The sequence below is a fragment of the Luteimonas sp. A611 genome (assembly GCF_054072715.1).
Genome location: NZ_JBSVRP010000001.1, coordinates 1 through 55,121 on the forward strand (window position 1 = coordinate 1; position 55,121 = coordinate 55,121).

Annotated in this window: 56 protein-coding genes (1 of these 56 running past the window's edge); all 56 read right to left on the bottom strand. The window is 71.5% G+C overall.

Translation table 11 applies throughout. The features are described from left to right. A partial coding sequence (locus ACW5EG_RS00005) for an MCP four helix bundle domain-containing protein (RefSeq protein ID WP_457020510.1) occupies window positions 1–1,538 on the bottom strand: 1,538 nt, incomplete at its 3' end. Between the two features lie 59 nt (window positions 1,539–1,597). Further along, window positions 1,598–1,978, bottom strand: a complete 381-nt coding sequence (locus ACW5EG_RS00010) for a hypothetical protein (RefSeq protein WP_457016417.1) — start codon at window positions 1,976–1,978, stop codon at window positions 1,598–1,600. Between the two features lie 119 nt (window positions 1,979–2,097). After that, window positions 2,098–2,868, bottom strand: a complete 771-nt coding sequence (locus tag ACW5EG_RS00015) for a flagellar brake protein (RefSeq protein ID WP_457020511.1) — start codon at window positions 2,866–2,868, stop codon at window positions 2,098–2,100. Window positions 2,869–2,975: 107 nt separating this feature from the next. Further along, entirely contained in the window at window positions 2,976–5,225 is a 2,250-nt protein-coding gene (locus tag ACW5EG_RS00020; RefSeq protein WP_457020512.1) for a methyl-accepting chemotaxis protein, read from the bottom strand. 161 nt (window positions 5,226–5,386) lie between these two features. After that, a complete protein-coding gene (locus ACW5EG_RS00025; protein WP_457016422.1) occupies window positions 5,387–6,535 on the bottom strand; it encodes an OprO/OprP family phosphate-selective porin in 1,149 nt (382 codons plus the stop codon). Between the two features lie 310 nt (window positions 6,536–6,845). Further along, window positions 6,846–7,355 carry a chemotaxis protein CheW gene (locus ACW5EG_RS00030; protein ID WP_457016424.1) on the bottom strand — a complete coding sequence of 170 codons (510 nt, stop codon included), beginning with the start codon at window positions 7,353–7,355 and terminating at the stop codon, window positions 6,846–6,848. A 46-nt stretch (window positions 7,356–7,401) separates the two neighbouring features. Beyond that, a complete protein-coding gene (locus tag ACW5EG_RS00035) occupies window positions 7,402–9,414 on the bottom strand; it encodes a chemotaxis protein CheA (RefSeq protein WP_457020513.1) in 2,013 nt (670 codons plus the stop codon). Between the two features lie 4 nt (window positions 9,415–9,418). Beyond that, window positions 9,419–9,787: a response regulator gene (locus tag ACW5EG_RS00040; RefSeq protein ID WP_457016428.1), complete on the bottom strand. Its 369-nt coding sequence runs from the start codon at window positions 9,785–9,787 to the stop codon at window positions 9,419–9,421. After that, window positions 9,784–10,125 carry an STAS domain-containing protein gene (locus ACW5EG_RS00045; RefSeq protein WP_457016429.1) on the bottom strand — a complete coding sequence of 114 codons (342 nt, stop codon included), beginning with the start codon at window positions 10,123–10,125 and terminating at the stop codon, window positions 9,784–9,786. Before ACW5EG_RS00045 ends, ACW5EG_RS00040 begins: the two co-directional genes overlap by 4 nt. Before the next feature lie 67 nt (window positions 10,126–10,192). Next, entirely contained in the window at window positions 10,193–10,912 is a 720-nt protein-coding gene (locus ACW5EG_RS00050; RefSeq protein ID WP_457020514.1) for a chemotaxis protein CheW, read from the bottom strand. Further along, the gene (locus ACW5EG_RS00055; protein WP_457016433.1) at window positions 10,909–11,682 is read right to left on the bottom strand and encodes a ParA family protein; all 774 of its coding nucleotides are present in this window, start codon (window positions 11,680–11,682) and stop codon (window positions 10,909–10,911) included. The genes ACW5EG_RS00050 and ACW5EG_RS00055 overlap by 4 nt, the downstream gene beginning before the upstream one ends. Before the next feature lies 1 nt (window position 11,683). Then, entirely contained in the window at window positions 11,684–12,697 is a 1,014-nt protein-coding gene (gene motD, locus ACW5EG_RS00060) for a flagellar motor protein MotD (RefSeq protein WP_457020515.1), read from the bottom strand. Between the two features lie 5 nt (window positions 12,698–12,702). Beyond that, a complete protein-coding gene (locus tag ACW5EG_RS00065) occupies window positions 12,703–13,443 on the bottom strand; it encodes a flagellar motor protein (protein WP_457016437.1) in 741 nt (246 codons plus the stop codon). 7 nt (window positions 13,444–13,450) lie between these two features. Continuing rightward, on the bottom strand, window positions 13,451–15,241 hold the full coding sequence (locus ACW5EG_RS00070) for a chemotaxis protein CheA (RefSeq protein ID WP_457020516.1): 1,791 nt from the start codon (window positions 15,239–15,241) through the stop codon (window positions 13,451–13,453). 4 nt (window positions 15,242–15,245) lie between these two features. Further along, on the bottom strand, window positions 15,246–15,860 hold the full coding sequence (locus ACW5EG_RS00075) for a protein phosphatase CheZ (RefSeq protein WP_457020517.1): 615 nt from the start codon (window positions 15,858–15,860) through the stop codon (window positions 15,246–15,248). After that, the gene (gene cheY / locus ACW5EG_RS00080; RefSeq protein WP_457020518.1) at window positions 15,857–16,249 is read right to left on the bottom strand and encodes a chemotaxis response regulator CheY; all 393 of its coding nucleotides are present in this window, start codon (window positions 16,247–16,249) and stop codon (window positions 15,857–15,859) included. The genes ACW5EG_RS00075 and cheY overlap by 4 nt, the downstream gene beginning before the upstream one ends. Window positions 16,250–16,294: 45 nt before the next feature. Beyond that, window positions 16,295–17,059 (bottom strand): RNA polymerase sigma factor FliA, encoded by a 765-nt coding sequence (locus tag ACW5EG_RS00085; RefSeq protein WP_457016444.1) that lies wholly within the window; start codon window positions 17,057–17,059, stop codon window positions 16,295–16,297. Continuing rightward, window positions 17,056–17,937, bottom strand: coding sequence for a MinD/ParA family protein (locus ACW5EG_RS00090; RefSeq protein WP_457016446.1), 882 nt, complete (start codon window positions 17,935–17,937; stop codon window positions 17,056–17,058). Before ACW5EG_RS00090 ends, ACW5EG_RS00085 begins: the two co-directional genes overlap by 4 nt. After that, complete coding sequence (locus ACW5EG_RS00095) at window positions 17,924–19,786, bottom strand: flagellar biosynthesis protein FlhF (RefSeq protein WP_457020519.1); 1,863 nt, start codon at window positions 19,784–19,786, stop codon at window positions 17,924–17,926. Before ACW5EG_RS00095 ends, ACW5EG_RS00090 begins: the two co-directional genes overlap by 14 nt. Window positions 19,787–20,363: 577 nt before the next feature. Beyond that, complete coding sequence (gene flhA / locus ACW5EG_RS00100) at window positions 20,364–22,439, bottom strand: flagellar biosynthesis protein FlhA (protein WP_457020520.1); 2,076 nt, start codon at window positions 22,437–22,439, stop codon at window positions 20,364–20,366. Next, on the bottom strand, window positions 22,436–23,608 hold the full coding sequence (flhB, locus tag ACW5EG_RS00105; RefSeq protein ID WP_457020521.1) for a flagellar biosynthesis protein FlhB: 1,173 nt from the start codon (window positions 23,606–23,608) through the stop codon (window positions 22,436–22,438). The genes flhA and flhB overlap by 4 nt, the downstream gene beginning before the upstream one ends. 7 nt (window positions 23,609–23,615) lie before the next feature. Continuing rightward, the gene (gene fliR / locus ACW5EG_RS00110; protein WP_457020522.1) at window positions 23,616–24,404 is read right to left on the bottom strand and encodes a flagellar biosynthetic protein FliR; all 789 of its coding nucleotides are present in this window, start codon (window positions 24,402–24,404) and stop codon (window positions 23,616–23,618) included. A 7-nt stretch (window positions 24,405–24,411) separates the two neighbouring features. Then, window positions 24,412–24,681 (bottom strand): flagellar biosynthetic protein FliQ, encoded by a 270-nt coding sequence (locus ACW5EG_RS00115; RefSeq protein ID WP_457020523.1) that lies wholly within the window; start codon window positions 24,679–24,681, stop codon window positions 24,412–24,414. A gap of 6 nt (window positions 24,682–24,687) precedes the next feature. Then, window positions 24,688–25,524, bottom strand: coding sequence for a flagellar type III secretion system pore protein FliP (gene fliP, locus ACW5EG_RS00120; RefSeq protein WP_457020524.1), 837 nt, complete (start codon window positions 25,522–25,524; stop codon window positions 24,688–24,690). Next, a complete protein-coding gene (gene fliO / locus ACW5EG_RS00125; RefSeq protein ID WP_457021375.1) occupies window positions 25,521–25,874 on the bottom strand; it encodes a flagellar biosynthetic protein FliO in 354 nt (117 codons plus the stop codon). Before fliO ends, fliP begins: the two co-directional genes overlap by 4 nt. A 299-nt stretch (window positions 25,875–26,173) precedes the next feature. Next, the gene (gene fliN / locus ACW5EG_RS00130) at window positions 26,174–26,527 is read right to left on the bottom strand and encodes a flagellar motor switch protein FliN (RefSeq protein ID WP_457016458.1); all 354 of its coding nucleotides are present in this window, start codon (window positions 26,525–26,527) and stop codon (window positions 26,174–26,176) included. Continuing rightward, entirely contained in the window at window positions 26,524–27,528 is a 1,005-nt protein-coding gene (fliM, locus tag ACW5EG_RS00135) for a flagellar motor switch protein FliM (protein ID WP_457016459.1), read from the bottom strand. The genes fliN and fliM overlap by 4 nt, the downstream gene beginning before the upstream one ends. After that, window positions 27,528–28,025: a flagellar basal body-associated FliL family protein gene (locus ACW5EG_RS00140; protein ID WP_457016461.1), complete on the bottom strand. Its 498-nt coding sequence runs from the start codon at window positions 28,023–28,025 to the stop codon at window positions 27,528–27,530. Before ACW5EG_RS00140 ends, fliM begins: the two co-directional genes overlap by 1 nt. 385 nt (window positions 28,026–28,410) lie before the next feature. Then, window positions 28,411–29,535 (bottom strand): flagellar hook-length control protein FliK, encoded by a 1,125-nt coding sequence (locus ACW5EG_RS00145; protein WP_457020525.1) that lies wholly within the window; start codon window positions 29,533–29,535, stop codon window positions 28,411–28,413. Further along, window positions 29,532–29,987 carry a flagellar export protein FliJ gene (gene fliJ / locus ACW5EG_RS00150; protein WP_457020526.1) on the bottom strand — a complete coding sequence of 152 codons (456 nt, stop codon included), beginning with the start codon at window positions 29,985–29,987 and terminating at the stop codon, window positions 29,532–29,534. Before fliJ ends, ACW5EG_RS00145 begins: the two co-directional genes overlap by 4 nt. Window positions 29,988–29,992: 5 nt before the next feature. Continuing rightward, window positions 29,993–31,393: a flagellar protein export ATPase FliI gene (gene fliI / locus ACW5EG_RS00155; RefSeq protein WP_457020527.1), complete on the bottom strand. Its 1,401-nt coding sequence runs from the start codon at window positions 31,391–31,393 to the stop codon at window positions 29,993–29,995. Beyond that, the gene (locus tag ACW5EG_RS00160) at window positions 31,390–32,019 is read right to left on the bottom strand and encodes a FliH/SctL family protein (RefSeq protein WP_457020528.1); all 630 of its coding nucleotides are present in this window, start codon (window positions 32,017–32,019) and stop codon (window positions 31,390–31,392) included. Before ACW5EG_RS00160 ends, fliI begins: the two co-directional genes overlap by 4 nt. Window positions 32,020–32,024: 5 nt before the next feature. Continuing rightward, entirely contained in the window at window positions 32,025–33,011 is a 987-nt protein-coding gene (gene fliG, locus ACW5EG_RS00165) for a flagellar motor switch protein FliG (RefSeq protein WP_457018359.1), read from the bottom strand. Between the two features lie 13 nt (window positions 33,012–33,024). Beyond that, entirely contained in the window at window positions 33,025–34,674 is a 1,650-nt protein-coding gene (fliF, locus tag ACW5EG_RS00170) for a flagellar basal-body MS-ring/collar protein FliF (RefSeq protein ID WP_457016467.1), read from the bottom strand. Window positions 34,675–34,729: 55 nt separating this feature from the next. Then, a complete protein-coding gene (gene fliE / locus ACW5EG_RS00175; protein WP_457020529.1) occupies window positions 34,730–35,080 on the bottom strand; it encodes a flagellar hook-basal body complex protein FliE in 351 nt (116 codons plus the stop codon). Window positions 35,081–35,137: 57 nt separating this feature from the next. Next, window positions 35,138–36,610: a sigma-54 dependent transcriptional regulator gene (locus ACW5EG_RS00180; protein WP_457020530.1), complete on the bottom strand. Its 1,473-nt coding sequence runs from the start codon at window positions 36,608–36,610 to the stop codon at window positions 35,138–35,140. Further along, on the bottom strand, window positions 36,607–37,008 hold the full coding sequence (locus ACW5EG_RS00185; RefSeq protein WP_457020531.1) for a response regulator: 402 nt from the start codon (window positions 37,006–37,008) through the stop codon (window positions 36,607–36,609). The genes ACW5EG_RS00180 and ACW5EG_RS00185 overlap by 4 nt, the downstream gene beginning before the upstream one ends. After that, window positions 37,008–38,393 (bottom strand): RNA polymerase factor sigma-54, encoded by a 1,386-nt coding sequence (gene rpoN / locus ACW5EG_RS00190; protein ID WP_457020532.1) that lies wholly within the window; start codon window positions 38,391–38,393, stop codon window positions 37,008–37,010. Before rpoN ends, ACW5EG_RS00185 begins: the two co-directional genes overlap by 1 nt. Before the next feature lie 200 nt (window positions 38,394–38,593). Beyond that, a complete protein-coding gene (locus tag ACW5EG_RS00195; protein WP_457021376.1) occupies window positions 38,594–39,226 on the bottom strand; it encodes a response regulator transcription factor in 633 nt (210 codons plus the stop codon). Between the two features lie 91 nt (window positions 39,227–39,317). After that, window positions 39,318–39,875 (bottom strand): PilZ domain-containing protein, encoded by a 558-nt coding sequence (locus tag ACW5EG_RS00200; RefSeq protein WP_457020533.1) that lies wholly within the window; start codon window positions 39,873–39,875, stop codon window positions 39,318–39,320. Then, on the bottom strand, window positions 39,872–40,153 hold the full coding sequence (locus ACW5EG_RS00205; protein WP_457020534.1) for a hypothetical protein: 282 nt from the start codon (window positions 40,151–40,153) through the stop codon (window positions 39,872–39,874). The genes ACW5EG_RS00200 and ACW5EG_RS00205 overlap by 4 nt, the downstream gene beginning before the upstream one ends. Then, a complete protein-coding gene (gene fliS, locus ACW5EG_RS00210; RefSeq protein WP_457016479.1) occupies window positions 40,150–40,542 on the bottom strand; it encodes a flagellar export chaperone FliS in 393 nt (130 codons plus the stop codon). Before fliS ends, ACW5EG_RS00205 begins: the two co-directional genes overlap by 4 nt. Window position 40,543: 1 nt before the next feature. After that, the gene (fliD, locus tag ACW5EG_RS00215; protein WP_457020535.1) at window positions 40,544–41,884 is read right to left on the bottom strand and encodes a flagellar filament capping protein FliD; all 1,341 of its coding nucleotides are present in this window, start codon (window positions 41,882–41,884) and stop codon (window positions 40,544–40,546) included. Between the two features lie 288 nt (window positions 41,885–42,172). Continuing rightward, window positions 42,173–43,342 (bottom strand): flagellin, encoded by a 1,170-nt coding sequence (locus ACW5EG_RS00220; RefSeq protein WP_457016482.1) that lies wholly within the window; start codon window positions 43,340–43,342, stop codon window positions 42,173–42,175. Between the two features lie 322 nt (window positions 43,343–43,664). Continuing rightward, window positions 43,665–44,852: a flagellar hook-associated protein FlgL gene (gene flgL, locus ACW5EG_RS00225; RefSeq protein WP_457020536.1), complete on the bottom strand. Its 1,188-nt coding sequence runs from the start codon at window positions 44,850–44,852 to the stop codon at window positions 43,665–43,667. A gap of 24 nt (window positions 44,853–44,876) precedes the next feature. Then, the gene (gene flgK, locus ACW5EG_RS00230; protein WP_457020537.1) at window positions 44,877–46,760 is read right to left on the bottom strand and encodes a flagellar hook-associated protein FlgK; all 1,884 of its coding nucleotides are present in this window, start codon (window positions 46,758–46,760) and stop codon (window positions 44,877–44,879) included. Between the two features lie 3 nt (window positions 46,761–46,763). Then, complete coding sequence (gene flgJ, locus ACW5EG_RS00235; RefSeq protein ID WP_457020538.1) at window positions 46,764–47,843, bottom strand: flagellar assembly peptidoglycan hydrolase FlgJ; 1,080 nt, start codon at window positions 47,841–47,843, stop codon at window positions 46,764–46,766. 7 nt (window positions 47,844–47,850) lie between these two features. Beyond that, window positions 47,851–48,975 (bottom strand): flagellar basal body P-ring protein FlgI, encoded by a 1,125-nt coding sequence (locus ACW5EG_RS00240; protein WP_457016489.1) that lies wholly within the window; start codon window positions 48,973–48,975, stop codon window positions 47,851–47,853. A 10-nt stretch (window positions 48,976–48,985) separates the two neighbouring features. Further along, on the bottom strand, window positions 48,986–49,705 hold the full coding sequence (gene flgH, locus ACW5EG_RS00245; protein ID WP_457016491.1) for a flagellar basal body L-ring protein FlgH: 720 nt from the start codon (window positions 49,703–49,705) through the stop codon (window positions 48,986–48,988). A gap of 8 nt (window positions 49,706–49,713) precedes the next feature. Then, window positions 49,714–50,499, bottom strand: a complete 786-nt coding sequence (gene flgG, locus ACW5EG_RS00250) for a flagellar basal-body rod protein FlgG (protein WP_457016493.1) — start codon at window positions 50,497–50,499, stop codon at window positions 49,714–49,716. 30 nt (window positions 50,500–50,529) lie between these two features. After that, window positions 50,530–51,276: a flagellar basal body rod protein FlgF gene (locus tag ACW5EG_RS00255; RefSeq protein WP_457016495.1), complete on the bottom strand. Its 747-nt coding sequence runs from the start codon at window positions 51,274–51,276 to the stop codon at window positions 50,530–50,532. Between the two features lie 121 nt (window positions 51,277–51,397). Next, complete coding sequence (gene flgE, locus ACW5EG_RS00260; RefSeq protein ID WP_457016496.1) at window positions 51,398–52,618, bottom strand: flagellar hook protein FlgE; 1,221 nt, start codon at window positions 52,616–52,618, stop codon at window positions 51,398–51,400. Between the two features lie 49 nt (window positions 52,619–52,667). Continuing rightward, entirely contained in the window at window positions 52,668–53,339 is a 672-nt protein-coding gene (locus ACW5EG_RS00265; RefSeq protein ID WP_457016497.1) for a flagellar hook assembly protein FlgD, read from the bottom strand. A 23-nt stretch (window positions 53,340–53,362) separates the two neighbouring features. Beyond that, window positions 53,363–53,770 (bottom strand): flagellar basal body rod protein FlgC, encoded by a 408-nt coding sequence (flgC, locus tag ACW5EG_RS00270; protein ID WP_457016498.1) that lies wholly within the window; start codon window positions 53,768–53,770, stop codon window positions 53,363–53,365. Window positions 53,771–53,792: 22 nt separating this feature from the next. Then, a complete protein-coding gene (gene flgB / locus ACW5EG_RS00275) occupies window positions 53,793–54,155 on the bottom strand; it encodes a flagellar basal body rod protein FlgB (protein ID WP_457016500.1) in 363 nt (120 codons plus the stop codon). 77 nt (window positions 54,156–54,232) lie between these two features. Continuing rightward, window positions 54,233–55,121: the 3' portion of a chemotaxis protein CheV gene (locus tag ACW5EG_RS00280; RefSeq protein ID WP_457016502.1), read on the bottom strand. It continues 32 nt past the right edge of the window; only the last 889 of its 921 coding nucleotides appear in the window; its start codon lies beyond the right edge, outside the window — the gene reads right to left on this strand; its stop codon occupies window positions 54,233–54,235.

Consider the following 55,121-nt stretch of genomic DNA (forward strand, 5'->3'; position numbering starts at 1 on the left):
CGGCGCGACAGGTCGTCGTTGCCGGCGGCGATTTCCGAGGCCGAGGCGTTGATCGCATCGCTGCCCTGGCGGATCTGGCCGACGATCTCGGCCAGGCGCTCGACGGTCCGGTTGGCGTCGTCGCGCATGGTCGCGAACACGCCCTGGAATTCGCCTTCCATGCGCGTGGTCAGGTTGCCATCGGCCAGCGCCGTCAGCACCTGCGACACCTGCTCCAGGCTCGAGGCATTGGCATCGAGCAGGCCGTTGAGTTGGCCGGCAAGCTGCAGGTAGAAGCCCTTCTTGCCTTCCAGCGCGATGCGCTGCGACAGGTCGCCGGTGGCGGCCGCCTCGACCACGCGGCCCAGTTCCACTTCAACGTGCACCTGCGGCGTGCGGTCGCGCCATTCGACCACGTAGCCGAGCAGCGCGCCGTCGGTGTCGTCGACCCGGGCCACGCTCTGGCCGAAGTGGGCGCCGCCCAGCGAGATCTCGCTCTGGTGCACGTCCTGCAGCTGCTCGAGCAGCCCGGCGAGGGCAGGCGGGTCCTCGTGGTAGGCATCGATGCTGGTGCCGATGATGCGATCGGTCTCGAACTCGGGCAGCGCCGAACGGATCTCGTCGTCGTAGTGGCGCAGCAGTTCGATGACCGCGGCGTTGGCGTAGATGATGCTGCGGCCGGGGTCGGTGATCATCACGCTGGTGCCGGAGCTGTCGAGCGCGGTGCGGATGCGCAGGTTCTCGCTGGCGATCGCCTGGTCGCGCTCGATGCGCTCGCGCAGGTCGCGCTGCATGCGCTGCATGGCCTTGAGCAGGTCGCCGATCTCGTCGGCGCGACGGGTGTCGATGTGGCTGTCGAGCTTGCCGCCGGCGACGTCGTTGGCCACGCTGGCCGCCTCGCGCGCGGCGCGGGTGAGGCTGCGCGCAATCAGCCAGGCCACCGCCAGGCCAGCGCCGATGCCGGCCAGCAGCAACACCACCAGCAGCATGCTGGACGCGGCGTAGGTCCTGTTGGCGTCCGCCGTGGATGCGGCCGCGATGCGGTTGCCCTCGTCGGCCAGCGCGGCGAGCGCGGCGCTGGTGGCGTCGTGCAGGCCGCTGGTTTCGCCGATGAAGGTGTCGGTGGCGTCATCGGGCAGCTCGAGGTCGAGCATCTCGTTGACCGAGGCATACGAGACCTTGGCTGCGTCCCAGGCCGTGACCAGCTCGGCGAGCATGCGCTGCTCTTCGGGCGAGGACGCGAAGCGGCCGTAAGCCTCGAAGTTCTCCGCGAGCTGGGCTTCGATCTGCACCGCGCGCTGGCGCGCCTCGCGCTTGGAGGCTTCGCTGGCGCGCACCAGGCCGCGGTACGAAGCGGTCCGGTATTCGCCGAGCAATGCCCGCGTCTCACCGACGAGGGTGACGCTGGGCAGCACGTTGTCGGCCAGGCCCCTGGTCACCCGGTCCATCGAGCGCATGCCGCTGTACGCGCCGATGCCCTGGACGAGCATGATGAGCAGGACCACGCCAAAGGCCAGCATCAGCTTGGGCGCGAGCTTGAGATTCGAGAACCACTGCATGGGTCATTCCCCGGTGACGGAACGAAACGGCCCGGTCGCATCTGCGCCGGGCCGGGGCATCACTTGATGGTGGCGAGCTTGACGTCGCCCGGCGAGCGGACCGCGATCTCGGCGCGGCTGGCGTCGCGCTGGATCATGCCGACGACGCAGATGTCACGTCCTTCCAGTTCCTCGGGCGAAGGACGGAACTTGTCGCGCTGGTCCTGCGGGATGCGCGCGGAGAAGGTGTGGCGCGGGAACGAACCGCCCATGTGCAGGAACGTGGGCTGGCCTTCGGAATTCTCGGCGTAGCGGGTCTTCTCGACCTTGCCGCAGACCATGCCGCTCTGGCCGACGTGGCGCGAGGCCTGTTCAGGGCGGATGGCGTCCTGGGCGAGGGCGGCGAACGCGCAGCCGCCCAGCAGCAGGGCGGTCACGAGGCGGGTGGTCGTGGGGATCATCTGAATTACTCCGGTGGGGTCTGATGGCGCGCCGTCGCGTACGCCTGTTGCACCGATAGCGGCCGCGCGGGCGCGGACTTTAGGGCTGGCGCCCGCAGGCCAGGCGGCGCGGCACCGCGTCAGCCGCCGCGGCGCAGGCGCGCATTGCGCTGGCGCTCGACCTGGAAGATGTACTGCATGACCTGCTGTTCGATCGCCGCGGGCAGGTCCACGAACCGGCAGCCCGCACGCCAGCGCACGACGCCGCGGACTTCCTGGGAGCGGGTGTAGACCACCTCGAGCGCGACGGCGACGGGCGACGCGTCGGCCAGCCGCAACAGGCACGGCGCGATGCGGGCGGGCGGCTCGAACCGGGCCAGTTCACCCTCGGGGACCGCGATCGCGATGCCGCCGCCGCTGATGTCGAGGACGCGCAGGCCCGGTGTCGCAGGATCGGGCGCGTGCCCGGCGTCGCCCACGTGCACCATGGCCGACGTGGTGGCCGGGCACGCCAGCCGGTAAAGCTCGCGCCGCTGCATGCGCAGCAGCGCGGCCGGCAGGGCCGTGGTGAACGCCACGTAGTCCTCGTGCATGATCCGGGTCGGCGCGGACAGGCGGAAGCGGATCGGCACCAGGTCCAGCTGCGCCATGCAGATCATGCGGCTGGCGGCCGCCATGCGCAGGTTCATGGATTCGTCGCGGTTGCCGTCGAGCACCACGGTGCCGTCGTCGTGCACCGCCAGCAGCGCGGTCGGGCAGGCGAATCCGTCCGGCACCAGGCTGGCGCTGATCAGCGACCGCGCCTCGACCAGTCCGCGCAGGACCGACGCGATCTCGCCCGGTTCGCGCAGGGCGAAAGGCGACTGTTCCTCGTCGTCCAGCAGGTGCGAAGTTTGGTCGGCGACAGGCATCATCCAGGCCGCAGGGGTCCGTCCCTGTGGATAACGGCCGCTTGCCTGGAGAGTTGAATCGCTGCCGGGATTGGCGCCTGCGGGCGCCGCGGAAGGACCGCCGGAGATCAGAACTCCTGCCAGTCGCCAGCGGTCTCGACGGCCATCGCGGCGACGCGCCTGGCCGCAACGCGCGGCGCAGGCGTCGCACGGCCTGCGGCCGGCTTCGGCCGGGGCAGGGTCGCCACGCTGGCCGGTGCGGACGCGGAGGGCGCCGCGGCCCCGGTGCCCTGGACCGGCTCGCCGTCCTGCACCCGGAACACCGCGACCGTCTGCACCAGCTGTCCGGCCTGCTGCTCCATGCTGCGTGCGGCCGCCGTGGCTTCCTCGACGAGCGCGGCGTTCTGCTGCGTGCCCTCGTCCATCTGCGTGATCGCCTGGTTGACCTGCTCGATACCCGCGCTCTGCTCCTGCGAGGCGGCCGAGATGTCGGCGATGATGTCGGTCACCCGCTTCACGCTGGTCACGATCTCGCCCATGGTGCGGCCGGCCTGGTCGACCAGTTCGTTGCCGTGGCGGACCTTGTCGGCCGAGTCGGTGATCAGGGTCTTGATCTCCTTGGCCGCGCCGGCCGAACGCTGCGCCAGCGAGCGCACCTCGGCGGCCACGACGGCGAAGCCACGACCCTGTTCACCGGCGCGCGCGGCTTCGACCGCGGCATTGAGCGCCAGGATATTGGTCTGGAAGGCGATGCCGTCGATCACGCCGATGATGTCGGCGATGCGGTTGGACGATTCGGAGATCGCGGACATGGTCTCGACCACGCGCCCGACCACCTCGCCACCCTGCGAGGCGACGTCGACCGCGCCGATGGCCAACTGGTTGGCCTGGCGGGCGCTGTCGGCGTTCTGGCGCACGGTGGAGGTGAGTTCCTCCATCGACGAGGCGGTCTCTTCCAGCGCGGCCGCCTGCTGCTCGGTGCGGCGCGAGAGGTCCTCATTGCCGGCCGCGATTTCCGACGCCGAGGCGTTGATGGCGTCGCTGCCCTGGCGGATCTGGCTGACGATTTCGGCCAGGCGATCGACGGTGCGGTTGGCGTCTTCCGCCACGTCGCCAAAGCGCCCGGCGAGCCCGGCGTCGATGCGCCGCGACAGGTCGCCCTCGGCCACGGCCGAAAGCAGGCTGCCGATCTCGTCCAGGCCGGCATCGGTGGCCGCCATCAGCCGGTTGAGCTCTTCGATCAGCTCGCGGTAGGCAAATTCGAAGCGGGCGCTGTCGCCACGCAGCGAGAAGTCGCCGGCCACCGCCGCCTCGACCAGGCGCCTGACCTCGCTGTTGCTGTCAAGCATCGAGCGCTTCACCGCGTCGATGGCGTCCGTGATCTTCGCCTTCTCCCCCGGCAGGCGCTCGATGTCGCGCGACAGGTCGCCGCGCGCGTAGCGCGCGACCGTATCGACCACCTGGGCGTTCATGGCGATATGCGATGCGACCAGGTCGTTGAGGCCGGTGGCCATGGTGCCGTAGGCGCCGGGGAACGCCGCCGCCTGCATCACGTGGCTCGTGGTGCCGGCATCGTGCGCGGCCTTCATCTCGCGCTGTGCGCCCGTGTAGGCCTTCAGCGTGGTGACCATCTCGCGCATCGACGAGGCCAGCGCGCCCAGTTCGCTGCGCTCGGCCACGGTGATCGGGCGATCGAGGTCGCCGCGCGAGACCGCATCGGCCGCTGCCATGACCTCGGCCAGCGGACGCACGATGGAGCGGGTGATCAGCACCGCCGCGGCAACCGCGATCATCAGTGCGACCGCCAGCAGCAGGGCGATCGCCCACAGGTTGGAGACATGGCCTGCTTCCTGCCTGGCCACCGCGGCGTCGAGCGCCGCAAGCTTGTTCTGCAGCAACGCGGCGACCGCGTCGGCGGCGGCCTGGCGCAGGTCGCCAGCCGCGGCTGCCGGCCCGGTGTCGCCGACTTCCAGCGCCGCCACCAGCTGTGCACTGTTGTCGAAGTAGGCCGCGGCCCTGGAGAGCACTTCCTCGTAGGCCTGCCGCGCGTCCTCGCCCTGGACCCGCGCGGCGAAGTCGCCGGTCATCTGCTCGAAGGCCTTGCGCCCGGCGATGAGTTCCCCGCCGTATTCCTGCATCTTCGCCGCGTCGCCGACGCTGCCGACCAGGCCGCGTTCGCTGACCCGGTACTCGGCCAGCGCGGTGGCCATCGCGCCCAGTTCGCGCACGGCCGGGACCGACTCATGGGTCAGTTCCAGCACCATCTCCTGGGCGACGCCCATCCGGTCGACGGCAAAGCCGCCCATGACCACGATGAGCAGGGCGAGCGCGGCAAAGCCGATCCCGAGGCGCTTGCCGATGTTGAGTGAGCTGAACATCTTGGATCCTGGTGGTGGAGGTGCTGGCCCACATAACGGCGCCACGCGGAGCGGCTTGAGGCCGTGGCACGGGACGGCCGCGCCGGCGGTTGACGCAGGCGTGCGCGGGATGCGTTGCGGCAGCGTGCGCCAGCCGGGTAGCGGGGTGCCGCGCGCGGCGATCAGAAATGGAACTGGGCGCGCAGTCCGAAGGCTTCCGGATCGCGCAGCACGCCGGCACGGCGGGCATGGGCCAGCACATAGTTGGCCTGCAGCTTGAAGTTGCGGCCCAGATACCAGTTCGCGCCGATGGTCCAGTTCGACTGGCGGCCGCCAGTCACCTGGCCATCGTCGAGGTCGAGCTGGCTGTAGCGCAGCAGCAGTTCGAGCGCGGTGGTCGAGGCGGGAACGACGTTGGTGGCGTAGCCGTTGTAGCCGCGCGATTCACCGGTCAACACCCAGCTGCCGAACAGGTAGGCACCGTGCCCGGACACCGCCTCGAGGCCATCGCCACGTCGTGCGCGTACGTCCAGAACTTCGCCCTGCAGCGACCAGGGGCCCTGGATCCACAGACCCTCGAGTCCGGTGCGCCGGATCGCGTCGACCCCGGCGATGGTGCCGGTGTCCACCAGGCGCACGTCGGTCAGGCCCAGCTCGGGGCGCGCGCGCATGCGTAGCGTTGCGCTGTCGGGACGCTCGCGGCTGCCGGCGATGCCCAGGTGCAGCACGTCCCCCGGCGCGTTGCGCGGCACCCACGCCGCGCGCGCGGCCAGGGTGTCGCCCTCGTTGTCGCCTTCCAGGTCGCTGCCGTCGAACCAGGCGACACTGGCCAGGTAGGCTGGCCGCTGCAGCGCCCACTCCGCCCCGACGCGGCGCCCGGCGTAGGTCACCTGCACCGGCAGGGCAGATTCCAGGAAGGGCGTGTTGCGCGATGAGCCCACCCCGTCGAATCCGACCGGGGTCTTGAACTGGCCCAGGCGCAGCGTGCCGATGTCGAGGCCGAGCAGGCCCTTCGAATCGAGCTTCAGCGCGACGTCCATCCAGGTTCCCGATTCCAGGTCGCGCTGCACGCCCAGCTCGTAGCTGCCCTTGCGGCGCAGCGACAGGCCCACTTCGCGGCGACGGAAGCGACTATCGTCGGCAAACGCGGCCGCGCCGATGCCCTGCCCGGTATGCCCGAAGGCGTTGTGGTCGTAGGCCCAGTTGCCGCTGAACACGAGTTCGTCGCGCTCGCCCACCGGTGCCTTGAGCGAGATGTCGCGCCAGTCGGCGGCGTGCGCGCCGGCGGCGAGGGCGAACGAGGACAAGATCAGGAACGTCTGGATGTGCACGGCAGCTCCTTCGCCGGGCGCAGCCGCGCGGCGGAGTCATGGGTGGGTGAAAGACAATGCGCCGACAGCGGGCGATGTCACGTCGGTCAACACGTCGGGAGGACGGAAGGCTTGCCCGTTGTCGGCAGCGGCAGGCAGAGCTTTAGGAAAGGATCGCGGCTTCAGCAGGGCCGGGCTTTCGGGCGCGCGTGCCTAGGCAGTGCGCGGAACGCGGGGTGGTACGCGTTTCGACTGTCCGGACAGAACAGGATCCCGCGGCACACCAGCGCCGCGGGATTGACGCGAGTCGTACCGGCTTCGGCCGCGGGGCTCAGGCGGCCTCGGCGGCAACCAGGCCCATGATCTCGTGGCCCATCAGGCGCTCGATGTCGAGCAGGATCAGCATGCGTTCGTCGAGCGTGCCGATGCCGGTCAGGAACTGGCGGTCGATGGTGGCGCCGATCTCCGGCACCGCGCGCACCTGCTCGCCCGACAGGCGCACCACGTCGGACACGCTGTCGACCACCATGCCGACCACGCGGCCGCCCACGCTGAGCACGATCATCACCGTGAGCGCGTTGTACTCGGCCTTGGCCAGGCGGAACTTCAGGCGCATGTCGATCACCGGCACGATGATGCCGCGCAGGTTGATCACGCCCTTGATGTAGTCGGGCGCGTCGGGCAGGCGGGTCACCGCGTCGTAGCTGCGGATCTCCTGCACGCGCAGGATGTCGACGCCGTACTCCTCCTCGCCGAGCACGAAGGTGAGGAACTCGGCGGTGTCGGCATCGCCGTTGGTGGAGGCGGGGGAATCGTGGCGGGCCTGGGCGGGCTGGGACATGGCGCGGTCCTTCGGAAAGTCGATAGGGGGTGGGAGTTGCAAAGCGTCAGGCGGCAGCCGCGAGCGGCACGGCCTGGGCGAGGCCGCCCGCGTCGACGATCAGGGCGACGCGGCCGTCGCCGAGGATGGTGGCGCCGGACACGCCGGCGATGCGCTTGTAGTTGCTTTCGAGATTCTTGACCACGACCTGCTGCTGGCCGAGCAGTTCGTCGACCTCCAGCGCCAGCCGGCGGCCGTCGGCCTCGACCACCACGGCGATGCGTGGCGGCGCGTCCTCGCCCTGGCTGCGCGCGGAAGGCGGCAGGCCGTACTGCTTGGCGAGGTCGATCAGCGGCAGGTAGTCGTCGCGCACGCGCAGCACGCGCGCCTCGCCGACGATGGTGCGCACGTCGGCCGGCGTCGGCAGCAGCGATTCGACCACCATGCTCAGCGGCACGATGAACACCTCGTCGCCGACCGCCACCGACATGCCGTCGACGATGGCCATGGTCAGTGGCAGGCGGATCACGACCGTCGTGCCGTTGCCGGGACGGCTGCGGATCTCGACCTGGCCGCCCAGCGCTGCGATGTTCTTCTTGACCACGTCCATGCCCACGCCGCGGCCGGACAGGTCGGTGAGCGTGTCGGCGGTGGAGAAACCGGGCGCGAACACCAGGTCCCAGACCTGCGCGTCGGTCGGGTTTTCGGGCATCGCGATGCCGCGTTCGGCGGCCTTGCGCAGGATGCGATCGCGGTCGAGGCCGCGGCCGTCGTCCTCGATCTCGATGACGATGTTCGCGCCCTGGTGGGCGGCGCTCAGGCTCAGCGTGCCGGTCTCGTCCTTGCCTGCAGCGCTGCGCTCGTGCGGCAGCTCCAGGCCGTGATCGATGGCGTTGCGCACCAGGTGCACCAGCGGATCGACGATCTTCTCGATCACGCCCTTGTCCAGCTCGGTGGCCTCGCCGTGGGTGCGCAGCTGCACCTTCTTGCCCAGGCGCGTGGCGATATCGCGGACCATGCGCGGGAAGCGGCTGAAGGCGAAGTCGACCGGCAGCATGCGCACGCCCATGACCGACTCCTGCAGGTCGCGGGTGTTGCGCTCGAGCTGCACCAGGCCCGACATCAGCGCCTCGTTGAGCACGGGGTCGAGGTGTTCGGAGCGCTGGCGCAGCATGGCCTGGGTGATGACCAGTTCGCCGACCAGGTTGATCAGCGCGTCGACCTTGGCGACCGCGACGCGGATCGAATTGTCGACCTCGCCGCCACGGCGCGCGGCGGGGGTGGCAATGTCGGTGGCCGCAGCGGCCGGCGACGCGACAGCTGCGGGCACGAGCTGGAGGTCGTCGACGGCAGGCGCGGGCACGGCCAGCACGGCGTTGTCGATGCCAAGCTCGCACTCGTCGGCGACCCAGGCGAAGGCCTCGTCAATCACGGTGCGCGGCACGCTGCCGGGCAAGGTCAGGTTCCAGGCCAGGTAGGCCTCGAACGGATCCATCTCGGTAAACGCCGGCAGCCGCGCGTCGACGCATTCCACGCCCAGCTCGCCGTGAGTGGCGAGTTCGCGCAGGATCCGCAGCGGATCGTTGCCGGTCATGAACAGCGACGGGCCGGGGCTGAAGGCGATGCGCCAGTCGCCGCTGGCGGGCGCGGGCGCCGCAGCGTTGGCGGTAGCGTCAGTGGCCGGCGCAGCGGCGCTTTCGCCAGCGAGCAGCGCATCCAGACCGGCACGCGCCTCGGCCAGCGCGGCCGCATCGATGGTACCGCCGTGTTCGCAGGCCGCGAGCAGGCTGCGCAGCACGTCCACCGACATCAGCAGGACGCCGACGGCGATCGGGTCCAGGGCGCGGTGGCCGGCGCGGGCCTCGTCGAGCAGGGTTTCAAGCAGGTGGGTCAGGTCGGTGACGCTGGAGAAGCCGAACGTCGCCGCGCCGCCCTTGATCGAGTGCGCGGCGCGGAAGATGACGTTGATGGTCTCGGGGTCGCCGCCGCCGGACTCGAGCGCCAGCAGGCCGCCCTCCATCGCATCGAGGCCTTCGCGGCTTTCTTCGAAGAACGCGGCATGGAAGCGGGTGATGTCCATGGCGTCAGCTCAGGACCTTGCGCACGGTGGCGAGCAGCTGCTCGGGATCGAAGGGCTTCACCAGCCAGCCGGTCGCGCCAGCGGCCTTGCCTTCCATCTTCTTGTCGCCACCCGATTCGGTGGTGAGCATCAGCAGCGGGGTGAAGCGGTAGTCGGGCAGCTGGCGCAGCTCGCGGATCAGCGAGATGCCGTCCATGCGCGGCATGTTGACGTCGGTCACCACCGCGTGGAACGAGCGCGTGCGCGCCATCTCCAGCGCGACCTGCCCGTCCTCGGCCTCGCTGACCTCGAAGCCGCCCGATGTCAGGGCGAAGGCAACCATCTGGCGCATCGAGGTCGAGTCGTCGACGACGAGCAGTTGCTTGGTGCTCATGCAGAGGCTCCGGTATTGATGTGGGTGTCGGCGGGCTGCACGGCGGAGGGCTCCGAATCGGCATCGGCATCGTCGACGCCGAGGCTGACGGCAAGCGCAAGCTGGCGCGCGGCTGCGGCCAGCGTCGGCGAGGCGTGGGTGATGGTGGTGCGCTGGCCGCGCGCGGCACGGTCGCGGACGAAGGCGTGCAGCAGCTGCAGCCCGGCGGCGTGCACGCGCTCGACCTGGTCGCCGGAAAGCTCCAGCGGAACGTCGGCGTCCAGGTGGGGCTGCAGCGCCGCCTGCAGGTCGGCGACGCGTTCGATCCCGAGGTCGGTTTGGAGCGTCAGATGGTTCATGGGGTGGGCACGTGGATGCAGTCCTGAGGATTAACGGCGTGCGCGCCTGTGACTTGAGCGCCTTGGCTCAGCCGTAGAGCGCGTAGGCGTCGAACAGCACGGTCGGGCAGGCACCGACGCGCGCGACGCCGAGGATCACGCCGGGCGAGCTGCCCTGCAGCGGCGGCTCGATGCGGTCGCGGCCCAGGGTCACCACGTCCTCGACGGCGCTGACCAGCACGCCGATCAGTTCGTCGTCGCGTTCGACCACCACGATCCGGCTGTGCTCGTCGGGCGCCACCTGGCCGGCACGCAGCCACCGGCCCAGGTCGTACACCGGCACGATGCGACCGCGCAGGTTCATCACGCCGAGCACGGCCGGCGCCGCGCCGCGCATCGGCACGATCGGGACCACGCGCACGACCTCCTGCACGCGCAGCAGCTCCAGCGCGTAGCTGTCGGCGCCAACCACGACCCGCAGCCAGCGCGCGGCCTGCGCGATCGCGATGGCCGGCGGCTGCACGGCGGCGAGCGGCGGCGGGGGCGGTGTCATGTCCTGCGTGGTGAATGCGGGGACGGGTACGGGTGCGGACACCGGTGCAGGCACAAGTGCAGTCGCAGGGGCAAGGACAGGCACAGGCTCGGGCGCAAGCGCTGGCCCCGGCGCGAATGCAGGCGCAGGATCGAGCGCAGGTGCGGCTGGCGCCGTCATCGCCATCACAACCGCGTCCGCGGCCACGGACTGCGAGTCGTCGAGCAGGGCCTCGAGGTAGTCGATCACGTCGTTGGCGCCGCCGTCGGGGCTCATGCCGCCCGTCTCTGCGACGCTTCCCCCTGCGCCAGCAGCCAGGCCAGCGCGCGCGCGTAGGCGTCGACGCCGCGGCCACTGCAGCCGGCTTCGCTGGTCAGGCCCTGCGCGTCGCGCAGGCGGGTATCCATCGGCACCGCGTCGGGCCAGACGCAGCCCTCGTACTGCGCGTGCAGCTGCTCCAGGCTCTGCACGCCCGAGCGCGTGCGCTTGTCGTACAGGGTGGGCAACACGTGCTGCGGCAGGGGGCGGCGGCGCGAGCGCTCCACCATGGCGGCGGTGCGCAGCATGTCGGCCAGGCCGTGCAGGGCCAGCGGATCGGTCTGGGTCGGCACTACCAGCCGGTCGGCGGCGGCCAGCGCGTTGACCATCAGCAGGCCCAGGGTTGGCGGGCAGTCGAGCAGCACGTGGTCGTAGCTGGCGTGCACCGCATGCAGCGCGCGGCCCAGCGCCAGGCCAAGGCCGGGCTGGCCCGAACTGCGCCGCTCCAGGGTGGCCAGGGCCGGCTGCGCGGCGACCAGCTGCAGGCCGGGCACCTCGGTGCGCCGGGCCAGCGTCGCCAGCGAAGCGCCGCTGCCGACGAACAGATCGTGGGTGCCGGCCGGCGGCGGGTCGGTCGGTACGGAAAACGCGCGCGTGAGCGAGGCGTGCGGATCAAGGTCGACCAGCAGCACGCGGCCGCCGTCCTGCGCCAGTCCGCGCGCAAGGCACAGGCTGGTGGTGGTCTTGCCCACTCCGCCCTTCTGGTTGGCGATGGCCCAGACCTGCATGTCAGCGAGCTCCCGGTTGGGTGGTGGACGGGGTGAACGCTGCCGCGGTGGCGGCCTGGATCGCGGCGGCGGCGTCGTTGGCGCGGGCCGGTTCGGCAGGCGCGGCGGGCGCCGCATCCATCGCGATCTCCAGGCCGGATTCGGGCACCGCGTCGACGCCGTCCGGCGCGGCCAGGATCACCAGCAGCACGCGGCGGTTGGCATTGCGTCCCTCGGGCGTGTCGTTGCCGGCCACCGGCTGGTGCTCGCCGTAGCCGACCACCGCCAGGCGGCCGGGGTCGACGCCTTCGTCCGCCAGCACGTGGACCACGCTGGCCGCGCGCGCCGTCGACAGTTCCCAGTTGGAGGGGAACGTGGCGGTGCGGATCGGCATGTCGTCGGTGTAGCCCTCCACGCGTACCGCGTTGGGTTCGTCGCGCAGCACCTCGCCGAGCTTGCGCACGGTCGAGGTTGCCACCGCGCTGGGCGCGGCCACGCCGCTGGCGAACAGGATGTCGCTCTGGATCTCCACTTCCAGGAAGGTGCGCGCGCGGCGCACCGTGACCAGCTCCTGGCGCACCAGCTCCGACAGCGCGTGCTGGATGCGGCGGCCAAGCGTGCTGAGCTGCGAATTGCCGCGCAGGCTGGCGTCCATCGCCGCGGCCTCCGCCGCCTGCCGCGCGGCCAGCGCGTTCTGGCCGCCCAGCGGCGCATCCAGCATCTGCCGCACGCGCACGTTGCTCACCGGACTGGTGGCGGTCGGTCCGGTCTTGGCGCCGGGCGTGAGCAGCGAGGGCCGGTCGAAGGAGGAGCCGCGCAGCTGGGTCTGTCCCAGCTGGATCGGGGTGATCGAACGCGGCGGACCGCCGAAGGCCGACGACAGCGCGTCGGACACCGCGCGGTACTTGCCCTCGTTGATCGAGGAAATCGCGTACATGACCACGAAGAAGGCCAGCAGCAGGGTCATCAGGTCACCGTAGGGCACGGCCCAGGCCTCGTGGTTCTGGTGTTCTTCCTGGTGGCGACGGCGTGCCATGGCGATCAGTGCACATAGCCGTTGAGGCGGGCTTCGATGTTGCGCGGGTTCTCGCCCTGCGCGATCGCGATCAGGCCCTCGATGATCATCTCGCGCTCGAGCGCCTGCGCGTTGACCAGGGTCTTGAGCTTGTTGCCGATCGGCAACAGCGCGAGGTTGGCCGAGCCGATGCCGTAGATGGTCGCGGTGAACGCCGCGGCGATGCCGTGTCCGAGCTTGCTCGGGTCGGCGAGGTTCTTCATCACCGCCATCAGCCCCAGCACCGCGCCGACGATGCCGAGCGTCGGCGCGTAGATGCCCATGCCCTCGAACACCTTGGCCGCGGCCAGGTCGCGCGCGCTCTGTCCGTGCAGGTCGATCTCCAGCATCTGCCGGATCGATTCGGGCTCCACGCCGTCGACCACCATCTGCAGGCCCTTGCCCAGGAACGGGTCGGACTGCAGCGCCACCTGCGCCTCCAGGCCGAGCAGGCCCTGCTTGCGCGCGGTGGTCGACCAGTCGACGATCTGCGCGATCACCGCGGCGTGGTCGTGCGCGGGCGGCCTGTAGATCCAGGCGACCATCTTCAGCGCGCGCAGGAAGGTGGGCAGCGAGGTCTGCAGCAGGATCGCGGCGATGGTGCCGACGACCACGATCAGGAACGCGGCCGGCGACCACAGGCCCGACAGGCCCGCGCCCTTGAGGATGCTGCCGCCGATCAGGGCGACCACCGCGAGCACGGTGCCGATGACACTGAGTCTGTCCATTGCCAGTTTAACGGTCCGTGGCCGGGTTACTTGAACGCACGCCCGTCGCGCGCAGCCCGCTGCCGAGCAGCGCGTCGACGTCCAGGATCAGGGCCATGCGGCCATCGCCGATCAGGCTGGCGCCGGCATAGCCGGGCAGGCCGCGCAGGGTCGGCGGCAGCGCCTTGATCACCACTTCCTCGCGACCACGCACCTGGTCCACCGCCAGGCAGTAGCGCGCCTCGCCCGACTGCAGCACCACGCAGGTCGAGTCCGGCAGCGGCGCCGGCTCCATGCCCAGCCATTCGCGCAGGCCCAGCAGCGGCAGCGGCTGCTGGCGCAGGTCGAGCACGCGCTGGCCGTCGATCCACAGCGCCTTGCCCGGATCGTGCGAGAGCACTTCGATCACGCGCACCAGCGGCAGCGCGTAGACATCGCCCGCCACTTCCACCAGCAGCGTCGGCAGGATCGCCAGGGTCAGCGGCACCCGGATCGCGAACCGCGACCCGGCGCCCACTTCGGAATGGATCTGCACCGTGCCCGACAGTTCGCGGATGCGCGACTGCACCACGTCCATGCCGACGCCGCGGCCGGACAGGTCGCTGACCGCGTCGCGCGTGGAGAAGCCGGGCAGGAACAGCAGCTGCAGGCATTCCTCGCTGGACAGGCGCGCGGCGGCATCGTCGTCGATCAGGCCCTTCTCCACCGCCTTGCGGCGGATCCTGTCGGGATCGATGCCGGCGCCGTCGTCGCGCACCTCGATGGCGACATGGTCGCCCTCCTGCTGCGCGCTGATCCGCACCTGGCCCTGCTCGGGCTTGCCGGCGCGGCGGCGCGCTTCGGGCGCCTCGATGCCGTGGTCGATGGCGTTGCGCACCAGGTGCACCAGCGGATCGGCCAGCGCTTCGACCAGGTTGCGGTCGAGTTCGGTGTCGGCGCCCGACACCTCCAGCTGCACCTGCTTGTCGAGCTGGCGGGCGACGTCGCGGGCGAGCTTGGGGAAGCGTGCGAACACGCGCCCCACCGGTTGCATTCGCGCAGTCATCACCGCGGCCTGCAGGCGCGCGGTGGCCACGTCGAGCGAGGCCACCGCACGGTCGAGGTCGTCGTCGCGCAGGCGCGGACGCAGGGTCTTGAGGCGGTTGCGCGCCAGCACCAGCTCGCCGACCAGGTTGACCATGGCGTCGAGCCGGCGCACGTCCACGCGCACGGTGATGTCGGCAGGTTCTGCCGGTGCGGCCGCGCGTTCGGGCGGTGCGGGACGAGGTGGAGGTGGCGTAGGCGCAGGCGGAGTCGGCGCAGGCGGCGCAGGCGCTTCTCCGGGTGCGCCGCCTGCACCGTGCAGGCTGTCGAGCAGGGCTTCGAAGTCGAGGTCGTCGAGCGAATCGCTGGCCGGCGCTACCATCGCCGCCAGCGGCGTCGTGGCCTTCGGCGCGGCGCCGGCGCCTTCGCGCAGCGCGGCCAGCACCGATTCGGGCGCCGGCACGGGTTCGACGCCGCCGGAGATGCAGTGGAGCATGTCCACCAGCAGGTCGATGCCCTGCTGCACGCTGTCGAAGGCGGGCGGGTCGAGCGGCGCGCTGCCGTCGCGCGCGGCGTTGAGGCGGTCCTCGACCGCGTGGCAGACCGACACCATGGTGCTGAAGTCGAGGAAACCGGCGCCACCCTTGATGGTGTGGAAGCCGCGGAACACCGAGTTCAGGCACTCGCGGTCGGCGGGCGCGCGTTCGAGCGCGACCATCTGCTCGCCCAGCTGGTCGAGGATCTCGCCGACCTCGACCAGGAAGTCGGCGCAGATGTCGGAAGCGGCAGACGACATCGCGCTACAGCCCCAGCGACGACAGCAGGCTGTTGGCGTCGTCCTGGCTCGCCGCAGGCGCGTCCAGGCCGTGGACCGAGGGGCCGTAGCCGTGGCTGGACAGCTGCAGCGGGCGATCATTGCTGGGCGCGTACTCGCCCAGGCCTGCATCGACGGTGCGCACCAGGTCGACCACGCGGCGGATGATCTGGCCGGTGAGGTCCTGGTAGCCCTGCGCCGCGGTCATCTCCGACAGCCGCGAACGGACCGCGGCCACCACCGTCGCCTGCGCACCGGCGTCGGCGGCGGCCAGGCTGCCGAGCAGGGTGCCGCACTCCTGGATCAGGTCCAGGGTGTGGTGGCTGGCGTCTTCGCTGACCTTGACCACGTGCTCCAGGCGCAGGCAGGCCTCGCCCAGCGAGGCTCCGCCGGTGCCGGTGCCCAGGGTCTGTTCGAGCTCGCGTGCAAGCCGCACCAGCCCCTGCACCAGCGGCTGGCTGCGCCACTGGATGAGCTCGTCGACATTGCTGCGCCAGGCGTCGTCATCGGCGTCCTCGAGCGCGGCCAGGGCCGCGTGCAGGCACTCGATCAGCGCAGCGCGCTCGGCGCCCGGCACGATGGCGGCGGGCGCCGTGCTCATGCGGTGGCCCCGAGGCGTTCGAACACCTTGCCCAGCTTGTCGCCCAGCGTGGCGGCGGTAAACGGCTTGATCACGTAGCCGTTCACGCCGGCCTGCGCCGCTTCGATGATCTGCTCGCGCTTGGCTTCGGCGGTCACCATCAGCACCGGCGTCTTGGCCAGGGTGGCGTCGGCGCGGATCGCCTTGAGCAGGTCGATGCCGGGCATGCCGGGCATGTTCCAGTCGGTGATCACCAGGTCGAACGGACCCTTGCGCAGTTCGACCAGCGCGGTGGTGCCGTCGTCGGCCTCGGTGGTGTTGAAAAAGCCCAGGTCGTTGAGCAGGTTCTTGACGATGCGGCGCATCGTCGAGAAGTCGTCGACGATCAGGATGCGGATGTTCTTGTCCATGCGGACCTCATGTGGTGCGTGTGTGGGGGTTGCGTGCCCGATGGCTCAGGGCAGATAGTCGTCTTCGTCGTCGCCGGCGTCGCGGCGCCAGTCGGCCAGGCGCGCGCGCAGGCGCACCGCGGCCTGGCCGTGGATCTGGCAGGCGCGCGATTCGCTCACGCCCAGCACCGCGCCGATCTCGCGCAGGTTCAGCTCCTGCTCGTAGTACAGCGACAGCACCAGCCGCTCGCGCTCGGGCAGGCCGTCGATGGCACCGGCCAGCGCGTCGCGGAAGGCGCCCTGTTCGAACTCGCGCGCCGGATTGGCACTGCCGTCGCCGGCCAGCCGCGGCTCGCCATCGTGTTCGTCCATGTGCGCGTCCAGGCTGACCAGCTGCCCGCGCGCGGCGTTCTCGACCATGGCGTGGTATTCGTCCAGGCCCACGCCGAGTTCGGCGGCGACCTGCTGCGCGGTGGCGGGCTGGCCGGTCCCCTGCTCGATCCGGCGGGTGGCCGCGACGATGTCGCGATAGCGCCGGTGCACCGAGCGCGGCACCCAGTCGCCGCGGCGGATCTCGTCGATCATCGCGCCGCGGATGCGGATCGAGGCATAGGTCTCGAAGGCCGCGCCCTGGTCGGACTGGAAATTGCGCGCCGCGTCGATCAGGCCGAGCATGCCGGCCTGGATCAGGTCGTCGATCTCGACGCTGGCCGGCAGGCGTGCGGCGAGATGGTGGGCGATGCGGCGCACGAGTTCGCCGTGCTTCTCGACGACCTCGGCGGCCGATCCCTGCTGGTTGGCACGGTAGCGCGCGGTCGCGATGGCGTTCATGCGGCGGCCCCCCGCGCGGCGGATCCCGGCGTCGACACCAGGCGCTCGAGGAAGAACTCGACGTGGCCGCGCGCGCCGGGCGGCGACTGCCACTGGCGCGAGCGCCGGGCGATGTCGCGGAAGGCGATCGCCGAGGGCGCCGACGGGAAGGCGTCGACCACCGCGGCCTGGCGCTGCACCGCACGCCGCAGCCATTCATCGCGCGGGATCGCGCCGAGGTAGTTGAGGGTCACGTCGAGGAAGCGCGCACTCACGCGCTGCAGCTTTTCGAACAGCAGCCGGCCCTCGGCCGGATCCTGCACCTGGTTGGCCAACACCTGCACCCGGCTCACGCCGCGCTCGCGGCTGAGCACCTTGATCAGGGCGTAGGCGTCGGTGACCGAGGCCGGCTCGTCGCAGACCACGACGATCACGTCCTGCGCGGCCTGGCAGAAGGTCAGCACGCCATCGGCGATGCCGGCGGCGTTGTCGACCACCATCACGTCCAGGTCCAGGTCGAGCTGCGAGAACGCATGCACCAGGCCCACGTGCTGGCGCGGCTGCAGTTCGGTCATGTGGCGCTTGCCGGACGCGGCCGGCACCACCAGCAGGCCGTTGCCGGCATCCATGACGGTATCGCGCAGTTCGCAGCGGTCGGCGAACACGTCGGCCAGGGTGAAGCGCGGCGACAGGCCGAGCATCACGTCGACGTTGGCCAGGCCCAGGTCGGTGTCGAGCAGCAGGGTGCGCTGGCCGGCATTGGCCAGGGCGGTGGCCAGGTTGACCGAAACCGAGGTCTTGCCGACGCCGCCCTTGCCGCTGGCGACGGCGATCACCCGCACCGGGCCGCGGGCACTGTCGGTGGTGGAAACGGGCAGGGTGGGGTCAGGCGACTGCATGGCGATCCTCGGTGGCGAGGGGGTTATCGGCAGCACGGTGGGATTTCTCCAGTGACTGGACGAGGCGGGTGGCGTCGGCGGCGTCGATATCCGACGGCACCTGCTGCCCCTGGGTGGTATAGGCAAGTCCCAGGCCATGGCGGGCCAGGACCGAAAGCGCGGAGCCGAGCTGGCCGGCCTCGTCGAGCTTGGTCAGCACCACGCCCTCGGGCTTGGCCGGGCGATAGCGGCGGATCACTTCGCCCAGGTCGTGCGGATGGGCATTGGCGGGCAGCACCAGCAGGCTGCGCACCCGCTGCGAGGCGCGCAGCCACAGGATCTGGCTGAACACCGCGCGGTCGCGGGGGGCGTGGCCGGTGGTGTCGACCAGCACCAGCGGGTAGTCGACCAGCTGCGCGAGCGTGTCCTGCAGCCGCTCCGGGCCTTCGGCCTCGCACACCGTGATGCCCAGGCGTCGGCCATGGGCCTGCAGCTGCTCGCGCGCGCCGGGGCGCTGGCAGTCGGTGGTGACCAGGGCGACGTCGCGGGCGCGATGGCGGGCGGCAAAGCGGGCGGCCAGCTTGGCGATCGTCGTCGTCTTGCCGGCGCCGGTCGGCCCGACCAGCGCGATCACGCCGCCGTCGTCCAGCGGTTCGCTGCGCAACACGGTAAGCATGCGCGCCAGCTCGGCCAGCATCGGCGCCTGCACCTCGCTCGGCGGCAGGCGTGGATCGATGCGCTCGGCCACGGCCTGGGCCAGCGATTCCTCGCAGCCGTAGCCGATCAGCGCGTCCAGCACCGCCGCGCGCGCCGGCGAACCGCGCAGCCGCTCCAGCGACAGCTGCTCCATCTGGGTTTCCATCATCTGCCGCATCCGCGCCATCTCGTCGCGCATCGCGACGATGGCCGGATTGGCTTCGGGCGTGGCGACCGCCTGCAGCGCGCGCGGCGCTGGGGCTTCTACTTCGGCTGCGACGTCGGCGGCGGCGGTGGCCTGCGCGATGGGTGCCGGAATCCAGGCGGGGAGGTCGGGCACGAAGCTCGCGGCGATGCGCGGCGCGGCCACCGGCTCAGCCGGCGCCTCGTCATCGGCACCGGGCCTGCGCGGCATCGGAATGTTGTCGGGCAGCAGCGGCACGAAGTCCGCGGCGTCGCTCTCCATCGCGGCCGCGCGTGCGTCGTGTGTGTCGTTGGTCGGGACTGCAGCCGGCGAACGGCGCGGGCCGGCGTCGAGCGCGGCCATCATCGCGTCGAAGCGGCTCGGAGTTGCCGCGGACGGCACCTCACTTACCGGCGCAGCGGCGACGGCGTGGATCGAAGCAGCCGCCGAGACGGGTTCGGGCCAGGCGTGAACCGGAGCGGGAGCCGCCACAGGCGCGGGAGTTGGAACAGAGATTGCTGCCGCAGCCTGAGCCAACGCCTGCACGGGCGCTTGCATCGACGCAGCAAACGCCTGGGCGGGGCCTGGCATCGCCGCCGCAGCCGGAACCTCGGCGCCTTGTGCAGCGGTGAGTTCCGCCAGCGTGGGACCCTCGCCGATCCGGAACACGGCGCGTGCCCGCGAGATCAGCGTCTCGCGCGGTGCCGCCGGAATTCCGGCAACCGCCGGCGCGGCGGGTGCCGCGGCAGCGGTTGCTGCGCCGCGAACCGCGTCAGCAGGCGCCTGGACCGTCGCGCGCGCAGGCTGCGGACGGGCCACTGCTTCGTCGGCCGCAGGCGCCGCGGCGCGCAGCGCCTGCGCCACCAGGGCCTCGTCGTAATCGGTGGCTGCAACCACCTCGATGCCAACGCCGCCGGCGCTGGTGCGGGTGGACAGGATCACCGCATCGGGACCCTGTTCGTCGCGGACCATGCGCAGCGCGGTACGCATGTCGGGAGCGGTGAAACGCTTGATTCGCATATCGGAAAGCCCGGTCGGTTGGCGTTGGGAGTGGCCTGCCCTCTCCCTGCAAGACCCGGGCCTGAGCGTTCCCGGGGTCGCGTCGGAAGCTTGGCGCGGCAGGCGCTGTGGCCCCATTCCGAGCCTGCGTCTCTTCGAGGGGATGGATCCGGGCTTGCGGATCGAGGCCGTCCCGAGCCGGGGGTTGCTACTCGGCTCGGTCAGCCATCCATGGCTGACTCGCCGCCGCAGCGCATCCATGCGCTGCTTTCCGCAACCCCCGGCCCGAGACGGCCCTTGGCCATTCCCAGCAGCCACTTCGATCAGCAGAAAGCAGTTGGCGACCGAAGTGTCGAAACCAACAGATCCGGCAAGCCGTGCACTGACGGTGCGGGATCGCGCCAAGCAAGACATGGATGTCTTGCGCGCGAGTCAGGACAGGATGTCCTGACCGAGCGAAGAGCGACCCCGCACCGGCAGGGCGCGGCGTCCATCCGAAGTCCGGATCGCCGGTGCTGGAACGAACGGCGCAGTGCCTCTCAATCGACGAGGAACTTCAAGAAACCCGTCAGCCCACTGCACCCACCAACCGCAGGCGCTTGTCTTCCGGCACCTCGGCGTAGGCCAGCACCGCCAGCGAAGGCACGCTGTGGCGGACCAGGCGCGCGACCGACGCGCGCACGCCGCCGGGCACCAGCAGCACCGCCGGTTCGCCCCGGCTTTCCTGGCGGCTCACGCAGTCGCCCAGGTTCTGGTGCAGGCGCTCGGCCAGGCCCGGCTCCAGCGCCGCACCCTGACCGCTCACCGAATCCTGCAGCACCCGCTCCAGCGCCGGCGCCAGCGTGTACACCGGCAGCTCCGGCGCCATGCCGTTGAGCTCCTGCACGATGAAACGGCCCAGCGCGACCCGCACCGCCGCCGTCAGCGACGCCGGGTCCTGCGTCTGCGCCCCGTGCTCGAGCAGGGTCTCGACGATCTGCCGCATCTGCCGCACCGGCACCCGGTCGGCCAGCAGCGACTGCAGCACCTTGACCACCACCGACAGCGGCAGCAGTTTCGGCACCAGGTCCTCGACCAGCTTGGGCACGCTGCGCCCGAGCGCCGCGAGCAGGTTCTGCACCTCGTCGTGGCCGAGCAGCTCGGACGCGCGCTCGCGCACCACGTGCGACAGGTGCGTGGCCGCGACCGTGGATGCGTCGACCACGGTGTAGCCCAGCGACTCGGCGTGCGCGCGCTGGCCCGGCACGATCCACACCGCGTCCAGGCCGAACGCCGGATCCTTGCCCGGGATGCCCTCGAGCGGGCCGAACACCCGGCCCGGATCCAGCGCCAGCTCGCGATCCGGCACCAGCTCGCCCGTCGCCACCGGCACCCCGTGCACCAGCAGCCGGTACTGGCCCGGCGCCAGCTCGAGGTTGTCGCGCACGTGCACGGCCGGGATCAGGAAACCCAGGTCCTGGGTGAGCTTGCGGCGCACGCCCTTGAGGCGCGCCAGCAGCTGCCCGCCCTGGGTCTGGTCGACCAGCGCGATCAGCTTGTAGCCGACCTCCAGCGCCAGCGGCTCGACCGGGCGGATTTCGTCCCAGCTCAGTTCGGCCATTGCAGCTGGCGCCGCGTCGGCACTGGCGCGGCTCGCGTCGGCGGCGTCGGCGGCGTCCGTCGTGCCCTTGCGCAGCTTCCACGCCGTGCCGCCGAGGATCGCCGACAGCAGCAGGAACGGCACGTTGGGCATGCCCGGCACGATGCCGATCAGGCCCATCAGCACCGCGGCGACGGTGAGCGCGCGCTGGTGGCCGAAGACCTGCCTGGACATCGTCTCGCCCATCTCCTGCTCGCCGGTCGAGCGGGTGACGAGCATGGCGGTGGCGACCGCGATCAGCAGCGCCGGCAGCTGCGCCACCAGGCCGTCGCCGATGGCGAGGGTGGTGTAGGTCTGCGCCGCGTCGGCGAAGGACATGCCGTGCGACAGCAACCCGATCAGGATGCCGCCGACCAGGTTGATCACCAGGATCAGGATGCCGGCGATGGCGTCGCCGCGCACGAACTTGCTGGCGCCGTCCATCGAGCCGTAGAAATCGGCCTCCTCGCGCACTTCCTGGCGCCGCGCCTTGGCCTCCTCGCGCGTGAGCAGGCCGGCGTTGAGGTCGGCGTCGATCGCCATCTGCTTGCCGGGCAACGCGTCGAGGATGAAGCGCGCCGACACCTCGGAGATGCGGCCGGCGCCCTTGGTGACGACGATGAAGTTGACGATGGTCAGGATCGCGAACACCACGATGCCGACCGCGTAGCTGCCGCCGATCACGAACTGGGCGAAGGACTCGATCACGTGGCCGGCGGCGGCCGCGCCCTCGTGGCCGTGCATCAGCACCACGCGGGTGGAGGCGACGTTGAGCGCCAGCCGCAGCAGGGTGACCATCAGCAGCACGCTGGGGAAGATCGAGAATTCCAGCGGCCGCCGCACGTAGACCACCGCCAGCAGCACCACCAGCGACAGCGCGATGTTGATGGTGAACAGCGCGTCCAGCACGATCGGCGCCAGCGGCACGATCACCATCGCCAGGATCGCGAGCACCACCACCGGCGCGGCGGCGCCGTTGCGCAGGCTGGACAGGATCAGGGCGCCGCGGCCGGGCACGCTGCTCATCGTGCCGGGCTTCCGTCGCCGTCGGCAGGCGCGCCGTCGACCGGGTCAGGCGCGCCGTCGGCGCCGACGTCGAACTCGGCCATGGCCGGCATCGGCCCGCGGCCGGGCGCCCAGGTCCGCAGCTGGTAGACGTAGGACAGCACTTGCGCGACGGCGGCGTACAGTTTCACCGGGATTTCCTGATCGACCTGCGACTGCCTATACAAGGCCCGTGCCAGCGGCGGCGCCTCGATGATCGGGACCCGGTGTTTCTCGGCCAGCGCGCGGATCGCCAGCGCCATCTCGTCGACGCCCTTGGCGACCACGGTGGGCGCATGCATGCCCGGCTTGTACTTCATGGCGACGGCGTAATGGGTGGGGTTCATCACCACCACGTCGGCCGCGGGCACGGCATCCATCATCCGCCGCTGCGACATCTGCCGCGCGATCTGGCGCACGCGCGCCTTGACCTCCTGGTTGCCCTCGGCCTCCTTGGCCTCGTCGCGCAGCTCCTGCTTGGTCATCTTCAGCTTGCTGCGGTGCTGGTGGTGCTGCCAGGGCACGTCGATCGCCGCCAGCAGCGCCAGCGCACCGACCATCGCCATCAGCGCGCCGAGCGCCAGGTCCACGCCGCCGGCGACCGAGGCTTCCAGCGACGCCTGCGGCATGGTCAGCAGGGTCGAGAACGCACGCCACACCACCCAGCCGCCGATGCCGCCGATCAGCGCCACGCGCAGCAGCGAACGCAGCAGTTCGGCCACGCTCTCGCTGCTGTACAGGCGGGCGATGCCCTTGAGCGGGTTGAGCCGGTTGAAGTCCGGCGCCAGCGCCTTGCTGGCGAAGCGCAGCCCGCCCATCGCCGCCGGCGCGATCGCGCAGGCGACCAGCGCCGCCAGCAGCAGCGGCAGCAGCGGCAGCGCCAGGTCGACGATCAGCCCGATGGCGTGCGGCAGCAGCCGGTCGGGGGCGCCGAGCAGCTCGGGCTCGATCGTCAGCGCGCCGCGCATCCAGTCGCGCGAAGCGGCGCCGACGTTGCCGCCGGTCGCCTTCAGCGCCAGCACCGCGCAGCCGAGCACGGCGACGTTGCCAAGCTCGCGCGAACGCGGCACCTGGCCCTTCTCGCGGGCCTCGCGCAGCCTTTTTTCGCTGGGTTGTTCGGTGCGGTCTTCCTTCTGCGCCTGCTCGCTCATCGCCGTCTCATCCGGTCAGCGCGCGCGCGGCGGTGAAGGCCTGCTCGAACAGCTGCCCGACCGGCGTGGCGAGCTGGCGCATCAGCAGCATCAGCAGGGTCAGGCCGACCAGCAGCGACATCGGCAGGCCGATCGCCATCGGGTTGAGCTGGGCGGCGGCGCGGGCGAGCACGCCGAAGGCGATGTTCACCGACAGCAGCGCCATCATCACCGGCAGCGCCAGCAGCGCGCCTGCGCGCAGGCACGCGGCGAAGAACGTCGGCACCGCCGACAGCAGCGCCTGCACGTCCGGCAACGCGGCACCGATCGGCAGCCCGCCGTAGCTGTCGGCCAGCAGGCTGATCAGCGCCAGGTGCCCATCGGTGATGAAGAACAGCAGCGCGAAGGCCAGGTAGAACCACTGCGACAGCACCGCCGAGGAGGCGCCGCTGAGCGGGTCGGCCATGGTCGCGAACGACAGGCCCATGCCCTGGCTGACCAGTTCGCCGGCCAGGCGCCCGGCCTCGAACGCCATCCGCAGCATCATGCCGATGGCGATGCCGACGCTGAACTCGCGCAGCACGCCAAGCGCCGTCGCCGCGTCCACGGCCATCGGCGGCGGCGCCGGCAGCACCGCCGCCAGCGACGCCGACAGGGCCAGCGTCACGATCAGCCGCGCCTGCGCCGGCATGCCGCGCCCGGCGATCACCGGCAGCACCTGCAGCGCCGCACCGATGCGCAGCGCGTACCAGAGCACGGCGGCGAGCATGCCGAACAGGTCGACGCCGGCCATCGATGCGAGCGAGACGGTGTCCACGCGCGCTTCAGCCGATCAGGTGCGGGATGCGGTGGAACAGGTCGATGGTGAAGGCGACCATGCGCCCGAGCAGGAAATGCCCGGTCATCGCCATCACCACCACCAGGCCGACCACCTTGACCACGAACGGGATGGTCGGCTCGTTGATCTGGGTGGCGGCCTGCAGCACGCCGACCGCGACGCCGACCACCAGCACCGCGACCAGGGCCGGGCCGCCGAGGGTGAGCGCCATCTGCAGGCCGCGGGAGATTTCGCCAAGGGCGGTTTCGGGGGTCATGGCGGATCAGACCGGATTGAAGCTGGCGGCGAGCGAGCCGACGATCAGGATCCAGCCGTCCACCAGCACGAACAGCAGGATCTTGAACGGCGCCGAGATCAGCATCGGCGAGAGCATCATCATGCCCATCGACATCAGCACGCTGGCAACCACCAGGTCGATGATCACGAACGGGATGTAGACCAGGAACGCGATCTCGAACGCGGTCTTGAGCTCGCTGGTCAGGAAGGACGCGGCCAGCACGCTGAACGGCACGTCCTCCGGCGTGGCATACGGGCCCGTCTGCGACAGGCCGGCGAAGGTCATCAGGTCGGTCTCGCGCACCTGCGCCAGCATGAAGCCGCGGAACGGCTCGGACGCGGCGGCCCAGGCCGCGCGGAAGTCGAGCGAACCGTCGAGGTAGGGCGCGATGCCGGTGGCCCAGGCCTGGTCGAACACCGGCATCATCACCATCGCGGTGAGGAACAGCGCCAGCGCCAGCAGCACCTGGTTGCTCGGCGTCTGGCCGGTGCCCAGCGCCTGCCGCAGCAGCGCCAGCACGATGATGATGCGGGTGAACGCGGTCAGGCCCAGCAGCGCCGCCGGCAGCAGGGTGATGCCGGTCATCAGCGCCAGCACCTGCAGCGGCATGCTGACCGGCTGGCCGCCGATGTTGCCGAGCTCGACCGAGGGCAACGGCTGCGCCGGCGCGGCGGGCGCGCTCACCGGCGCGGCGGCCGGCGCGGCCTGCGCAAAGGCGTCGGACGGAGCCAGCGCGAACGCCAGGCAGGCGCCCAGCAGCCAGGCCGGCAGGGTGGCGCGGCAGGCGCTGGCGGCGCGGAGCAGCGCGCGCAGGAAGGTCATGGTTTCTTTCCGAAGTGCTGCGCAAGCAGCTGCGCGAAGGCGGGCGTGGTTTTCGCCTCGGCGCTGGGCAGGGGCTGGTCGAGGGTGTGCAGGGTGCGGGTGCCGCCGGCGCCGACGCCGAGCAGCAGCTGGGTCTGGCCAACCTCGACCACCACCAGACGGTCGCGCGGGCCCAGCGCCAGCGAGCCGACGATGCGCAGCGCCGGATTGGCCACGCCGCCGCCGCCCAGGCCAGGCACGCGCTTGGCCAGCCACGACAGCAGCAGGATCAGCCCGACCACCAGCACCAGCGCGAACACCGCCCCGCCGAGGCTGCCTGCGGTGGACGACTGCGTCGCCGGCGTCGCGATGCCGGTGTGGGCGGTCGTGGTTGTGGCGGCCGCAGTCGGCGCAACGGTCGTCGCCTGGGCACGCGCGGCAAATGCATCGGCGGCGGATGCGGGCGGGGCGTCGGTGGCGGTCGCGATCGTGGCGTCCGCGATGCCGCCGGAACTGGCGGGCACGGCTGCGCCGGCACTGTCGATCACGGCCGCAGGCGTCACCACGGCTTCGCCTGCCGGTACGCCGGCATTGGTCATCGCCGGCGCCGCCGGCGCGGCCACGGTGGCGCCGGCAACGCCGGCCACCGACAGCGGCAGCGACACCGCGCTCATCGCAGCCTCTTGATCCGTTCGGCCGGGCTGACGACGTCGGTCAGGCGCACGCCGAAGCGGTCGTTGACCACCACCACCTCGCCCTGCGCGATCAGGGTGCCGTTGACGTACACGTCCAGCGGTTCGCCCGCGCCGCGCTCGAGCTCGACCACCGAACCCTGGTTGAGCTGCAGCAGGTTGCGGATCGGGATGCGCGCGCGACCGACCTCGAGCGACAGCGACACCGGAACGTCCAGGATCACATCCAGGTTGAGATCGGCGCCGAGGCCGAGGCCGGCGCCGGCGCTGACGCCGGCTTCTGCGGTGAGCGGGTCGAAGGCGGCCAGGGCCGCGGCGTCGTTGGTGGTCATGGCATGTCCGTCAGGGAATCGAGGGTGGGAATGGTCCGCGCGGCATGCACCTGCGTGACCTTGATGGCGTTCTTGCCGTTGTGGATGCCGAACTCGCCGGTGAACAGCGGCATCTGCTCCACCCGCAGCTGCACGTGGCGTGCCAGCTCGATCGGGATCACGTCGCCCACGCGCAGCCGCGACAGTTCGCGCAGGCTGATCTGGCGATGGGCGATGGCCGAGCTCAGCTCGACCTCGGCGTCCTGCAGCTGGGTGCGCATGGCGCGGGTCCAGCCTTCGTCCTTCTCGATGCGGTCGCTCTGCACGCCGGCGTCGAGCTGCTCGCGGATCGGCTCGAGCATCGCGTAGGGGATGGCCACGTGCAGCTCGCCGCCGCCACCTTCCAGCTCCACGTTGAAGCGGCTGACCACGATGTAGTCGCGCGGGCTGATGATGTTGGCGAAGTGCGGGTTGACCTCGGAGTTCATGTACTCGAACTCCACCGGCATCACCGGCGCCCAGGCATCGACCAGGTCGGCGAAGGTCTGCTTGAGCAGCAGCTGGATCACGCGCATCTCGGTCGGGGTGAACTCGCGGCCCTCGATGCGGGTGTGGTACTTGCCGTTGCCGCCGAAGAAGTTGTCGACCACGGTGAACACCAGCCGCGGTTCGAAGGTGACGATGGCGGTGCCGCGCAGCGGCTTCATCTTCACCAGGTTGAGGTTGGTCGGTACCTGCAGCGAGTGCATGTACTCGCCGAAGCGGACCAGGTCGATGCCGCGCACCGACAGGTCGGCCGAGCGCCGCAGCAGGTTGAACAGGCCGATGCGCAGGGTGCGCGCGAAGCGCTCGTTGATCATCTCCAGCGTCGGCAGCTTGCCGCGGACGATGCGGTCCTGGCTGGCGAAATCGTAGGTGCGCGCCTCGCCCGGCGCGGGCGGCGGCTCGGTCTCGACCACGCCGCTGTCGACGCCGTGCAGCAGGGCGTCGATCTCGTCCTGGGACAGCAGGTCGGCGCTCATTACTGGGTCACCAGGCTGGTGAAGATCACCGCTTCGACCTTGTCGGCGGCGCCCTCGGCCTTGAGCAGGGCGCGCACTTCGTCGCGCGCGGCCTGCTGCAGGCGCTCCTTGCCGGCGCGCTGGGTCAGATGGCGCGCCTCCTGCTGGCCGAACAGCAGCAGCAGGCGGTTGCGGATCGAGGGCAGGTGGGCGTTCAGCGCGGCGAGCGTGGCCGTGTCGCGGGTCACCACCTGCACGTCGGCCTGCAGGTAGCGGACCGCGTCGACGTCGGCGAGGTTGACCACGAACGAGGGCTCGAGCGCGATGTACTGGGCCGGCAGGCGCGAGGGCTGGGCCGGCTTGGCCTCACCGTCGGCCGCAGGCTGCTGCCGGCCCTGCCACCACCACCAGCCGCCACCGGCGGCACCGGCCACCACGACGAGGATCAGGAGCCACAGCCACAGGCGCCGGGACTTGGCGGGCGTGGCGGGCTGGAGAGCAGGGGCGGGGGCTGGCACGAACGTCGACTCCGGCGGTGGATGCAGAAGGGATGCAATCCGTGTGCCGGAGCGATGACGGGGTTTTGACGGCACGCCGTGCGCGCGTGCGCCGGCGCCTTGACGCGGGCCTGGCTCCGACAGCTGTCACTGCACCAAGCCTGTCATTTCGACCGAAGCCTGTCATTTCGCCCAAGCCTGTCATTCCGACCAAGCCCGTCATTCCGCCCAAGCCTGTCATTTCAACCAAGCCTGTCATTTCGACCGAAGGGAGAAATCTGGAGTCGCCCCGACGGCCACTCGACCGGAGGGAGAAGCGCTCTTCAACAGCGCAGCCGTAAATCCTGGACCGTCGGCGGGAGATTTCTCCCTGCGGTCGAAATGACAGACGGGTTGCCGCCGTGCCTCAGGCGTATTCGTCCAGCAGTCCACGTGTTCGCAGCGCGGCCGGAGGCGTGGGTGTCTGGCCGGGATCGCCCGGCTCCCCACCTTGCCCGCGGCGCGCCGTGGCACCCGCGCGTGCGGCATCACCGTCGCGTCCGGCCTGGCCCTGGCCGACGTCGGCCTGGCCGAGCTGCAGGCCGTGCTGGGCCAGCAGTTCGCGCAGGCGCGGCAGGCTGGCTTCGATCGCCTGCCGGACTTCGGCATGGGCGCTGTGGAACTCGGCACGGACCTGCTCGCCGTCGAGCTGCACGCGTACCTCGATCGGGCCCACGTGCTCGGGATTGAGCCGGATCTCGGCGTGGCCGACGCGTTGTTCGGCCATCCACACCAGGCGCGTGCCGAAGCCCTCGTCGAAGCCGGCGTCCGGATTGGCCGGCATCGGCAGCGGCGGCAGGGCCGGGGCGGCCTGCGGGCGCGGGGTGGCCAGCGGCGTGGTCCCGGCGATGCCCGCAGTCGCGGCTTCGATGGCGGGGCCGGCCTGTGTGGCGGCGCTGGCGTCGCGCGCGGTCGCGGCGGCTTCCAGCGCGGGCGACGCCGCCAGGGTCGATGGCGCATCGCCGTCGGCGGCCAGCAGCGGCAGCGCGTGGTCGGCGCCGGCGCTGGCAGGCTCGCCGTCGAGCGTGGGCGCCGCGGCGGCAGTGCCCGTGACGGTGGCGGACGCGGACAGGCCCGCAGCGGGCTGCGCGATCACCGCTGTGGCGGCCGTCGCGCCAGGCGCGCTGGCGGCCGCAGCCGTGCCCGACCAGGACCCGTCGAGCAGGGCAAGCAGCTGTTCGGGCGAGGTGGCGTCGGACTCCGAGCCGGCTGCGGGAGCGTCGGCCGCCGGTGCCGGAGGAGGCGCTGCCGGCGGAGCCTGGAGGAGGAACTGTGCGAACGATTGTGCGGGTGCCGGCGCTGCGTCCTCGGCCTGTTCACCCGACTTGGCCACGCCTTCTGCGGCCTTGCCGCGGTCGGCGCGGGCCGATGCGTCTGGCGCGGACGCGTCCGCAGGCGGCTGCGCGGCGCCGTCGCTGCGCGCGGCGCCACGGGTCGGCGGCGCCGGGGCCGGGCTGGCCGAGGCAAGCGACATCGCACCGGCGCCGGTCATGGGGTCTGGCCTTCGTCCGCGGCCAGCGCGGCAACGCGGGCGCGACGGCCGCCGAGTTCGTCCATCTCGCGCTGCACGCGCTGCTCGGCGACCTTCGACTCCTGCGCCCGGTAGCTGTCGGCCAGCTGCTCGAGCACCTTGGTCTCGCGGCTGGCGAGCATCAGCCGCGCGCGCTCGACGTCGGTCAGCTGGCGGCTGTGGTCGACGATCCCGGCCTGCTGCACGACGGCCGCGTTCAGGCGCTCGCGGAAGGCGAGCCGGTTGACCAGCAGCGCCGGCGAAATCGAACTCTGGGCCGGCGCCGCGGCGTACTCCTCGGCGTAGCGGCGCAGCGCTTCGAGGCGCTGCTCCTGCTCGCCGAGCGTGCGGTCGCGGTCGGCGACGTCGCGTGCGGCCGCGTCCTGGCGCTGTTGCATGATCTTGAGCAGCGGATCGAGCCGTTGCGAACGCATCTGGATCAGTCCTGGGTGGGAATGGGGGCGGCGGCAGGGGCGGGGCCGTCGTCGAGCAGGGCGGCCAGCGCGGCGCGGCTGGCCTCGACGTCCGCGGCTTCGGTCACGTCCTGGCCGAGGAAGGCCTGGATCGCGGGCCAGCGCGCCACCGCTTCGTCGACGGTCGGGTCGCTGCCGCGCTGGTAGGCGCCGATCGCGATCAGGTCGCGCTGCGCCGAGTGCGCGGCCATCAGCCGCTTGAGCTTGCGGATGCGCTCGCGCCAGGGCGCATCGGTGATGTCCTGCATGACGCGGCTGACCGAGACCTCGACGTCGATCGCCGGGTACTGGCCGGCGTCGGCGATGCGGCGGGTGAGCACGATGTGGCCGTCCAGGATCGCGCGCGCGGCGTCGGCGATCGGCTCCTGTTGGTCGTCGCCCTCGGTGAGCACGGTGTAGAACGCGGTGATCGAGCCGCACCCGTTGGCGCCGTTGCCGGCGCGCTCGACCAGCTGCGGCAGCTTGGCGAACACCGATGGCGGATAGCCGCGGGTGGTTGGCGGTTCGCCCACCGACAGGCCGATCTCGCGCTGCGCGTGCGCGAAGCGGGTCAGCGAATCCATCAGCAGCAGCACGTGCAGGCCCTGGTCGCGGTAGTACTCGGCGATCGCGGTGGCGCGCAGCGCGCCGTGCAGGCGTGCCAGCGGCGGCCGGTCGGCGGGCGTGGCCACCACGACCGAGCGGCGCAGGCCTTCCTCGCCCAGCGTGCTGTCGACGAAATCGCGCACTTCGCGGCCACGCTCGCCGATCAGGCCGACCACGATGATGTCGGCGGCGGTGTAGCGGGTCATCATCCCCAGCAGGGTCGACTTGCCCACGCCGGAGCCTGCGAACAGGCCGATGCGCTGGCCGCGGCCGATCGGCAGCAGCGCGTTGATCGCGCGCACGCCGACGTCGAGCGACTGCGTGATCGGCTCGCGCATCAGCGGGTTGATCGCGGTGCCGGCCAGGCCGACCCACTGTTCGGCGCGGATCGGGCCGCGCCCGTCCAGCGGCACGCCGTCGCTGTCGACGACGCGGCCCAGCAGGCCCTCGCCAACCGCGACTTCGCCGCGGCGGCGCAATGGCACCACGCGCGCATTCGGAAGCAGGCCTTCGAGGTCGGCGGTGGGCATCAGGTAGGTGCGGTCGCCGGAGAAGCCGACCACCTCGGTGTCGACCCAGCGTCCGCCCGCGGTCTCGACCCGGCAGCGCGAACCCAGTGGCGCGCTGCAGCCCGAGGCTTCCAAAGTCAGCCCGACCGCGCGCCGCAGCACGCCCTCGCGCGCCAGCCCCAGCGAGGACGGATGCGGATCGGCGGCCTGCAGGCGCGCGGCCAGGCGCAGGTTGCGCGCTTCCAGCCAGTTGGCGGCGGCAACGGTGGTCATGCGCTGGCCTCGCTGCTGGCCAGGGTGGCGGCAAGCACCGACTGCAGGCGCGAGGCGATGGTGCCGTCGATGCGCACGCTCTCGCTGTGCAGGCGCAGCTCGCCGCGGCCGAGCGCGCTGTCGATGGTCAGGCGCACACCGTCCAGGCCGGCCAGGTGCGGGGCGAGTACCCCGAAATCGTCGTTGTGCAGGCGCAGCTCGAGCTCGCGGCTGTCGCTGCCCACCGCCTCCAGTGCTTCGCGCACCAGGTCGGCCAGCAGGGTCGGGTCGACCTGGTAGGCGCGTCCGAGCAGGCTGCCGGCGATGCGCACGGCCAGGTCGGCCAGCGCTTCGGCCACTTCGCCATCGAGCCGGGCAAGCGGGCGGGTGAAGCCATCGAGCACGCCCTCGATCTGCGCCACCATGCGCCGCACGTCGGCCTGGCCGGCAGCAAGGCCCTCGGCGTGTCCGCGCGCGTAGCCGTCCTCGTGCGCCGCACGCTCCAGCGCCTGCAGGTCTTCCACGCTGGGCAGTGCGGGCGCGGGCGCCTCGGGCTCCGGCTCCGGCGCGACCGCAACCAGCCCCGGCGCATTCCAGCGCACCACGCCGCTGGCCAGGCGCGGATCGTCGGCCGACAGCGCGGCCATGCCGTTCAAATCAGCACCTCGGCCTTGACCGCGATCTGGATGTCACCGTTGTCGGCCATGCGCCGCACCACGGCCAGGATTTCCTTCTGCGCGGTTTCCACCTCGGCCAGGCGCACCGGGCCGCGTGCCTCCATGTCCTCGACCAGGATCTCGGCGGCGCGCTGCGACATGTTGCCGGTGATCTTCTCGCGCACCCTGGTTTCGGCGCCGCGCAGGGCCAGCGCCAGCTGCTCGCTGGAAATCTCGCGCAGCACCGCCTGCATCGCGCGGTCGTCGAGTTCGGCCAGGTTGTCGAACACGAACATCAGGTCGCGGATGCGGGTGCCGAGTTCGCCATCGACCTCGCCGATCGCGCCCAGCAGCGCCTCGTCCTGGCCCGAATCCATGAAGTTGAGGATGTTGGCCGCGACCTTGACCCCGCCTACCGACGAGGACTTGATGTTCTGGCTGCCGGCGAACTGCCGCGCCATCACGTCGTTGAGTTCGTTGAGCGCATGCGGCGGGATGCCGTCGAGCGTGGCCAGCCGCAGCAGCACGTCCACGCGCGCGCGCTCGGGCAGGCACTTGAGTACCTCGGCGGCCTGGTCGCCGTCCAGGTGCGCCAGCACGATGGCGATGATCTGCGGATGCTCGTTGCGCACCAGCTCGGCGATCGCGCGCGGATCCATCCACTTCAGGGTGTCCAGGCCAGTGGTGTTGCGGCCCAGCAGGATGCGGTCGATCAGGCCGCTGGCGCGGTCCTCGCCCAGCGCCTGGGTCAGCACCGCGCGCACGTAGTCGTCGGCACCGCTGCCGATTCCGCAGGGACGGGCCAGCACGTCGATGAACTCGTCGAACACGCGCGTCACCGAATCGCGGCCGACCTCGCCCAGCGAGGTCATCGCCACGCCCAGCTTCTGCACTTCCTTGGCGCCCATGTGCTTGAGCACTTCGGCCGCCTGCGCCTCGCCCAGCGAGAGCAGCACGATGGCGGCGCGCTGCACGCCGGTCAGCGCGATCCCGGGGTCAGCCATCGGAGGCCACCATGTCGCGGACCACCTGCGCCACGCGCTTGGGATCGGTGCTGACCGCGGTGCGCGCGATCTCGAGCTTGTCGTCGAGGTCCATCGCGGCCGCCGGTGCCCCGATGGCCTCCGCCCTCGCCTGCGACGGACCCGACAGGCTCACCGGCAGCTCGTCGTCGACATCGGCGGGCGGCAGCACGGTGGCGGTCACGGTCCTGGGGGCGAGCAGCTGGCGCGTGGCCGGGCGCAGCACGGTGAAGATCAGCAGCAGCACCGCCAGCCCGCCCAGCACCAGGCGCACCAGTTCGCGCGCACGCGGGTGCTGCCAGATTGGCGGTCCGTCCATGGGCGTTTCCATCGCGCCGCGGGCGAACGGTGCGTTCACCACCGACACCACGTCGCCGCGCGCGCCATCGAAGCCGATTGCCTGCTGCACCAGGGTTTGGATGCGGGTGAGTTCCTCGGCGCTGAGCGGCCGGCCCGGGCTGGGCGCGGCGGTGCCGACGGTCGCGGCCGGCGCGGCGTTGTCGACCAGCACCGCGGCGGTGACGCGGCGGATCCGGCCCGGCGCCTGGCGGGTATGGGTGAGGGTGCGGTCGATCTCGTAGTTGCGCACCGCGCTGCGGCTGCCGGGGCCGCTGGTGGCCGCGGCTGCAACCGGGGCCGGCTCGGCGGCCGCCTCGGGTGTGTTGCTGGCGCTGCCGGGCACGCCCTGCGCGACGGCGTCGCCGCCGCCACCGAGCGTGCCGGATTCGGAAATCTGTTCGCTGCGCACCATCGCCGGCTGCGGGCCGTAGCGCTCGCTCGCCTCCTCGGTCTGGGCGAAGTCCATGTCGACGCTGACCTTGGCGCTGATGCGGCCGGGGCCGGTCATCGGCTCGAGCAGCTCTTCGATGCGCTGCACGTACACCGATTCCTGCCGGCGCTGCTGCTCGAACTGCTTGGCGCCGATCGCGTCGTCGCTCTGCGGGTCGGCGTTGGAGAGCATGCGGCCGAACTGGTCGACCACGGTCACGCCTTCCGGCGGCAGGCCCGGGATGCTGGACGCCACCAGGTGCACGATCGCGTTGACCTGTCCCTGCTCGAGCGCACTGCCGGCGCGCAGCTGCAGCACCACCGAGGCGCTGGCCGGGTCGCGCTGGCGGGTGAAGGCGCTCGGCTTGGGCAGTGCCAGGTGCACACGCGCCTCGCGCACCGGGCGCAGGTTGGCGATGGTGCGGGCCAGTTCGATCTCCTGCGCGTGCTGGTAGCGCGCGCTTTCGATGAACTGGCTGGTGCCGAAGCCCTGGTCGCCCTGGATCGTTTCGAAGCCGTTGCCCTGCGAGGCCGGCAGGCCGGCCGCGGCCAGCGCCATGCGCGCCTCGGCGACCTGGTCGAGCGACACCGCCAGCGCACCGGTGGCCGGGTCGATCTTGAACGGGATGCGCGCGCTGCGCAGCAGCTCGGAGGCCTCGGCGGTGGACTTGGCGTCCAGCCCGGCCTGGACCGGCACGAAGTCCGGCTTCTGGCTCCAGAAGAACAGCCACAGCCCGAGCGCGATGGCCACCGCCAGCAGCGCCAGCAAGCCGAGCTGGCGCACCGCAGGGATGTCCTGCAGGCGGCCCAGGTCGCGCAGGCTGGCGGTGGCCTTGGGAAGTGCGATCACGCTCATGGTCGGTGCCGGAAGGAGGGTCGGTGGAAGGGAGTTCGAAGTTCGGGGCGCCGGATCAGATCGGCATGTTCATCACGTCCTGGTACGCCTGGACGAGGCGGTTGCGCACTTCGACCGTGGCCCGGAACGCGACCTGCGACTGCTGCATCGCCACCATCACCCGGGCGAGGTCGGCGCGCGGGTCGCCCAGTTCGAAGGCCTGCTGCAGGGCGCCGGCGTTGGCTTGGGTCGCGCTGACCTTGTCGATGGTGTTGGACAGGGTCTGCGCGAATCCCGGCGCCTCGACGGCCTTGCCTGCGCCGCCGACGTCGATCGCGTTCGAGGGCGCGACATCGCCATGCACCGAACCGGCGCGCATCTCGTGCGCGCGGATCTGGGAAAGGATCGATGAAATGGCGTCAGTCATCGCGTCGGCTGCAGGTCGGTCTGCATGGACTCAGGCAATTCCCGTGCCACGGGCGCGTCAGAAACTCGCCGCCTGCCTGTCCGCGCCGGCGGCGGGCGTGGCCGCCTGGTCGCGGTCGATGCCGTACTTGCGCAGCTTCTCCACCAGGGTGGTGCGGCGCAGGCCCAGCAGCGGCGCGGCATGGGCAACCACGCCGTTGGATTGTTCCAGCGCCGCGCGCAGCAGCTCCAGCTCGATGCCGGCCATGTGCCCGCGCAGGTCGATGCCCTGCGGCGGCAGGGTGGTGGTGGCCGACAGCTGCGCCGGGTCGGTGGACGCGGCGGCAGCGGCTTTCGGCGTTGTTGCCGGCGGGTCGAACGCTTCGCCGGCGGCCGCGGCCGCGGCGCGGTAGCGCGCCGGCAGGTCGAGGGCGCGCACGGTGCCGCCCGGGTGCAGCACGGCCAGGCGCTCGAGCAGGTTGCTCAGCTCGCGCACGTTGCCCGGCCAGGCGTAGTGGCGCAGCGCGGCGATGGCGTCGGAGGCCAGGGTCACCTGGCCGCGGCCGGCCTCGGCCAGCTGGCGGGTGATCGCGGCGACCAGGTCGGGCAGGTCCTCGCCGCGCTCGCGCAGCGCCGGCATCTCGATGGGGAACACGTTGAGGCGGTAGAACAGGTCCTCGCGGAACTCGCCGTTGGCGATGCGCTCCTCGAGGTCGCGGTGCGTGGCCGCGATCACACGCACGTCGCACTTGATGGTGACGGTGCCGCCGACGCGCTCGAAGCAGCGCTCCTGCAGCACGCGCAGCAGCTTGACCTGCATCGGCAGGCTCATGTCGCCGATCTCGTCGAGCAGCAGGGTGCCGCCCTCGGCCATCTCGAAGCGGCCCTTGCGCTGGGTCAGCGCGCCGGTGAAGGCGCCCTTCTCGTGGCCGAACAGCTCGCTTTCGAGCAGGTCGGGCGGGATCGCGCCGCAGTTGATCGCCACGAACGGCTTGTCGCGGCGCGACGAGCGCGCGTGCAGGGCGCGCGCGGCGACCTCCTTGCCGGTGCCCGACTCGCCCAGCACCAGCACCGTGGTGTCGTGCGGGGCGACCTGGTCGATCATGCGGTTGAGCTCGAGCACGCAGGTGCTGCGCCCGGTCGGGCCGAAGGTGGGCACGTCGCGGCGGGCGTCGTCGTCGATGCGCTTGAGGCTGGCGCGGCGCAGCGCTTCCTGCAGCTGGGTGCGGCGGATCGGGAACGACAGCGGCCACACCGACTGCGGGTGCAGGCTGGCGCGCCAGCCTGCATCGGCAGCATGGCCCGGCAGCTCCAGCACCGGCGGGTGCAGGGCCTGGGTGGCCAGCCACGCGGCAAACGCGTTCCAGCTCTCGCCGTCGCCGACGTCGCCGACCACGACCGCGACCCAGTCGCTGCCGCGGGCGCGCGACAGGTCGATGTCGTCGGCGTCGTCGACGATGCGCGGCGAGAAGTCCATGAATTCGAGCAGGGTGGCCACGCGCTCAGCGCGGGCCTCGTCGCGGTCGAGGACCAGGATGCGGGACTCGCTCATGCCAAGGCCTCCGTGTTGTTGCCATCGCCCACGCCGGCGAGCGCTTCCAGCAGCGGCAGCACCTCGTGGATGTAGGCCAGCTTGCTGACGAAGGCGTCGGCACCGGCGCGCAGCGCGTGCTCGCGATGCTCGCCGTCGTCGAAGTGGCTGGCGATGACGATGTAGGGCGGGTTGTCCTGGGCCTTGATCAGGCGCGTGGCCTGCAGCCCGCCCATCTCGGGCATGGCCAGGTCCATCAGCACCACGTCCGGGCGCAGCACCTCGCACTGGGCGATGGCCTCGACGCCGTTGCCGGCGGTGCCGGCGACGGTCAGCCAGGGCAGGCGGCGCAGGTGGCGCATGGCCGCGGAGATGAAGCCGGCATGGTCGTCGACCAGCAGCACGGAAATCTGGCGCATCACACGCACTCCTGTCGGGCCTGGCGCGGGGCCAGGCGCTGGCGCGCCCGCGCCGGCCCGATCGCCAGCTGGTCGCGGTACTTGGCCACGGTGCGGCGCGCGATGCGCACGCCCTGGCGCGCGAGCAGGCCGGCGATCACGTCGTCGGCAAGCGGCGCGGCGGCCGGTTCGGAATCGATCAGTCGCTTGACCATCGCCTTGATCGCGCTGCCGGCGACCTCGGCGCCCTCCAGCCGCACCGCGAACAGGCGCTTGAGCTCGAAGGTGCCGCGCGGGGTCTGGATGTACTTGCCGCTGACGATGCGCGAGACCGTGGATTCGTGCACGCCGATGGTGTCGGCGACTTCGCGCAGGGTCAGCGGCAGGATCGCCTCCGGGCCCTGGTCGAGGAAGCCGCTCTGGCGCTCGACCAGCACCTGCGCGGTGCGCAGCAGGGTGTCGTTGCGCATGGCCACGCCGCGCACCAGCCAGCGCGCCTCGTCGAGCAGGCCGCGCAGCGCGGCGTGCTGGCTGCCGGCGAGCGCGCGCTCGCAGTGCGCGGCCAGGCGCAGCTGCGGGGCGCCGCGGCGGTTGAGCGCCACGCGCCAGGCGCCGCCGCCGTGCCAGGCGACCACGTCCGGGACGATGTGCGCGTCGCTGTCGACCGTCGGCGCCTGCACCGGATGCGGGCGCAGGCCCCGGATCATCGACAGTGCGGAACTGACGGTCTCCGGCTTGGCGCCGGTGGCGGCGGCGATCGCGGCCTCGTCGCGCGCGGCCAGCAGGTCCAGGTGGCCGGCGACGATGCGCAGCGCGCAGGCGCGGGCGTCGCATTCGGGCAGGGCGCGCAGCTGCGCGGACAGGCATTCGGCCGGGTCGGCGGCGGCCATGCCCGGCCAGTCGCCGTGCAGCAGGCGCGTGCGCAGCACCCCGACATCGCCGGCGCGCGTCGGGAAGGCGGCGCGCGCGGCGGCCAGCAGCGCGTCCAGCGGCTGCTCGAGGTAGCCGCGGTCGTCGCAGTGGTCGAGCCACCAGGCGGCGACTTCGAGGTCTTCTGGATTCCAGTGCAGGGACAGCAGGCGCAGCAGGCGCAGGCGCGGGTCGCTGGACTCGCCGTCGGCGATGCGCAGCGTCGCGTCGTCATCGCCGCCGCCAATGCCGCCGCCGGACAGGAACGCCGGTTCCGGCAGTTCGTCCCAGGCCGCGGCTTCGAGCGTTGCTTCGGGCGCGTCGGCCTCGGTCTCGTCGGCCTCCTCGTCCTGCTCCAGCAGCGGATTGCGCTCCAGCGCCTGGCGCAGCTCCTGTTCCAGCTGCGGTGCGGTGAGCTGCAGCAGCCGGATCGACTGCAGCAGCTGTGGCGTCAGGTTGACGCCCTGGACCATCCCGACGCGCATGCTGGTTTTCATCGCCGCTGACTCCCTGTGCCGGCATGTCGCCGGCCATGGAATCCATCGTGATGGGCGCGTGACGTAACTCGAATCAGGGCGAACCCGGGTCCGGCTCAGGGCATCCCTGTCGGGGTGTCGGGGATTCCCCTACATCGCGTCGTGTTTCCGACGCGGCGCTGCATCGAAGTGACGCGACGCGGCGCTTTGTGCCGACCGGCTCAGGGCCGGTCGTGCAGGCGCATGGCGATGCGCAGCAGTTCGCCGGCATTGCGGCAGCCCAGCGTCTCCATGATCCGCGCGCGGTGGGTTTCCACGGTCTTGATGCTGATCCCCAGGTCGCCGGCGATCTGCTTGGTGGTGCGGCCGGCGCCCAGCGCGTCGAGGATCTCGCGCTGGCGCCGCGGCAGCGCGTCGACGTTGCCCTCGCCAGGGGCTCCGCTGCGGTAGCCCTGCAATTGCGGTGCCGAAACCTGCGGGCTGAGGTAGGTGCGTCCGGCGGCGGCGGCGCGGATCGCGATTTCCAGCTCGGCCGGCGCGGCCTCCTTGACCACGAAGCCGATCGCGCCGCGCGCCAGCGCCTCGCGCACGTGCAGCGCGTCGTCATGCATCGACATGATCACCACCGCGCACTCGGGGCTGGTCTGGCGCAGCTCGGCCAGGGCGTCGAAGCCGCTGCGGCCGGGCATCGACAGGTCGAGCAGGATGATGTCGGGCAGCGACTCGCGGGCACGGAGCACCGCTTCGTCGGCATTGCTGGCCTCGGCCACCACTTCGATGTCGGTGAAGGAGTCCAGCAGCCGGCGCAGGCCGGCGCGCACCAGCGTGTGGTCATCGCAGATCAATACTTTCAGCAACGCATCGCACCCTCTGCCTCGCCAACGCCACCATAGCGGGGCCGCGCGGCGACTTGCGCGCAGGCCGGGTAGAAGTGTGACAGGTTGCTCAGAAGCCCTGGCGCGGGCGCCGGCTTTCCGCCACGGCGCGGCGGTGGATGCGGAACAGGTGGCGCTCCAGCGCGGCCTCCAGCACCGCCGGCAGCGCGTCGAAGCGCAGCCAGACGCGCACGCCGCCCTCGGCGGGTTCGTGCGCGATCGCGGTGGCGGGCAGCAGCAGGGTCGAGGGCAGCCAGTCGGCCGGACGCACCCGGAACAGGCCGGGGCTGCCGATCGGCGGCGGGTCGTCCAGCACCAGACAGGCGCCGCGCGCCGACCACTGCAGCGCAAGCACCGGGTCGTCGTCGATCCGGCACAGGCCGGCCACCAGGGTGGTCAGCAGGTCGAGTTTGGCTTCGATGCGGGGCAGGGCGTGGTCGCCGGATTCGGGTTCTTCGGGTCGGGGGCCGTCCTCGACCACGGCCAGCGCGCGCAGCAGCGCCTCGCCGCTGGCGGCCAGCATCGGGCCGGTGTGCGCGGACCCCGACACGAAGGCGGCCGGGCGCAGTTCCTCGCAGGCGAGCGTGTCGTCAAACAGGAGCCGGGCCGCGTCCGCCGGGGTGGTCATGCCAGCGCCTGCTGCCAGGCGCGCGCGCCGCGCTGGTCCTGGCCGAGCTTGCCGATGGCGCGCATCACCTCGTCGCGCGCCTGGCGGATTTCATCGGTGAGCGCCTGCTGGGCGTCGAGCAGTTCCAGCCAGGGCGCGTGTGGCGTTTTGTTGAAATCGACCGTGGCCAGCGCGGCGGCCACGGCGGCACCGTGCGCCTGCAGCAGCGCGGTGGCCAGCGTCCAGTCCTCGGCCGCGATCGCGGCGCGGACTTCGACGACGGGCAGGACCGGGGTCATGCCGTCTCCGGTGGCGCGATCGCCAGCCAGGCCGATTCGATGTCGCCGAGCAGGTCGTCGACCTCCTGCAGCGGCGCGGCATCGTTCTCGGCGTTGGCCGCGAGCAGGCGCCGCTGCGCGTAGTCGTACAGCGCCTGCAGCCCATCGGCGATCTCGCCGCCGGCTTCCAGGTTCAGTGCGCCATTGAGGCCACCGATGATGGCGCTGGCATCGCTGATCGCCTGCGACTTGCGCGGCAGGTCGCCGCGCTTGAGGCAGGCGGCGGCCAGGCGCGCGCGTTCACGCGCGCCGGCGAGCATCAGCGCGATCAGCCGGTGCGGGCTGGCGTCGAGCGCCGCGCTGGACACGCCGGTTTGCCGGTACTGGTTGGCGAGGTTGCGGGCGTTCATGTCAGTCCGTTGAGCTGCGCGTGGCGAGCTGCTGGGTGAGGAAGTCGCTGCTGCTCTGGAGCGAGCTCAGCAGCACGTCGAGCGCGGTGAACTGTGTGCGGTAGCGCGATTCGGCCTGGCTCATGCGGAAGTCGAGCGAGCTGCGCTGGCTGGCCAGCGTCTTGCTGCGTGCATTCAGGCTCTCGCTGCGGCCGGCCAGCAGTCCGTCCGGGTCGATCAGGCGGTCGACCACCGCATCGACCTTGCCGGCCAGGCCGCCGGCGGCGAACAGGCGCGACGCAGCCTCGGGGCTGGCAGCCATGCCCTGGTCGAAGGCGGCCTCATCGAGCTTGAGCGTGCCGTCCTTGTTGATCGTGATGCCGATCGCCTTGAGGTCCATGACGTTGTCGCCAAGGATGTCGCGCAGTTCGCGCGTGGCGTTGCGCACCATCGCATCGCCGTTGAGCGCGGCCGCGGTCTTGGCCTCGACGTTGTAGGCGGTGACCTGCCCGATCGCGCCGAGCGCGGCGTTGTAGGCGCTGACGAAGCCCTTGACCGAATTCCGCTGCAGGCTGGCGTCGCCCTCGATGCGCAGCTCGCGGACCGCGCCCGGCTCGGCCTTGGTGAAGGTCAGGCTGACCTTGTCGATCAGGTCGGTCACGGTGTTGGACGAGCTGGTGCGCTCGATGCCATCGACCCGGATGCGGGCATCGGCGGCGGGCAGCAGCTGCGACAGGCCGGAGGCACCGTCGGGATCGTAGCTGAGCGCGGACAGGCCACCGTCGCCGCCGCTGGCGCTGATCTTCAGCGCGCCGGCGCTGCCGGTGTCGACCGCGTTGAGCACCAGGTGCGGGCCGTCGTCGCCGGTGACGATGCTGGCGGTGACGGTCTTGCCGCCGGCAGCGGCGTTGATCGCGTCGCGGATGCCGGCCAGGGTGTTGTCGGGCGCGGCAATCTCGATGCTGAGCGTGGTGTCGCCGGCGCTGATGGTGAGCGTGCCCGTGCCCACCGCCGCGTCGGCGGCGAAGGCGCCGGAGGTGAGCTTCTGCGCGCTGGCCAGGGCCAGCACTTCGATCTGGTAGCGGCCGGCGGCGGCGCCGGCGCTGGTGGTCGCGGCAAAATTGGCATCGGCCGGCAGGATCGCCTTGCGTGCCTGCAGGTTGTCGGTCGAGCTGAGTGCGTTGACGGCGGTGCCGAGCGCGGAAAACGCGCTGCGCAGCGTGCCGATCGCGGAAATCTGGGAGTTGACCTGGCGCTCGCCGCGCGCGATGCGGGCGTCGGGCTGGGCGCGGTCGGCGGCAACCAGCTGAGCGACCATGGTCGCCACGTCGAGCTTGCCGGCGGTGCCGATGGTGGTGCTCATCGCGCTGCCTGCCGGCAGGCGTGCGTCGAGGCGGCGGCATGGACCTGGCGTTCAGTGCGCTGGCGATGCATGGCGGGCTCCTCGAGCAAGGGGATTGGGGGGGTGCTGCGTTGGAAAAAGCGCCCCGCAGGCGCTGCGCAAGCCGCGGCTGGCGGCATGGTGCGCGGCTTGCGCAGCGCCTGCGGGGAAAAGGTATGGCTGGAGAGACTTGAAGACTGGCCCGGCGAGCGCAATGCCGCCGTGCCCGTGAAAGCGCGGGCGCGGCCTGGGCCGCACCCGCTTGGAGCATCAGCGCAGCAGGCTGAGCACGTTCTGCGTGGACTGGTTGGCCTGGGCCAGCATGGCGGTACCGGCCTGCTGCAGGATCTGGTTGCGGCTGAGCTGCGCCGATTCCTTGGCGAAGTCGGCGTCCTGGATCCGGCTGCGCGCGGCCGACAGGTTCTCGGAAGAGGTCGACAGGTTGGCCACGACCGAGGTGAAGCGGTTCTGGATGGCACCCATGTCGGCGCGCGCGGTGTTGATCGCCGTCAGTGCGCCGTCCATCGCGCGCATCGCGTTGTCGGCACCTGCCGCGGTGGAGATGTCGAGGCCGGTGAAGCCGTTCCGCGCCGTGCCCGGGACGGTCGTCGCGGCGCCGGCGGTGGTGCCCGCGGTGACGCCGCTGACGTTGGTCAGGTTGGTCAGGGCCAGGTTCTGGTCGGTCGAGGTGAGCGCGCCCGAGGCGGCCATGGTCACGTTGGCCAGGCCGGGATTGGCGGCCGTGTCGGCCTTGGCGGTGTTGAACGCTGCCAGCAGTGCGGCGGCAGCGGCCGGCGCGTCGGCAGCGCCGGCGGCAGTGCTGATCGTCGCGCCATTGATGGTCATGGACACGCCGGTCGCGAAGGCCGTGGCAGTCGCCGCGGCAGTCGTCTGCGTATAGGTGGTGGTGCCCACCTCGGTCCAGCTGCCCAGTGCGCCCGACGTCGCGTTGACGATGCTTGCGATGTCGATCGTCTCGCCCTGGTTGGCGCCGACCTGGAAGCTCTGGTTTGCGAACGAGCCGTCGAGCAGCTTGACGTCGTTGAAGTTGGTGGTGCCGGCGACGCGGTCGATCTCGGCCAGCAGCTGCTGCGCTTCGGCGTTCAGCGCGCCGCGGTCGGAGGCGGAGTTGGTGGCGTTGCGCGACTGCACGGCCAGCTCGCGGATGCGCTGCAGGTTGTTGCCGATCTCGGCCATCGCGCCTTCGGCGGTCTGCGACAGCGAGATGCCGTCGTTGGCGTTGCGGGCAGCCTGGTCCATGCCGCGGATCTGGGTGGTGAAGCGCTGCGAGATGGCGAGGCCGGCGGCGTCGTCCTTGGCGCTGTTGATGCGCATGCCGGACGACAGGCGCTGCAGGCTGGTGGCGAGGTCGGCGCCGGACGCGGTCAGGTTGCGCTGGGCGTTGAGCGACATCACGTTGGTGTTGATGACTGACGACATGGAAGCTTCTCCTGGAAGGTTGGGTCCGGCGGCGACGAGAAGGCTGGGCCGGTGTTCGCAGGGTGCTGACCGGGATTGGTCCTCGCCGCTGCTGAAATGGGTAACGGCAGGCTGCTGTCAAGCTTTAGGGCAACGCTGAGAAAGTCCGGTTTGTCATTCCGAACGCAGTGAGAAGAGCTTTGCAACGGCGAAGCCGGTCAATCTCGGAAACTGCAAGAGCATGGATTGACCAGCTTCGCTGTTGTAAAAGTGCTTCTCGCTACGCTCGAAATGACAGTTTTTCAGCGTTGCTCTAGCGCCGCCCCGCAAAGTCCGCTGCCGCCTACAGCCGGTCGAACAGCGACATTCCCTGCACGCGCAGCATCGTCTTCTGCGCCGCTTCCAGCGCGGTGAGCTGCAGCGACAGGCGGCTTGCGGCTTCGGCGAAATCCACGTCGCGCAGTTCCGACAGCGACTCCTGCAGGCTGAGGTCGCTGGCGCTGCGGGTATCGCTGGCGCCGTCCAGCGCAGCCAGGCGCGTGCCGGTGCCCGAGCGCAGCGCCAGCATGTGGTCCTGCGCGGTGGCGATGTCGCCCAGCGCGCCGCCGATCAGGTTGTCGCGCCGTGCGCGCTCGGCGGCGGTGGACACCGGCGCCTCCAGCGCATCGGCCAGGCCCTGCAGGGTGGCGAACACGTCGCGCGTGGGCGCAGGTTCGATGGCGAAGCTGTCGCCCGGCGCGGGCGTGCCGGTCAGGGTGAGCTGCATGCCGCCGGCGCTGATGGTGGCGCCGTCGGTGTAGCTGCCGGTGGCCAGCTCGTTGCCGGTGCCGTCGAGCACGCGCCAGGCGTCGGCGGCGGTGAACTCCACGCGCAGCGACTGCCCGGCCCAGGCCGCGTGGTCGGTGACCCCGCTGGACTGCAGCACGCCGCTGCCGGTGTTGGCCGCCGCGGCGCTGCCGCGCAGGATGCCGTCGCCGGTGCGCACGCGCAGGAACACGTCGCTGCCGGCGTCACCGTCGGACACCCAGTGGTCGGGGCCGACCTCGACGCTGTTGCGTCCGCCGTCGCCGGCATAGGTCACCGTGCCGGCGTTGTCGGCAAAGGGAATGACACCGTCGCGCGTGCCGGCGAACAGGCGCCGGCCGTTGCCGTCGTCGCGGTTGGCGATCGCCAGCAGCTCGCTGCGCACGGCGCGCAGCTCGGCCGCGATCGAGACGCGGTCCTGGTCCGACAGCGCGCCGCTGTTGGCCTGCACCGCCAGCACGCGCGCGCGATCGAGCTGGCTGCCGACATCGGTCAGTGCGCCTTCCTGCGTGCGCAGGCGGTGCTCGACCAGGTTGGCGTTGCTGCCCTGCTGCTGCAGCGAGGCCAGCGCGTGATCCAGGCCCTGTGCGCGCGCCATCCCGGAGGGGTTGTCGGCCGCGCGCAGCAGCTTGCTGTCACTGACCAGCTCCTGCTGGGTGCGCGCCACGCGCTGCTGTTGCTGCAGCATCCCCTGCAGGCCCTGGGCGTGCAGCGCGGCGGTGGACATTCTTAGAGCGCTCATGATCGATCCTCAGCGGCGCACGGCCGACAGCAGCGTCTGGAACATGGTGTCGGCGGTGGCGATGATCTGCGCCGCGGCCTGGTAGGCCTGCTGGTAGCGCAGCAGGTCGGCCGCTTCCTCGTCGAGGTTCACGCCGCTCACCGATTCGCGCTCGGCGGTCACCTGCGCGTGGATCGCGCTCTGCGCCTCATGGCTCAGGTTGGCGTGGCGCGCGTCGGTGCCCACGCGCGCGGTCAGCTGGGTCAGGCCGGCGGTCAACGAGAGGTTGCCGCCGTCGAGGATGCCCTGCTGGTCGAGCCCGCCCAGCGCGCGCGCATTGCCGTTGTCGGTCGAGCGCGGCGGGGTGCGGGCCAGGCTGAAGCTGTCGCCGGCCGCGGGCGCGCCTTCCAGCGTTAGCGACCAGCCGCCCGCGGCATCGGCGATCGGGCTGCCGGGGGTGTAGGCATAGGGTCCGTTGCCGTCGATGGTGTACTGGTTGGCGTCGATGAACTCGATGGTCGCACCGGTGAAGCCTGCGAACGCCGCGGTATTGGTGACCTGGGCCGAGGCCGCGCGGGCGTCGCCGAGGTTGCCGGCATCGGCGCTGGCCTGCAGCGGCGAGGCCGCGGCGATCTGCGCGCCATCGGTCAGTGCCACGCGCAGGCTGGCGGCGGCATCGGCCGAGGGGCGCAGTGCGAAACGATCGCCCGCCGCGGGCGTGCCGCCGACCTCGAAGGCCATGCCCGCGACGCGGAACGGATCGGCCGCGGTGCCGCTGCCGGTCATCGGCACCGCCTCGCCGGTGTCGGCGCGGGTGGCCGACCAGGCGCCGTCGAAGCGCAGCACCAGGTCGTGGCCCTTGAGCGCGGAGGCGTCGTCGATGCGCGGGCTGATCGTCGCGTTGCCACCGTTGCCGGTATGCGCATCCACGCGCGGCGGCGACAGTGCGAAGAAGTCCGCGCCGGGCGCGCCGTTGTAGTCCACGCCGGCGCTTTGCGCGGCATTGAACGAGGTCGCGAACACGGTGGCCAGGCGGCCGAGTTCGGCGCGCGCGGGGTCGAGCACGCGCGCGCGGAATTCGAGTACGCCGCCCATCTCGCCCGAGACGCTCGACGAGGGCAGGCGCACGCTGCCGCCGGGGCTGTCCACGGCGAGCAACTGGCGGTCGGGTCGCAGCGGATCGACCACGGTGCTGAGCTTCATCGACTGCGCGCCCAGCACCAGCGGCTGGCCGCCGGCGGTGAACACGTTGAGCATGCCGCCGTCCTGCTCCACCGCCGTGGCGCCGACCAGGCCGGCCAGGCGCTCGATGCGCAGGGCGCGGGCGTCGAGCAGGTCGGGCGCGACCTTGCTGCCGCCGGCGTGGATGGCGCGGTTGAGGTCGGCGATCTCCAGCGACAGCTGGTTGGCATCGGACACGGTGCCCTGCAGGCGCTGCCCGGCCTCCTGCTCGAGCGCGGACAGCTGGCCGTCGAGCGAGCGCCAGCGCCCGGCCAACTGCTCGCCGCTGGCCAGCAGCTGGCCGCGGGCGACGCTGGAGCCGGGATCGGCGGCCAGCGCGTCGGCGGCGTTGAAGAACGCCGACCACTGCGCGGTCATGCCCGTCGCCGGATCCGAGACCAGGGCATCGACGCGGCCGGACAGCGAGGACAGCTGCCCGAGCCTGCCGAGTTCGCCGCTGCTGTCGACCTGGCGCGCGAACACCAGGCCGTCGGCGAGCCGCTGCAGGCTGGTCGCGCTGACGCCCTGTCCGACCCAGTTGGCGCCCTCGGGCTGGCCCGGGCGCGAAGCCAGTTCGACCCGCTGGCGGCTGTAGCCGGGGGTCGAGGCGTTGGCGACGTTGTGGCTGACGGTGCCCAGCGCGCGCTGGAACGCGAGCAGCGCGGAGGTGCCGGAGCTGAGCATGCCGGACATGGTTTATCCCCTGGGGCCGACGGCGAGCGCCGCGACGGTGTTGGTGGCGGTCGTCGCCGGCGCTGGTGCCGGTGCGGACGCGTACTGCACCGCCGCGTCGCCGCGTGCGGGCATCGCGGCGAGGGCGCGGTTGAGCGTGGCGCCATTGGCGATCGCGGTGATCTTGGCGGCGTAGGACGGATCGGTGGCGTAGCCGGCCTTCTGCAGTGCGCTGGCGAAGCGCTGCACGTCGCCGCCGGTGCCGCGCGCGGCGGCGTAGCGGTCCTTGCCGATCAGGCGGGTGTAGTCGGCGAAGCTTTCGGCCACCGAGCCGTAGGCGCGGAAGTCGGCGCGCTCGTCGACGCGCTTGCCGGCGACGAACTCGTGGGTGCGCGAACTCATGCGCTCGCCCTTCCAGCTGCCGGTGGCCTTGATGCCGAACAGGTTCAGCGACGAGGCGTCCTTGCGGCCGGCCAGGCGCCGGCCCCAGCCGGTTTCAAGCGCAGCCTGGGCGACCAGCGCCTTGGCCGGCACGCCGAGTTCGGCCGCGGCCTTCTGCGCCTGCGGCCAGATCGACTGCACGAAGGCTTCCGGCGAGCTCGCATCCAGCGGGGCGTCCTCGGCGCCGGCAAACGCGGCATGGTTGAAATCCGGTGTGGGCGACGGCGCCGGCATGGCGTAGGCCTGCAGGTCCATGCCCGGCATCGACACGCCCGAGCGCGTGGGCGCGAGCGGCAGCATTGCCGGCATCGCGGCGCCGGGCGCCAGCGGCATCGCCGCCGCAGGCGCGCCGGTACCGCGCAGTGGCAAGGCGCCAGCGGCCGCCTCGGTCGTGGCGCCGGTGCTGCGTTCGAGCTGGCGCATGATCATCGGCGCCAGGCCCAGCCCGCGGCCCTTGCCCAGCTCGCGCGCCAGCTGCTGGTCGTACATGTCGCGGTAGCGGGTGTCGCCGCCCAGGCCGCCGTCGGGCGAGGCGCTGCGCATCGACTTGATCAGCATCTGCGCGAACTGCGTTTCCAGCTCGCGCGCCGCCTTCTCGATGTCCGCGCGCGGCGTGGCCTGCGCGGATGCGAGATCGATCGGGCTGGCGGCGGGCAGGCGCATGGCGTACTCAGATCACCTCGAGCTCGGCGCGGAGCGCACCGGCACGCTTGAGCGCCTCGAGGATCGCGACAATGTCGCCCGGCGCGGCGCCGACGGCGTTGACCGCGCGCACGATCGCCTCCAGCGACGATCCACCTTCGAACAGGAACATGCGGCCGCCGTCCTGGCTCACTTCCAGCGAGGACTGCGGCGCGACCACGGTGCCCCCGCGGCCGAACGCGCCGGGCTGGCTGACCTGCACGCTCTCGGTGACCGAGACGGTGAGCGAGCCGTGCGACACCGCCGCCGGCATCACCTTGACCTCGCCGCCCATGACCACGGTGCCGGTGCGGGCGTTGACGATGACCTTGGCCGCGGCCGCGCCGGGGGTGATGTCCAGCGTCTCGAGCCGCGCCAGGAAACCGATGCGGTCGCCGGCCGGCGGCGTGACCTCGATGGTGACGCCGTCGAGCGCGCGCGCGCGGCCCGGGCCGAAGGCGCTGTCGATGGCCGTGACGATGCGCGAGGCGGTGGTGAAGTCGTATTCGTGCAGGTTGAGCGTGACCACGTCGCTCGGCGCCGCGCCGGGCACGGCGCGCTCGACGATGGCGCCGTTGGGAATGCTGCCGCCGTTGGGCGCGTTGGTGGAAATGCGCGAGCCGTCGCGGCCCGAGGCGCCGAAGCCGCTGACCACCAGCGTGCCCTGCGCGATCGCATAGACCTGGCCGTCGGCGCCCTTGAGCGGCGCCATCAGCAGGCTGCCGCCGCGCAGCGAGCCGGCGTTGCCGATCGAGGAAACGGTGACGTTGATGGTCTGGCCCGGCTTGGCGAACGGCGGCAGTTCGGCCTGGATCGCCACCGCGGCCACGTTCTTGAGCTGCGGGTTGACGCCCGGCGGAATGGTGACGCCAAGCTGGTCGAGCATGGTCTTCAGGCTCTGCACCGTGAAGGGCGTCTGGCTGGTGCGGTCGCCGCTGCCGTCCAGGCCCACCACCAGGCCGTAGCCGACCAGCGGGTTGCCGCGCACGCCGGCCACCTGGGCCAGGTCCTTGATGCGCTCGGCCTGCGCCGGCGCAGGCGCCGTCGACAGCAGGGCCGCCAGCAGGCAGGTGGCCAGGGCGGGAAACAGGCGGCGCGCGATGGTCGGTGTCATGTCGCGGCCCTCAGTACGGGAATGCAGCGGAATTGAAGAACCGGCCAAGCCAGCCCATCGCGTTGGAACGCGCCAGCGTGCCGCGACCCCCGTAGAGGATCTCGGCCTGGCCGACGCGATCGGAGCTGATCCGGTTGTCGGGTCCGATATCGGCCGCCCGCACCAGCCCTTGAATCTGCACCAGCTCGTCGCCCTGGTTCAGGCGCATGCGCTTCTCGCCGGCCACGCGCAGGTTGCCGTTGCCGAGGTCCTCGACGACGCTGACGGTGATGTTGCCGGCCAGCTGGTTGCTCTGGGCGCTGTCGCCGCGACCGGCGAAGTCGCGCGTGCCCTCGATCCCGGCCTGCAGCAGCGGGCGGCCGTTGTAGGTGATGTCCTGGCCGAAGATGGTTGGCGCAGCGATGTCCACGCCGCTTTCCTTGCTGACCGCGGTGGTGGCATTGGTGCGGGCGCGGGTGTTCTCGACCAGCACGATGGTCAGCAGGTCGCCGACGCTGCGCGCCTTGTTGTCCTGGAACAGGGACATGGCGCGGTTGCCGCCGCCGGCCGAGGCATAGATCGAGCCGCCGCCGTTGCCGGCCACCGCGGCTGCCGGCACCGCCGCATAGCCCAACGGCGCCGCGGCCCCGTGCACGGGCGCGGCATGCGCGGCGAAGGGACGCGCGTCGCCCATGGTGGCGGCGCAGCCGCCTAGGACGAGCACGAGGCCGCAGGCGAGGAGCGCTTTCATCGGCGTGCTCACAGCTTGTTGTTGAGGTAGGCGAGCATCGAATCGATGGTCGAGATCGCCTTGGCGTTGGTTTCGTAGGCGCGCTGGGTCTCGATCATCGACACCAGCTCCTCGACCACGTTGACGTTGGAGCCTTCCAGCGAGCCCTGCACCACCAGGCCGGTGCCGTTCTCGCCGGGCGCGCCGCTCTGCGCCGGGCCGCTGGCGCCGGTCTCGACAAACAGGTTCTCGCCCTTGGCCTGCAGGCCGGCGGGATTGACGAAATCGGCGATGGTCAGCGCGCCGACCTGCACCGGCTCGGCCTGGCCGGCCAGCTGCACGCTGACCGTGCCGTCGGCGCCGATGGTGATCGACTGCGCGCCCTCGGGCAGCTGCAGGCCCGGCTGCACCGGGAAGCCGGAGTTGGTGACCAGTTCGGCCTGGGCGTTGATCTTGAAGCTGCCGTCGCGGGTGTAGGCGGTGCTGCCGTCGGGCAGCAGCACCTCGAAGAAGCCGCGGCCGTTGATCGCCACATCCAGCGCGCCGCCGGTCTGGCCGAGGCTGCCCTGGGCAAACTCCTTGGCCGTCGCGGCCACGCGCACGCCGGTGCCGGTCGACAGGCCGGTGGGCAGGCTGGTCTGCTCGGAGGTGGCGCCGCCGGGCTGGCGGGTGGTCTGGTAGAGCAGGTCCTCGAAGCTGGCGCGGTCGCGCTTGAAACCGGTGGTGTTGGTGTTGGCGAGGTTGTTGGAAATGACCGCCATGCGCGTCTGCTGCGCGTCGAGGCCGGTCTTGGCGATCCATAGAGCCTGGGTCATGGCGGGATTCCGTCAGTGAAGTGGTCGCGCTCAGCGCGTGGACAGCAGGGTGTTGGCGCTGCGGGCGGTTTCATCACCGCTCTGCAAGACCCGTACCTGCATCTCGAACTGGCGCGCCAGCTCGATCATCGACACCAGCATTCCGGCCGCATCGACGTTGCTGCCTTCGCGCACGCCGGCGACCAGCACGTTGCCGGCGGCGGGCGGTGGCGGTTCGGCGCCCGGCGGCAGCCGCATCAGTCCGTCGTCGCCGCGGGCCATGTCGCGGGTTGCCACTGCCACCACCTGCAGGCGGCCGACCGCGGCCATGGTCGCCATCGGCTGTCCCTGCGGCACCACCGAGATGGTGCCGTCGCCGCCGATCTCGATCGCATCGCTGGGCGGCAGCGCCATCGGCGCGCCGCCTTCGTCCAGCACCTGCAGCCCGCTGGCGGTGGTCAGCAGGCCGTTCTGGTTGAGCTGGAGGTCGCCGGCGCGGGTATAGGCCACGCCGCCGTTGCGGTCCTGCACCGCCAGCCAGTGGCCGGGTGCGAGCGCGACATCCAGTGGATTGCCGGTGGTGGTGCGCGCGCCGGCGGCGTCGCTCACGCCCAGCGTGCGCTGCGAGGCCGCGACCCGCGAGGCGAGCCCCGGGCCTTCGACTGGCGCGGCAACGGTGCCGCTCAGGGTGGCCTGGAAGCCGGTGGTGTCGACGTTGGCCAGGTTGTGCGCGACCGAGGCCTGGCCGCGCAGCGTGGCGCTGGCGCCGGTCATCGCGATGTAGAGGGACTTGTCCATGCGGACCTCGCTGTGGCGGTCGGGCGGGCGCGTCGCGCCCTTGCCCACTGCCGCTGCAACATCCGTGCCGCGGCGGCGCGCGGATCGGCGCCAGCGGGCCGCAGCCGCTGGCGCCGCGTGGTCAGCGGATGTTGATGACCGTCTGGGTCAGCGCGTCCTGGGCCTGGATCATCTGTGCGTTGGCCTGGAAGTTGCGCTGCGCGGTGATCATGTTCACCAGCTGCTCGGTGAGGTTGACGTTGGAGGCTTCCAGCGCGCCGCCCTGGACCGCGCCGAACTCGGCGCTGCCGGCCGCGCCGCGCCGGGCCAGGCCGGAGCCGTGGGTTTCGGCCCAGGCGTTGTCGCCCACCGGCTGCAGGCCCTGCGGATTGGCGAAGTTGGTCAGCGCCACCTGGCCCAGCGGCGTGGACACGCCGTTGCTGTAGCGCGCGCTGACCACGCCCTCGGCCGAGACCTCGATGTTGCTCAGGCGACCGGTCGAATGGCCGTCCTGGATCAGCGCGGAGACGCCGAATCGGTCGCCGTACTGGGTGGTGCGTTCCAGGTCCAGGGTCAGGTCCAGCGCCGCGGCGCCGCCCGGGATGGTGTGGGTCGGCAGGGCAATCTCGCCGTTGGCCGGCGTGATCAGGGTGCCGGTATTGGAATACTGCAGCGTCTGCGCACCGCCCACGTCGACGCCGTCGACCTGGGTGTGCACCTGCCATTCGTTGGCATTGGCGGTGCGCACGAAGTACATCGACTGCGAATGCGGCGCACCCAGCGAGTCGTACACGGTCACCGAGGTGGTGTGGTTGTAGGTCTCCGGGTCGCTGGCGGCAAACGGCGCCATCGCCGGCGCGGCGGCGTTGCCCGGCAGGTTCAGGCCCAGCGAGACGTGCTCGGTGGCGCGCGGCGGCGCATCGCCGGTGGCCAGGCGCAGGTCGCCCATGCGGCCGGTGTCGAAGCCGTCGCCGCTGGCATTGGGCATGAACACCTGCAGGCGCTGGCCGGTCGGGTTGACCACGTAGCCCTCGCGGTCGGCGCCGAAGTTGCCGGCGCGCGAATACGAGATGCCGCCGCCGCCTGCCAGGGTGAAGAAGCCCTCACCGCTCAGCGCCATGTCCAGCGACTTGCCGGTGTGGTCGACGTTGCCCTGGGCGAACTGCTGGGCCACGCGCTGCAGGCGCACGCCGGCGCCGATGGTGTTGCTCGACAGGCCGTGCGCGGAGGCCGCGAACACGTCGCCGAACTCGCCGCGCGATTGCTTGAAGCCGGTGCTGTTGGAGTTGGCGATGTTGTTGGAGGTGATGTTGAGGTCGGCCGACGCTGCGTTCATGCCGCTCAGCGAGATCAGGAAACTCATGGTGTGCTCCTTGGAAGGAAGGTCCGCACGTCGCGCGGACGCGCGGCGGTCAGCCGATGCGGTGGATCGCCGACAGCGGGACGCTGCCCATGCCGGCGAGGTTGAGGAACAGTCCGTTGGGTTCGATCGAAACGCTGTCCACGCGCGCGCTGGCGCGGATCGGCAGCAGCTCGGCGTCCTTGGCCGATGGATCGCTGGCGCCGGTGACGGCGCGGAAGCTGTAGCTGCCGGCGGCGACGGTGTTGCCGGTCTCGTCGCGGCCGTCCCATTCGAAGGACGCGGCGCCTGCAGCGGTGGCGTCCACCGTCATGCGGCGCACGCGCACCCCGTTGGCGTCGACCACGTCGAGCGTGACCGGTCCGGCCGAAGCCGCCACGACTTCGCCGCGCAGGCCCGCGCCCGCGGCCAGCGGCACCGAGTCGATCGCGACCAGGGCGTCGTGGCCGACCAGCGAAGCCGCGCGCAGGGTCTGGTCGGACTCCATCACGCTGGCCATCGCCGCCATCGCGCCCTGCATCCCTTCGATGCCCTGCACGGTGGAAAACTGCGCCAGCTGGCCGAGGAACTGGTTGTTGTCCAGCGGTTTGAGCGGGTCCTGGTTCTTGAGCTGTTCGGTCATCAGGTGCAGGAAATCGGCCTGGCCGAGCGCGCTGCTGCGCGTGGCCTGCTGCTGGCCGAGGCCGAGCGAGGCGTAGTCGCTGCCATTGGCAATCGTGGTCATGGTGGATCCTCGGGCGGGCGCGCTCAGCGGCCCATGTTCAGGGTGGCCATCGCCAGTTCCTTGGCGGCGTTGAAGACCTCGACGTTGGCCTGGTAGCTGCGCGAGGCGGAAATCAGATCGACCATCTGCGCCACCGGGTCGATGTCGGGCGCGTACACGTAGCCCTCGCCGTCGGCGAGCGGGTGGCCGGGTTCGTAGCGCCGCAGCGGCGCGGCGTTGCTGTCCAGCACTTCGTCCACGCGCACGCCGGCCAGCGCCGGGTTACCCTCGATGGTCGTGGCCGAAAACACCGGCTGCTTGGCGCGGAACACCTCGTCGGGGTTGCCCGACACCGAGTTGGCGTTGGCCAGGTTGGAGGCGATGGTGCTCAGTCGCACCGACTGCGCGTTCATCGCCGAACCGGCGACGTCGAAGATCGGCAGGTTGCTCATGGGCGGGCTCCGGTCATGGCGCTCACTGGCCGGTGATCGCGGTCAGCATTCCGCGCACCTTGGACTCGACGAAGGACATCGAGGCGCGGTATTCGAGGGTGGCCTGGGCGAACACCGCGTTCTCGCGGTCGCCGTCGACGGTGTTGCCGTCGAGGCTGGGCTGCGACGAGGCCCGGGTGTAGCGCGCGGCCTCGCTGGCGGCGGTGATCGCATCGCCGCCGGCCGCACTGGCCGGGTGCAGCGCCGCGGACAGCGCGCTGTTGAAATCCAGGTCCTGGGCCTTGTAGCCCGGGGTGTCGGCGTTGGCGATGTTGGCGCTGAGCAACTGCAGGCGCTGCTCGCGCAGGGCAAGCGCGGTGCCGTGGATGCCAAGGAAATCGGACATGGGCCCTCCGGGGGCGGATACGCCCTGGAGGACAGGCAAGCGGTGTGCCAGCGGTGCCCCGCGAGCGCCGCCGGAGCTCAGCCCAGGGCGCTGACCCGGGCGGTGACCCGTTGCGCCAGCTCGCGTTCGGAGTACTTGGGCACGAAGTCGTCGGCGCCCACGCGCTCGACCATGGCCTGGTTGAACACCCCCGACAGCGAGGTGTGCAGCAGCACGAACAGGCCGCGCAGGGCCGGGTCGCGACGGATTTCCGTCGTCAGGGTGTAGCCGTCCATCGCCGGCATCTCGATGTCGGAGATCACCATCGCGTAGCGCTCGCCCGGCGGCTCGCCGTTGCGGGCCAGCGCCTGCAGGTGGTCCAGCGCCTGGCGGCCATCCGAGAGCAGCACCGCCTCCAGCCCCAGCTGTTCGAGCACCGCGCGGATCTGGTTGCGGGCCACGCGCGAGTCGTCGACCACCAGCACTTCGCGCGGGCCGCCGTTCATCGGCACCGGCGCGAGCGTGCCCAGGTCGCTGCCGCGCGGGGCCGACTCGGCCAGCACGCTTTCCACGTCGATCAGCTGGATCAGCTCGCCCTGGTGGCGGGCGACGCCGGTCAGGTAGTTGCAGTCGCCGCCGAGGTCGGGCGGGGGCTGGATGTGTTCGACGGCGATGTTGACGATCCGGTCCACGCCGGCCACCAGGAAGCCCTGCACGGTGCGGTTGAACTCGGTCACGACCAGGTAGTTGGGCTCGCCGACGTCCTCGCCGTCATGTCCGATCGCGCGCGCCAGGTCGAGCACCGGCACGCTGCGGCCGCGCACGTCGGCGGCGCCGGCAAAGGCCTTGGGCAGCTGCGGCAGGGTGAACAGCGGCGGCCGCTGCAGCACTTCCTTGACCTTGAACACGTTGACGCCAAAAAGCTGACGGCTGCCCAGCCGGAACAGCAGCAGCGCCAGCCGGTTGTGGCCGGCCAGCCGGGTGCGC

Coding starts and splice junctions, on each gene's coding strand:
- flgC (WP_457016498.1), bottom strand. CDS start 53,770: ATGAGCAACCTGCCGATCTTCGACGTCGCCGGTTCGGCGATGAACGCG.
- cheY (WP_457020518.1), bottom strand. CDS start 16,249: ATGGACAAGAACATCCGCATCCTGATCGTCGACGACTTCTCGACGATG.
- flgJ (WP_457020538.1), bottom strand. CDS start 47,843: ATGCGCCTGCCCGCCGCCAGCCCGATCGATCTCGCATCCGCGCAGGCC.
- ACW5EG_RS00255 (WP_457016495.1), bottom strand. CDS start 51,276: ATGGACAAGTCCCTCTACATCGCGATGACCGGCGCCAGCGCCACGCTG.
- fliF (WP_457016467.1), bottom strand. CDS start 34,674: ATGAGCGTGATCGCACTTCCCAAGGCCACCGCCAGCCTGCGCGACCTG.
- ACW5EG_RS00265 (WP_457016497.1), bottom strand. CDS start 53,339: ATGACCACGATTGCCAATGGCAGCGACTACGCCTCGCTCGGCCTCGGC.
- flgH (WP_457016491.1), bottom strand. CDS start 49,705: ATGAAAGCGCTCCTCGCCTGCGGCCTCGTGCTCGTCCTAGGCGGCTGC.
- fliJ (WP_457020526.1), bottom strand. CDS start 29,987: ATGCGTTCGCAACGGCTCGATCCGCTGCTCAAGATCATGCAACAGCGC.
- flgK (WP_457020537.1), bottom strand. CDS start 46,760: ATGTCCGGCATGCTCAGCTCCGGCACCTCCGCGCTGCTCGCGTTCCAG.
- fliD (WP_457020535.1), bottom strand. CDS start 41,884: ATGAGCACCACCATCGGCACCGCCGGCAAGCTCGACGTGGCGACCATG.
- fliP (WP_457020524.1), bottom strand. CDS start 25,524: ATGACCTTCCTGCGCGCGCTGCTCCGCGCCGCCAGCGCCTGCCGCGCC.
- ACW5EG_RS00020 (WP_457020512.1), bottom strand. CDS start 5,225: ATGTTCAGCTCACTCAACATCGGCAAGCGCCTCGGGATCGGCTTTGCC.
- ACW5EG_RS00180 (WP_457020530.1), bottom strand. CDS start 36,610: ATGAGCGAGTCCCGCATCCTGGTCCTCGACCGCGACGAGGCCCGCGCT.
- fliM (WP_457016459.1), bottom strand. CDS start 27,528: ATGAGCGCCGACCTGCTGTCCCAGGACGAGATCGACGCCCTGCTGCAC.
- fliN (WP_457016458.1), bottom strand. CDS start 26,527: ATGACCACCAACGACGCCGCGGCCCTGGCCGCCTTCGACCCGCTCACC.
- flgL (WP_457020536.1), bottom strand. CDS start 44,852: ATGTCCACCGCCGCGCTGCACGCCCAGGGCCTGCAGGGGATGCTGCAG.
- ACW5EG_RS00050 (WP_457020514.1), bottom strand. CDS start 10,912: ATGAGCCCCGACGGCGGCGCCAACGACGTGATCGACTACCTCGAGGCC.
- ACW5EG_RS00185 (WP_457020531.1), bottom strand. CDS start 37,008: ATGCGCCAGATTTCCGTGCTGCTGGTCGACGACCATGCCGGCTTCATC.
- ACW5EG_RS00205 (WP_457020534.1), bottom strand. CDS start 40,153: ATGACCCCGGTCCTGCCCGTCGTCGAAGTCCGCGCCGCGATCGCGGCC.
- ACW5EG_RS00115 (WP_457020523.1), bottom strand. CDS start 24,681: ATGACCCCCGAAACCGCCCTTGGCGAAATCTCCCGCGGCCTGCAGATG.
- ACW5EG_RS00240 (WP_457016489.1), bottom strand. CDS start 48,975: ATGACACCGACCATCGCGCGCCGCCTGTTTCCCGCCCTGGCCACCTGC.
- ACW5EG_RS00220 (WP_457016482.1), bottom strand. CDS start 43,342: ATGTCGTCAGTCATCAACACCAACGTGATGTCGCTCAACGCCCAGCGC.
- ACW5EG_RS00045 (WP_457016429.1), bottom strand. CDS start 10,125: ATGAACCATCTGACGCTCCAAACCGACCTCGGGATCGAACGCGTCGCC.
- flhB (WP_457020521.1), bottom strand. CDS start 23,608: ATGAGCGAGCAGGCGCAGAAGGAAGACCGCACCGAACAACCCAGCGAA.
- fliI (WP_457020527.1), bottom strand. CDS start 31,393: ATGACCACCGTTGCCGCCGCCAACTGGCTGGAAGCGCGCAACCTGCGC.
- ACW5EG_RS00035 (WP_457020513.1), bottom strand. CDS start 9,414: ATGGACATCACCCGCTTCCATGCCGCGTTCTTCGAAGAAAGCCGCGAA.
- ACW5EG_RS00010 (WP_457016417.1), bottom strand. CDS start 1,978: ATGATCCCCACGACCACCCGCCTCGTGACCGCCCTGCTGCTGGGCGGC.
- flgB (WP_457016500.1), bottom strand. CDS start 54,155: ATGTCCGATTTCCTTGGCATCCACGGCACCGCGCTTGCCCTGCGCGAG.
- ACW5EG_RS00200 (WP_457020533.1), bottom strand. CDS start 39,875: ATGACCACCCCGGCGGACGCGGCCCGGCTCCTGTTTGACGACACGCTC.
- flgG (WP_457016493.1), bottom strand. CDS start 50,499: ATGACCCAGGCTCTATGGATCGCCAAGACCGGCCTCGACGCGCAGCAG.
- ACW5EG_RS00065 (WP_457016437.1), bottom strand. CDS start 13,443: ATGGACAGACTCAGTGTCATCGGCACCGTGCTCGCGGTGGTCGCCCTG.
- rpoN (WP_457020532.1), bottom strand. CDS start 38,393: ATGAAAACCAGCATGCGCGTCGGGATGGTCCAGGGCGTCAACCTGACG.
- ACW5EG_RS00030 (WP_457016424.1), bottom strand. CDS start 7,355: ATGTCCCAGCCCGCCCAGGCCCGCCACGATTCCCCCGCCTCCACCAAC.
- motD (WP_457020515.1), bottom strand. CDS start 12,697: ATGGCACGCCGTCGCCACCAGGAAGAACACCAGAACCACGAGGCCTGG.
- ACW5EG_RS00085 (WP_457016444.1), bottom strand. CDS start 17,059: ATGAACGCCATCGCGACCGCGCGCTACCGTGCCAACCAGCAGGGATCG.
- ACW5EG_RS00090 (WP_457016446.1), bottom strand. CDS start 17,937: ATGCAGTCGCCTGACCCCACCCTGCCCGTTTCCACCACCGACAGTGCC.
- ACW5EG_RS00055 (WP_457016433.1), bottom strand. CDS start 11,682: ATGCAGGTCTGGGCCATCGCCAACCAGAAGGGCGGAGTGGGCAAGACC.
- ACW5EG_RS00160 (WP_457020528.1), bottom strand. CDS start 32,019: ATGGCCGCGCTGTCGGCCGACGATCCGCGCCTGGCCAGCGGCGTGGTG.
- ACW5EG_RS00095 (WP_457020519.1), bottom strand. CDS start 19,786: ATGCGTACCGCGCTGCGCATGGTCCGCGACGAACAGGGTCCCGATGCG.
- fliS (WP_457016479.1), bottom strand. CDS start 40,542: ATGAACGCCCGCAACCTCGCCAACCAGTACCGGCAAACCGGCGTGTCC.
- ACW5EG_RS00075 (WP_457020517.1), bottom strand. CDS start 15,860: ATGAGCACGGCGCCCGCCGCCATCGTGCCGGGCGCCGAGCGCGCTGCG.
- ACW5EG_RS00145 (WP_457020525.1), bottom strand. CDS start 29,535: ATGACCGGCGCCGGTGCGATGTCGCTTGCCTCGGCCAGCCCGGCCCCG.
- ACW5EG_RS00015 (WP_457020511.1), bottom strand. CDS start 2,868: ATGCCTGTCGCCGACCAAACTTCGCACCTGCTGGACGACGAGGAACAG.
- flgE (WP_457016496.1), bottom strand. CDS start 52,618: ATGAGTTTCCTGATCTCGCTGAGCGGCATGAACGCAGCGTCGGCCGAC.
- flhA (WP_457020520.1), bottom strand. CDS start 22,439: ATGAGCAGCGTGCCCGGCCGCGGCGCCCTGATCCTGTCCAGCCTGCGC.
- fliE (WP_457020529.1), bottom strand. CDS start 35,080: ATGACTGACGCCATTTCATCGATCCTTTCCCAGATCCGCGCGCACGAG.
- ACW5EG_RS00040 (WP_457016428.1), bottom strand. CDS start 9,787: ATGAGCACCAAGCAACTGCTCGTCGTCGACGACTCGACCTCGATGCGC.
- ACW5EG_RS00070 (WP_457020516.1), bottom strand. CDS start 15,241: ATGTCGTCTGCCGCTTCCGACATCTGCGCCGACTTCCTGGTCGAGGTC.